This window comes from Nocardia sp. NPDC055029, from assembly GCF_053608525.1.
Window position 1 is genome coordinate 1 of the sequence record NZ_JBSGVQ010000019.1, and the last position, 57671, is coordinate 57671.

12 protein-coding genes (1 of these 12 running past the window's edge) are annotated in these 57671 nt (G+C 70.4%); 5 read left to right on the forward strand and 7 right to left on the reverse strand.

All coding sequences use genetic code 11. The annotated features are described in order from the left end of the window. The first annotated feature begins 130 nt into the window (after window positions 1-130). The 3 genes from ACWF9G_RS18005 (at window position 131) to ACWF9G_RS18015 (ending at window position 3650) form a co-directional block, all read left to right on the forward strand. Window positions 131-883 carry a DUF1989 domain-containing protein gene (locus ACWF9G_RS18005; RefSeq protein ID WP_452516519.1) on the forward strand — a complete coding sequence of 251 codons (753 nt, stop codon included), beginning with the start codon at window positions 131-133 and terminating at the stop codon, window positions 881-883. After that, window positions 880-1497, forward strand: coding sequence for an urea amidolyase associated protein UAAP2 (locus tag ACWF9G_RS18010; protein ID WP_379311203.1), 618 nt, complete (start codon window positions 880-882; stop codon window positions 1495-1497). The genes ACWF9G_RS18005 and ACWF9G_RS18010 overlap by 4 nt, the downstream gene beginning before the upstream one ends. A gap of 158 nt (window positions 1498-1655) precedes the next feature. After that, entirely contained in the window at window positions 1656-3650 is a 1995-nt protein-coding gene (locus ACWF9G_RS18015) for a 5-oxoprolinase/urea amidolyase family protein (protein WP_452516591.1), read from the forward strand. Window positions 3651-3712: 62 nt separating this feature from the next. Here the strand turns inward: ACWF9G_RS18015 and ACWF9G_RS18020 are convergent, their stop codons facing one another. Then, window positions 3713-4192, reverse strand: coding sequence for a MarR family winged helix-turn-helix transcriptional regulator (locus tag ACWF9G_RS18020; protein ID WP_379088218.1), 480 nt, complete (start codon window positions 4190-4192; stop codon window positions 3713-3715). Window positions 4193-4299: 107 nt separating this feature from the next. Here ACWF9G_RS18020 and ACWF9G_RS18025 point away from each other — a divergent pair, with 107 nt between their 5' ends. Beyond that, window positions 4300-5436, forward strand: coding sequence for a GDSL-type esterase/lipase family protein (locus ACWF9G_RS18025; RefSeq protein ID WP_452516521.1), 1137 nt, complete (start codon window positions 4300-4302; stop codon window positions 5434-5436). 63 nt (window positions 5437-5499) lie between these two features. Here the strand turns inward: ACWF9G_RS18025 and ACWF9G_RS18030 are convergent, their stop codons facing one another. Next, window positions 5500-6504 (reverse strand): NAD(P)-dependent alcohol dehydrogenase, encoded by a 1005-nt coding sequence (locus tag ACWF9G_RS18030; protein WP_452516523.1) that lies wholly within the window; start codon window positions 6502-6504, stop codon window positions 5500-5502. Window positions 6505-6596: 92 nt separating this feature from the next. Here ACWF9G_RS18030 and ACWF9G_RS18035 point away from each other — a divergent pair, with 92 nt between their 5' ends. Further along, on the forward strand, window positions 6597-7232 hold the full coding sequence (locus tag ACWF9G_RS18035; protein WP_452516525.1) for a TetR/AcrR family transcriptional regulator C-terminal domain-containing protein: 636 nt from the start codon (window positions 6597-6599) through the stop codon (window positions 7230-7232). Window positions 7233-7288: 56 nt separating this feature from the next. Here ACWF9G_RS18035 and ACWF9G_RS18040 read toward each other — a convergent pair whose 3' ends face one another. From ACWF9G_RS18040 to ACWF9G_RS18060, 5 genes are all read right to left on the reverse strand, one after another. Further along, entirely contained in the window at window positions 7289-8323 is a 1035-nt protein-coding gene (locus tag ACWF9G_RS18040; RefSeq protein ID WP_452516527.1) for an ATP-grasp domain-containing protein, read from the reverse strand. 182 nt (window positions 8324-8505) lie between these two features. Further along, complete coding sequence (locus tag ACWF9G_RS18045) at window positions 8506-9078, reverse strand: Uma2 family endonuclease (RefSeq protein ID WP_452516593.1); 573 nt, start codon at window positions 9076-9078, stop codon at window positions 8506-8508. Between the two features lie 140 nt (window positions 9079-9218). Beyond that, window positions 9219-53111 carry a non-ribosomal peptide synthase/polyketide synthase gene (locus ACWF9G_RS18050; RefSeq protein ID WP_452516528.1) on the reverse strand — a complete coding sequence of 14631 codons (43893 nt, stop codon included), beginning with the start codon at window positions 53109-53111 and terminating at the stop codon, window positions 9219-9221. Between the two features lie 387 nt (window positions 53112-53498). Further along, window positions 53499-54248 (reverse strand): precorrin-4 C(11)-methyltransferase, encoded by a 750-nt coding sequence (cobM, locus tag ACWF9G_RS18055; protein ID WP_452516530.1) that lies wholly within the window; start codon window positions 54246-54248, stop codon window positions 53499-53501. Window positions 54249-54351: 103 nt separating this feature from the next. Further along, window positions 54352-57671: the 3' portion of an Ig-like domain repeat protein gene (locus tag ACWF9G_RS18060; protein ID WP_452516532.1), read on the reverse strand. 148 nt of this gene lie beyond the right edge of the window; 3320 of the gene's 3468 nt are visible here — the last part of the coding sequence; the start codon falls outside the window, past its right edge — the gene reads right to left on this strand; its stop codon occupies window positions 54352-54354.

Consider the following 57671-nt stretch of genomic DNA (forward strand, 5'->3'; position numbering starts at 1 on the left):
CCGCCGGTCAGGCGCCGTTGCGTACGCGACGAAGGAGCAAGCAACGGTGCCTGACCGGCGGGACTGGAGGGGCCGCGACCTCGAGCGCGCCAGCGCTCCAAAAACACAGCTCCAAAAACACAGGAGAACGATGACGAGTACCCACTCCACCGACGGCGCCCGTGCACATGCGCGAGCCCAGGCCGCGGCGGCCACGATCGCCAGCCCTGACCTCCCCGCCGGGGTCGACCCGGCAGCAGTCGTTATGGCGCAACGTATTCCGGCGGGCGGCTACGCGAATGTGGTCCTCGGCCGAGGCACCCGGGTCCGGCTGGCCGACCCGACCGGCACCACCTGCGCTCACCTGTTCCTGCTGCGCGCCGAATCACCCTGGGAGCGGCTGAATGTCGCCGACACCGTGAAGGTGCCGTGGCAGGCCTATCTGAGTGCGGGACATCCGCTGCTGTCCGACCAGGGCCGGGTACTGGCCACCGTGGTCGCCGACTCCGCCGGGCACCACGACACCCTGTGCGGGTCCACCGCCGACGGCCGCCACCAACTGCACCTGGCCGGGGCCAAGCAGGGCCTCGAGCCACGTGACATCGGCCCGTCGATCGCGTTGTTCCGTGGTGCGCGGGTCGCCGCGGACGGCGCGATCGAGTCGACCGGCAACGGTCCGGCGGGCGCCGCCGTCGACCTGATCATCCACCTGCCGGTGACCCTCCTGGTCGCCAACGCTCCCCACCCACTCGACGACCGCCCCACCGGCGACCTCGACATCCTCGCCTGGCCCTCGCCGGCCGATCTCGCGGCCACGCCCAACGACGACCCCGAATACCGGCGGGCCGTGGACAACACCGAAGCCGCCTGGGCGGCCGCGCAGAACACGGAGGTTCTGGCATGACAACGACCACCCGCACCGTCGTGCTCGACGAGACCGTCCCCGCCGAGGCGCCGTGGTCGGCGATCGTGCGCGCGGGCGATCAGCTCGAGATCATCGACCTGCACGGCAACCAGGCCGTCGACTGCCTGCTCTACTCCGCCGCCGACCGCACCGACCGCTACAGCGCCCAGGCCACGATCGCCGCCCAGCGCAATATCTTCCTCACCACCGGCAGCGTCCTGCGCACCGAACGCGGCACACCGCTGATGACGGTCGTCGCCGACGAGGTGGGCAACCACGACACCATCGCCGGCGCCTGCTCCCAGGAATCCAACACCCTGCGCTACGGCCACCACACCCGTCACCAGCACGCCTGTGTGGAGAACTTCCTGACCGCGGCTCTCGAATGGGGTTTGGGTAAGCGGGATCTGGTGTCCAACATCAACTGGTTCATGAATGTGCCGGTCGAGGCCGACGGCACGCTCGGCATCGTCGACGGGCTGTCGGCACCGGGCAAGAAGGTCACGGTGCGGGCCGAGATCGACACCCTGGTGCTGGTCTCCAACTGCCCGCAGATCAACAACCCCTGCAACGGTTTCGACCCGACGCCGGTCCGCATGGTGGTGACCCGATGAGCCTCACCGACACCGGAGTCGATGTCATCGCCGCGCGCGTCGGCTCGGCCGAGCCGCCCGCCGCGGACACTGACGATGCGGGTACCCGTCGGCCGGAGGCCGTGGCCGTGAACTCCGGCGTTCCGGTATCCACGTCTCCCCCTCAGCTCGCGCGGCGCATGGACGTCCTGCGCCCCGGGATGCAGACCACCGTGCAGGACTGGCCGGGCCGAATCGGCTACTGGCACATCGGTGTTCCCCCGTCGGGTCCGATGGATGACCTGTCGTTCCGGCTGGGCAATCGGGTGCTCGGCAACCCGGAGGGCGCCGCGGGGCTCGAATGCACTCTCGGTGGACCTGCGCTGCGCTTCAGCGAGGCGACGTGGGTATGTGTCACCGGCGCGGTCGCCGATGTGCGCGTCGACGGCCGTCCGGTGGAGCAATGGCGCACGATCGAGGTCCCTGCCGGTGGCGTCCTCGATGTCGGCGCCATTCACGGACCGGGCATGCGCACCTACATTCTCGCCTCCGGCGGCATCGACGTCGAGCAATTCCTCGGCAGCGCAGCGACATTCACCCTGGGCAAGTTCGGTGGCGGCACCGGCGCGGCACTGCGTGCCGGCGAATCGCTGACGCTCGGCGAACCAGCGCATCGCCGCGCCCCCGCCGTCCCGATGGCCGACATCCCCGCCTTCGGCCGCCGCTGGGAACTCGCCGTCACCGAGGGCCCGCACGGCGCACCGGAGTTCTTCACCCGCAACGATTTCGACACCATCCTCGGCACCGACTACGAGGTGCACTTCAACTCCGACCGCACCGGCGTCCGCCTGATCGGCCCGAAGCCGGAGTGGGCGCGCACCGACGGCGGCGAGGCGGGCCTGCACCCGTCGAACATCCACGACAACGCCTATTCGATCGGCGCGCTCGACTTCACCGGCGACACCCCGATTCTGCTCGGCCCCGACGGCCCGAGCCTGGGCGGTTTCGTCTGCCCGGTGACTGTCGTCGCGGCCGACCGCTGGAAACTCGGCCAGCTCACGCCGGGCGACAAGGTCCGTTTCGTTCCCATCCGCGCCGAACATGCCGCTCCCACACACGAACTCGGGGCGCGCCGTCGCGCCTCATTCGGCAGCGTCCTCTCGGCCGGGCGTGATGGCGACGACGGCATCCTGCGCCGCACCGAGGTCGACGACGAGACCGGCGTGACCTATCGCAGACAGGGCGACGACGGCGTCCTCGTCGAATACGGCACGCTCACCCTGGATCTCGGCCTCCGCGCCCGCGTCCACGCCCTGCACCAGCATCTGATCGAAGCCGGTCCGCGCGGAGTCGTCGAGCTCACCCCGGGCATCCGCTCTCTGCAAGTCCGCGTCGATCCCGCCGTCCTCCCGATCCGACAGCTCCTCCACCTGCTCGCCGAAGCCGAAGCGCACCTACCGAATTCCGATCAGCTCGTCGTCCCGAGCCGCACTGTCCACCTGCCCCTCTCCTGGGACGATCCGTCCACCCGCGAGGCGATCACCCGCTACATGCACGGTGTCCGCGCCGACGCCCCCTGGTGCCCGTGGAACATCGAGTTCATCCGCCGCATGAACGGCTTGGATTCGGTCGACGACGTCTACCGCACCGTCTTCGACGCCGAATACCTGGTCCTCGGCCTCGGTGACGTCTACCTCGGCGCCCCGGTCGCCACCCCCACCGATCCACGCCACCGCCTGGTCACCACCAAATACAACCCCGCCCGCACCTGGACCCCCGAGAACGCCGTCGGCATCGGCGGCGCCTACCTCTGCATCTACGGCATGGAGGGCCCCGGCGGCTACCAGTTCGTCGGCCGCACCACGCAGGTCTGGAATCACCGCGCCAGACCGAGCGGCGCCGCGGGACCGGGCGTCGACCGTTTCGCCACCGACGCGGAAACCCCATGGCTCCTGCGCTATTTCGACCGCATCCGCTGGCACCCGGTCGAAGCGGGCGAACTGCTCGACCTCCGCGCCGATTTCGCCGCGGGCAAGGTGGACGTCACCGTCGAGGACGGCGAATTCCGTCTCGCCGACTATCGTCGATTCCTCGCCGACAACGCCCCCGCCATCGCGGACTTTCGTGCCGTCCAGGCCGAGGCGTTCGCCGCCGAGCGCCAATCCTGGCGCACCGCAGGCGAACTCGCGGACTGATCCACCACGTCAGGGCGCGACGGCGGCCATCGCCTCGATCTCGATGAGCGAGGCGAATAGCGTCAGCCCTGGTCGGCGATGGCGGTAGCCGCCGGGTTGGTCGCATCCCGGATGACGCGCAGGCCCGCGACCAGGCCGTCCAGCTGGTCGGGGGTCAAAAGGCCGGTGAGCCATCGCTCCAGCGCCGCCAGGTAGTCGGGCAGCACCTCTTCGAGGCGGCGGACACCGGCGTCGGTCAGCGCGGCATAGGCGCTGCGCCGATCGCCAGGATCCAGCTTGCGTTCGACCAGACCCGCCGCGGCCAGGCGATCGACCAGCCTGGTGACTCCGCTGGTGGACAGCGCGGTTTGCGCGGCCAGATCCGACATGCGCAGGCGCTGATCCGGCGAACGACTCAGCCGCATCAGGGCATTGAGATCGAGCCCGGAGATGCCGTGTGCCTTCCACGTCGGTTCGAGCCTGGCGACCAGGCCACTGGACGACTCGAAGAGGAGACCGGAGATGGTCAGCCGGGGATCGTCGAACATCGCGTTCACGGACATGACGTCCACTCTAGCCGATACTTGCCCTGGGGATAGTTGACACGAGGAATATCTCGGAGTAAGACTATGCGTACGCAATATTCCTCACAGCAACTACTGGAGAGATCATGCAGCACAACACGTGGGTCGCCGGCTTCCGATCCGGCGTCATCAGCCCGTACGAGCAGATCAAGCTCAACGAATCCCGCGCGTTCGACAACGAGACCGTGCGCCACGTGGTGCGGATGGCAGGGGGTGGCGACGCGGTGCGCGTGCGGCTGACCAACCGCTACGGCCGCACCCCCTTGACGATCGGCGCAGCCCGCATCGCCACGCGCAAGTCCGGCTCGGCGATCACCGCCGACACCGATCGGCAGCTCCGCTTCGACGGCGCCGACACCGTCACCATCGCACCCGGCGCCGACCTGGTGAGCGACCCGATCGATTTGCCCGTCGCCGCAGGCGAAGATCTCCTGCTCAGCCTCTACCTGTCCGAGCCCACCGGCCAGGCGACGTTCTCGCACCAGCCCGCCGAGATCGCCTACGTCGTTTCCGGCGACCACACCTCCGACGTGGAACTACCGGATGCCGATGAGCTTCCGTTCCGCTTCTTCCTCACCGGCGTCGACGTGCTCGCCCCCGCCGATACCCGGATCGGCGTGGCGATCGGCGACTCGTGGTTCGAGGGCTTCGGAACCACCCCGAGCGCCAACCGCCGCTCGGTCGACGCCATCAATGCCCGGCTCGCCCACGGCTGGGTGGTCAACAACGGCATCTCCGGAAACCGTCTCACGGCCGGCGAGATCGGCGAATCCGGCCGCAGCCGTTTCGATACCGAGGCACTGGAGGTCCCCGGCGTCACCGACATCCTGGTGAACTTCGGCATCAACGACCTCATCCTCGGCGCCATGGGCGGTCAGCCATCGGCCACCGCCGACGAACTGATCGCAGGCTTCACCGACCTCGCCACCCGTGCGCACACGGCCGGGCTGCGCATCCACGCCGCCACCATCGGTCCCTACGCGGGCTGCATCTACCCCGGCATGCCACTCGCCGAAACCCAGCCGACGCGACGCACGGTCAACGAATGGCTGCGCAGCACTGATGTTTTCGACTCGGTCTTCGATGTCGATCGCGCGGTGGCGGACCCGGAGCGCCCCGACTTCATCCGCCCCGAGTTCGACAGCGGCGACGGCATGCACCTCAACGACGCCGGCGCCGCGGCCATGGCGAGCACGGTCGACCTCGCCGCCCTGTTCCGCTGATCGAGTTCACCAGGCTCTGGCGGCGATCGCCGCTCGCACGATGCCGCCGCCAGCGCCTGGTGATCAGCTGTCCACTGCGATGAGCACGGTTTTGCCCGAGGCATGCCCCGCGGCGAAGGCCGCGATGGCGGAGGGCGTTTCCGCCAACGGAATCCGGCGTTCGATCACCGGCTGGAGGGAACCGCCGGTCGCCAAGGCCGCCAGGTAGTCGAGGTCGGCGGCGGCGGGGCGCATCAGCAGAGGTTTCAGGGTCTGGCGGGTGAACAGGTCGGCCAGGACGACCGATCCCAGCCAGCGAATCGGGCCGAGCCAGTTGTCGCCCGGTGCGGCGGCGGAGGAGATGTAGACACCGTCCGGAGTGAGCACTCGGCGGTATTCGCGCAGCGTACGGTTGCCCGCCAAATCGAAGATCGCGTCGTACGGTTCGTCCGCCCGGGTGAAATCGTCCACGGTGTAGTCGACGACGACATCCGCGCCGATGCGTCGCACCATCTCGAGGTGGCGGGTGCTGCACACCGCGGTCACGTGCGCACCCAGCACCTTCGCGATCTGCACCGCGAAGCTGCCCACTCCGCCGGACGCACCGTTGATCAGCACCCGCTGTCCCGGCCCGACCTTGCCGATATCGCGCAGACCCTGCAAGGCGGTCATCCCCGAATCCGGTATGGCGGCAGCCTCTTCCATGCCGAGCGCGGCGGGAACGGTGGCGAACGAACCGGCATCGGCGCGCACGTATTCGGCGAACGCACCACTGGGAACCTCGCCGAATACCCGGTCACCGACCTGGAATTCGGTGACGAGTCCGCCGACGGACACGACCTCTCCCGCCAGGTTCTGCCCGATCATCCGACGCTTGGGCCTGCGCAACCCGAACCCGAGCCGCAGCAGATACGGCGTCCCGTTGAGCAGATGCAGGTCCCCGCTACACAGCGATGCCGCGTGCACCCTGACCACCACATCCCGCACGCCCGGCACCGGCCGCGGCACGATCTCGGCGCGCAACACCTCACCCCCGCCGTACCGAGGAGCTACCCACGCGGTCATCGAAGCCGTATCCACATCGGTCATGACGTCCCTCATCTCGCACTTACAGTGTAAGTATCTTGCGACAGACGCTACACTTACGCCGTAAGTGCGTCAAGAGATCAGTCAGGAGCCCCATGCCACGCACCCCGCTGACCAGGGAACGAGTCCTGCGCACGGCGATCGACCTCGCCGATCAGGAGGGCCTGGACGCGCTGTCGATGCGCAAACTCGCCAAGGCGGTCGGCGTGGAGGCGATGTCGCTGTACAACCATGTCGCCAACAAGGACGACCTCCTCGACGGCATCATCGACTTGGTCGTCGCCGAGATCTACGTCCCCCGCGCAGACGGCGACTGGCAGGCCGAGCTACGCCGCCGCGCCACCTCGGCCCACGAAGTCCTGCTCCGCCACCGCTGGGCCACCGGCCTGCTCGGCTCCCGCGTCAATGTCGGCCCCGCCATGCTCCGCTACATCGACGCCACCCTCGCCTGCCTGATCACCGCGGGCTTCACCTACGAACAAGCCGACCGAGCCTGGAACGCCCTGGACAGCCACATCTACGGCTTCACCCTGCAAGCCATCAACTTCCCCCTCGACCCCTCCGAGTACGCCTCGGCGGCACAGCGATTCCTGCCCCTCATTCCCACCGAGACACACCCCCACATGCACGCCCTGGCCACGCTCGTCATCGCCGGAACACATTCCGGTACAGCCGATTTCGCCTTCGGCCTCGATCTACTTCTCGACGGCTTGGGTCATCTGCTCCCGTAGTCGGGTACGGCCCGGCCGAGACGACGCGTCATCTCGGCCGAACGCCCGTGTGCCGATCAGCCGGCAACCAGATCCGCGCTCCGGCGCACCCCACCCGGATTCTCGTCCTCGCGCCGGGCGATGACTTCCATGACCGCTTCCGCCACCGCCAGACAGGCGCCGAGTCGCGGCGGGAACCGCAACCCCGAATCACGTTCCAGCAGTAGCCGAACCGCGGCCCACGGCAGATTCACGTCGGCGAAGGCGGTGTGGAACAGACCGGCCGAGGGTCGCGGGTTGGCCTCGAGCAACACCGGTTCCCCACCGCGATACCGCAATTGGATGTTGGTCAGATAGGCGAGTTCGAAGTGCCGGACCAAACTGCGCGCGATGTCGACCACCGCTGGGTCGTCCAGCAGGATGCGCAAACGTCCTTGTTTGGCACGCGGAATACCCATCAGCAGTTCACCCCCCGGAGCGGAGAGGCAGTCGATGCTGATCTCGGGATCGTCGAGAAACGGCATGACGAGCAGCGGGGGCACCGATTCCCCGTCCGCCGCCGCCCGGCGCAATGCCCCGGCTACCGCTTCGACCGAGGCCACCGGCCGGGGCGCTGCCCGCAGGCTCGCCATGGTCAGCGGACGGTCGTCCAGAATGCGGAAGCCGAACGCCGAGTATTCACCGCTAGGTTTGATGCAGAGCGTATCCCCGCCCCGAGACAATTCGTCGACGGCGGCGTAGAACTCGTCGACGTCGGTGGCCTCCCGCCACGGCGGCACGGGAATGCCTGCCGCACCGGCCATCTGATAGGTGCGAACTTTGCTGGTCAGCGCCGTCACCGCCGGCAACGGCGAACACATCAGGCTGGTGCCGACTGCCGCGAAGTCCGCGACCCGCCCCGCCAGCGCGTCCAGACGCCGGGGCGGAATGAGCACATCGATGCGGTGCCTGCGACAGAAGTCCAGCGCGAATTGGGCATACTCCTCGTTGCCGACGTATCGAGGTTCGATCGCCGAGACATCGCACGCCGAGAGGGCGGCCGCGCCCGGATCCACATTGCTGGCGTAGATGGTGACGTCCACGCCGTCCGGGTTCTCCCGTAGCAACCGCATGACCTGCACGGTCGCCGCACCTGCACTACTCAGCCAAATCCGAAGCGTTATGGCAACCGCTCCCTTCCTGTTCCCGTAGAGAACCGGACCCTATACCGGTTCCGCGTTCCGCACATTTCGGAGCGCAACACCGCACGTCACGCCCTGGATATCGCAGACGTGGTACGGACGGGATCGGCGGGCTAGCGAGGAAGCAGCGCAGCGGGGTCGAACGTGACCTCGAACGGTGCACGCAACGTCACGGGGCTACCCGCCGACGCGCGATGGGTCTGTTCGTATTCGCCATCGACCCCCAGCGAATAGGCGAAGAGAACCGGAAGGGCCTCGCCGGGCAGCTGGCCTTTGAACGAGTTGATCTCGAATCGCCAGTAGGTGGGGATCCCAGCCTGCGCGTACAGGACCGGCTTCACCAGGCGATCTTGCAGGGTGGTCGACTTCGACACCACCTCGACAGCGAGTTCGACCTGACCCACCGGCACCCCGCGCCCATACCAATCAATCGAACCGGTGGCCACCATGAGATCGGGGATCGGCTCGTCGTCACCGATGAGCACGCCGACGCCGTCCATGACCACACGCTCGGCCGGTACGACAGCGTCGAGAACTTGTGTCAGGCGTTTGATCAACCACTGATGCATCGGCTTCGGTGCTGCATTCACGACGAGCTGGCCATTCAACACCTCGTATCGCAGTCCGTCGTCGGGCATCTGGTCGAGATCCGCGGCAGTCCAGTGATCGGAGTGCGGTAATGGCATCGCCACCCGAACACCTCCGATTCGTTGAGCACAGCGCGCCGCTCGCGCCGAACGATTCGAGTCTAGCGGCTGACTGGCAGTCGTGAAGCGTTGATGCTGCTCGCCTACCAGGGGAAACGGGGTAGGCGAGCAGCACAGCACTACTCGGCGACGATCACCCTGACCTCACCGTCGGCCGCATCGGTCGGGTCGCCGGGGGCGACGAACCAGTGGGTGACCTCGCCGTCGGACAGGTCGTCTTCGACCGGGCCGCCGGGGAGGACCGACAGGGCGCCCGCGGTGGCCGAGACCAGGAATTCCTGGATGGCGGCCGGGCCGGAGGCGTGCGTGGTGAAGGTGGTGCATTCGTAGTCGACGTCGTGGGTGTCGCGCAGGGTCTTGGCGAGGGCGAGCGCGGCGCTCTGGGTGAGCGTCGAGTTCGCCTCCGCCGCGGCCAGCACGAAGGCGGGGTGGTCCTCGGACAGCGGGCGGACCCGGTCGGCGTAGGAGACGGGATGCGCCGCGGCGGCGGCGATCTCGGCTTCTACGTCGGGCAGGATCAGCCAGTCGCCCGCGACGCCGGCGACGGGAGCGTCGCTGATGCCGTAGGACGCACCGGTCGCGGCGATCTCGACGCCGGACAGCTCGCCCGCGAACAGGACCGCGGCGCCCGCCTTCTGGATGGCCCAGGCGGCGAGGACCGAATCCACGCTGCGCGGCAGCGAGATCGCGACAACATCGCCGGGGCCCGCACCGCGGGCGATGAGCACGCGGGCCAGCTGCGAGGACTTGCGATCCAGTGCGCTGTAGGCGATCTCGCTGTCGCCGCGGAGCAGGGCGGGAGCCTGCGGGTCGGCTTCGACGACCTCGCCGAGCACCTTGGCCACCGTCTGCGCACCAACGCCCGCCGTCGCGACCGGGGCCGAGACAGCAGCCGTCACACCGGATTCGGCGAGCAGCTGGGCGCGTTCGCCCGCGTCGAGGATGTCGATGTCGCCGACCAGGCCGGTCGGGTTGTCGAGCAGCTCGTCGAGCACGCGCAGCAGACGCGCGGACAGGGTGCGGACCTCGTCCTCGGTGTAGGTGCTGCGCAGGTAGCGCAGGGTGATCTCGATGGTCGACTCGGCCATCACCACCAGCGTGAGCGGGTAGTGGGTGGCGTCGTCGAGGCCGACACCGGTGACCTGCATGCCGTCGATCGAGCTCGCCGCGGTGACGGCGTCCTTGTCCATCGGGTAGGACTCGAACACCAGCAGCGTGTCGAACTGCGCGCCTGCCCCGGCCACCCGCTGGATGTCGGACAGGCCGACGAAGTGGTGGCTGAGCAGGTCGGCCTGCTCGGCCTGCACCCGCTTGGTCAGCTCCTCCGCGCTGATCCGGTCGTCGATCTGGATCCGCACCGGCAGGGTGTTGATGAACAGGCCGACCATCGACTCGACGCCGGGCAGTTCGGCCGGGCGACCGGACACGGTCGCGCCGAACACCACGTCGTCGCGGCCGGTGAGGCGGCCGACGACGATGCCCCACGCGGTCTGCAGCAGCGTGTTCACGGTGACACCGAGTTCGCCCGCGAACTTGCCGAGCGCCCTGGTGCGGTCGTTGTCGATCTCGACGATGACCTTGCCGAGTTCGTAGCGCTCCTCGGTGCGCGGCGCTGGCGCCAGCTGGGTGGGGCCTTCGACCCCGTTCAGCGCTTCGGCCCAGACCTGCAGCGACACTTCGCGATCCCAACCCGACAGGAAGGACAGGAAGTTGCGGTAGGAGGCCACGCGCGGCAGCGCGGTGAGGTCACCGTGCACCGCGTAGAGGACCAGCAGGTCGCGCATGAGCAGCGGCATGGACCAGCCGTCGATCAGGATGTGGTGCACCGTGATCGCCAGGTGGGACTGGCCATCGCCGGTCTTGTACAGACCGAAGCGGATCAGCGGAGCCGTGGCCATGTCGAACTGGTTGGCGCGGTCGGCGACCAGCAGCTGCTGCATGCGCGGCAGTCGCTCGTCCTCCGGCAGGTCGGTCAGGTCGACCTCGCGCCACGGGACCTCGAGCTCCGACATCACGACCTGCACCGGCTGACCGGCCGAGTCGGTGACGAACGCGGTCCGCAGGTTCGGGTACCGGTCGAGCACGGCCTGGGCCGCGCGCCGCAGCCGCTCGGTGTCGAGGGTGCCGGTCAGGTCGAGGACGGCCTGCACGGTGTACACGTCGACGGTGGCCGAGCTGAGCATGGCGTGGAACATCAGGCCCGCCTGCAGCGGCGAGAGCGGCCACACCTCGGCCAGGGCCGGGTAGTTGCCTTCCCACAGCTCGATGTCGGACTGATCGACCCGCACCAGCGGCATGTCGGACGGGGTGAAACCGCCCGCGTCGGCGCGCTGCGCGTGGGTGGCGAGCGCGGTCAGCGCCGCCACGAACAGGTCGGCGAACTCCTGGGCCTGGTCGGCGGTGAGCAGCCCGGTCGGGAACGCGATGTTCGCGCCCAGCTGCGGGCCCTCGTCGCCGTCGTTGACGATGGCGTTGATGTCCAGCGTCGCGTTGGCGGGCATGTCCAGGTCCATCTCGGCGTCGAGCTGACCCAGATCGGCCACCGGCACCCAGCCGAGTTCGGCCAGTTCGGCGGGGATCTCGCCCGCCGTCGCGCGACCGAGGTAGTTGAAGCTGATCTGGCCGACGCTCGGCAGATCGGCACCCTCGGTGGTCAGGTACTTGAGCATGCCGTAGCCGATGCCCTTGTCGGGCACGGCGAGCATCTGCTCCTTGACCGACTTGATCACCTCGCCGAGCACGGCGCCGCCCGCGAAGGCGTCGTCGAGATCGGCACCGGCCAGGTCGAGGCGGACCGGGAAGGCGGTGGTGAACCAGCCGACGGTGCGCGAGAGGTCGGCACCGGCGACGATCTCCTCCTGGCGGCCGTGGCCCTCCAGCTTGATCAGTGCCGCTGTACCGGATTCGTCACCGCGCCAGCGGGATACGGCCAGCGCGAGTGCGGTGAGCAGGCCGTCGTTGACGCCGCCGTGGTACAGGCCCGGGATCGCGGTGAGCACCGCGTCCGTGACCTCCGGCGACAGGGTGACCTGCACCCGGTCGACGGTCGCGAAGGTGTCGACCTGTGGGTCGAACGCCCGCGCGCCAAGGCGCGGATCGGCGGTGGCCGAGACCTCGCGCCAGAACGGCAGTTCCGCGCGACGATCGGTGGACTGCTCGACCAGGCTGTGCGCCCAGCGGCGCATCGAGGTGCCGTTGACGGGCAGCGTCACCGGCTGACCGGCGGCGATCTGGCCCCAGGCCATGCCGAGGTCCGGGATCAGGATGCGCCAGGAGACACCGTCGATCACGAAGTGGTGGCCGACGATGAGCAGCGCGTCGCGACGGCGCGGGCCGTCGGTGTTCTCGCCGAAGGCGAACCAGACGAACTGCACCATGGCGGCGTTCGCCGGATCGAGTCGGCCCATGGCCTCGTCGTATTCGACCGAAGCTTGCTTGGACAGCTGCTCGTCGGTGATCTCACCGGCCACCTCGATGCGACACACCAGCGCGGTCACGTCGACCTCGCCCGGCGCCAGCGCCTCGAAGACCCAGCCGTTCTCGGCATCCTTGGCCACCCGCGAGCGGAGCACATCGTGGTGGTCGAAGACCGCGCCGATGGTGGCGTGCAGGACCTCCTCGGTGATGTTCTCCGGCAGGCGCAGCACCATCGACTGGGAGAACCGGTCGTAGGTGGAGCCGCTGCTCAGGATCTGGCGCATGATCGGCAGCATCGGGATATCACCGACACCGCCGCCCGGCAGTTCCTCGAGCACGATCTGGTCGGCGTCGCCCGCGAGCACGGCGATCTCGGCCAGGCCTGCCACGCTGCGCTTCTCGAACACGTCGCGCGGCTTGAACAGCACGCCGCGGTCCTTGGCGCGCGAGACGAGCTGGATGGACAGGATCGAGTCACCGCCGAGGGCGAAGAACGAATCGTCCAGGCCGACCGCGTCGACACCGAGCACCTCGGCGAAGACGGTGGCGATGATCGCCTCGACTTCGCTGGTCGGCGTGCGGAACTCGCGCGGGGCGAGGACCGGCTCGGGCAGGGCGCGACGGTCGAGCTTGCCCGCGGGGGTCAGCGGGATCTCGTCGAGCACCATCACGGCGGCGGGCACCATGTGCGCGGGCAGCTGCTGCGCCGCGTACTCGACCAGGGTGGCCGGGTCGGCGGCCGCGCCGGGGGTGGCCCGCACGTAGGACACCAGGATGGTGGCGCCCGCGTCGGTGGTGCGGCCGATGGTGGCGGCGAACTCGACGTCGTCGTGCGCGGTGAGAACCGCGTCGACCTCGCCCAGTTCGATGCGGAAGCCGCGGATCTTCACCTGGAAGTCGTTGCGGCCCACGTACTCCACGACCGACTTGCCGTTGACGGTGCGCCAGGCGACGACGTCACCCGTGCGGTACAGGCGCTCGCCGTCGGCGTACGGGCTGGCCACGAAGCGCTCGGCGGTGAGGCCGGGGCGCGCGTGGTAACCGCGGGCCAGCGGGAGGCCGCCCAGGTACAGCTCACCGGCCACGCCCTCGGGGACCGGGCGCAGGCGGCTGTCGAGCACGAAGACGGTGGCGCCCGCGATCGGGCCACCGATGTTCATGGTGTCGCCGGGCAGCAGCGGGTCGGACAGGTTGGTCGCGATGGTCGCCTCGGTCGGGCCGTAGGCGTTGTAGAACCGGTGGTGCGCCGGGTCGGTGCCCGCGCTGTGCCAGTTCGCCACCAGGTCGACGGGGGCCTTGTCGCCACCGACGATCAGCGCTTCCACGTCGGCCAGCGCCGCGGGCTCCATCGACGCCGCGACCAGCGGGGTGAGGAACACGTGGGTCAGCTGCTGGCCCACGATGATCTCGGCCAGTTCCTCGCCGCCGACCACGCCGACCGGCGTGATGACGAGAGTGCCCGCCGAGCCGACCGCGAGCAGGAATTCGAGGATCGACGCGTCGAACGACGGCGACGCGAACGCCAGGGTGCGCGCGTGCTTACCGAGCCCGAACTGCGCCACCTGGGCAGCGGCGAAGTTGGCCACACCGGTGTGGGAGACGACGACGCCCTTGGGCAGGCCGGTCGAACCCGAGGTGTAGATCATGTAGGCCGTGTTGCCGGTCCGGACGGCATCCTGGCGGTCCACGTCGGTGATCGGCGCGGCGGACTGCTCGGCGATCTCGGCGTGCAGCGCCGCATCGTCGAGGACCAGCCAGTCGCCCAGGGCGGGCGCGGGCAGGTGATCGACCTCGGACGACACCGTGATGCCCAGTGCCGCACCCGAATCCGACATCATGTGCGCGATGCGCTCGGCCGGATACTTCGGATCGACCGGCAGGAACGCGGCACCGGACTTGATGACGGCCCAGATGGCCAGCGTGGTTTCGAGCGAACGCTGCATGGCGATGGCGACGACCGTCTCCGGTGCCGCACCACGCTCGATGAGCACGCGGGCCAGGCGCGATGAGGCCGCGTCCAGCTCGGCATAGGTCAGCGAGCGAGCCTGACCCGACTGCGCCGCCGCGAGCCCACTGGACTCGCCCGCACCTACCTCTTCGCCCGCGCGCTGCGACTCGTCCGCATCCGGCGTGCCGGTCGCGGTGAGCGCGCGGACCAGGCCGGTGTCGACCGATTCGCCGGGCGCGACGATCGCCTGACCGGCCGGGTTGGTCGCCACGGCCTGGGCAAGCAGCTCGGGCAGGGTGCTCGTCGACGCGGCGGGACCGCCGGTGCGGGTGAGCAGTTCGGTGCGCTCGGTGCCGTCGAGGAGTTCGAGATCGCCGACCGGGGTGGTGGTGTCGGCGACGACCTCGGCGAGCAGACGCTGGAAGCGCTGCGCGAACGTCTCGACCGTCGACTGGTCGAACAGGTCACTGGCGTAGGAGAACTCGGCGTAGGCGCCCGCCTCGTCACCGGCCTGCGCCTCACGCACGGTGAGCAGCAGGTCGAACTTGGCGGTGTCGACGTCGAAGTCGACGGCCGAGACCGACAGGCCCGGCAGCTCGAAGCTCGCGTCGGGCAGGTTCTCGAACGACAGCGCCACCTGGAACAGCGGGTGCCGCGCGGTGGAGCGCTCGGGGTTGAGCAGTTCCACCAGGCGCTCGAACGGGATGTCGGCGTGCGCGAAGGCGGCCAGGTCGGCTTCCTTCGCCTGGGTCAGCAGCTCGGCGAAGCTGAGCTGGCCGCCGACCTGCGTGCGCAGGGCCAGGGTGTTGACGAACATGCCGATGACGTCGTCGAGTTCGGCCTCGCCACGACCGGCGATCGGGGTGCCGATGACGATGTCCTCGGTACCCGACATGCGCGCCAGGAACACCGCGAGGGCGGTGTGCACGACCATGAACAGCGTCGCGTTCTGCTCGCGGGCGATGGCGATTAGTCCGGCGTGGATCTCGGTGCCGATCGGGAACAGCACCCGGCCGCCGGCGAAGGACTGCGTGCTCGGACGCGGCCGGTCGAGAGGCAGGTTCAGCTCGTCGGGGACGCCGGCGAGGGCGCGCTTCCAGTAGTCGGCCTGCTGGGAGATCAGGCTGGCGTCGTCGGCCTCGGAGCCGAGGACGTCGCGCTGCCAGACGCTGAAGTCGGCGTACTGCACCGGCATCGGCGCCCAGCCCGGGCGTTCCCCGGCGGCGCGGGCGGCGTAGGCCACCATCACGTCGCGGGTCAGCGGGCCCATGGACCAGCCGTCGGCGCTGATGTGGTGGGCGACGAAGACGAGCACGAACTCGTCGTCCGCGACCTGCATCAGCTTCGCGCGCAACGGAACTTCGTCGAGCACGTCGAAGCCTGCGGAGATCAGCGCGGCGATCCTGTCGCGAACCTGTTCGGGCGCAACGGTTTCCGGCGTCAGATCCGGAACATTGCCCTCGACCGGCAGGATCACCTGGTGCGGCGTGCCGTCCGTGGACGGGTACACCGTGCGCAGGGTCTCGTGCCTGGCCAGCACATCGGCGACCGCGAGCTGCAGCGCCTCGACATCCAGCGCGCCCGACAGGCGGACGGCGACCGGGATGTTGTTCACCGCGGAGCTGGTGTCGAACTGGTTCAGGAACCACATGCGCTGCTGCGCGAGCGAGAGCGGTACCTGCTCCGGGCGCGGTCCGGCGACCAGCGCGCGCCGCCCACCGGCGCCCGCACCCTGCTCGACCTTCACCGCGAGACCGGCGACGGTGGACGCCTCGAACAGCAGGCGCACGGGCACCCGGCTGTCCAGGGCGGCACCGAGACGGGCCGCGACCTGCGTGGCCAGCAGCGAGTTGCCGCCGAGGGCGAAGAAGTCGTCGTCGGCGCCGACGCGCTCGGCGCCGAGCACGTCCGCGAACACGGCCGCCACGATCTCCTCGATCGGGGTGGACGGCGCGCGGAAGGCCTGGGCCTCGAACTCCGGCTCCGGCAGCGCCTTGCGGTCGAGCTTGCCGTTGACGTTGAGCGGCAGCGCGTCCATGACGACGAACGCGGCGGGCACCATGTACGACGGCAGCCCTGCGGCGAGCGTCGACTTCACCTGCGCGACATCGATATCCATGCCGACCAGGTACGCGACCAGGCGATCGCCGGTGCGCGGGTCGGACTTCGCGATGACGGCGGCCTGGGCGATCTCGGGCAGCGCCAGCAGCGCGGCCTCGATCTCGCCGAGCTCGATACGGAAGCCGCGGATCTTCACCTGGAAGTCGGTGCGGCCGCGGTAGTCGAGCTCACCGTTGTGCCAGGCCACCAGGTCACCGGTGCGGTACATGCGGGTACCGGGGGTGAACGGGTTGGCGACGAAACGGTCGGCGGTCAGGTCGGGGCGGCCGAAGTAGCCGCGCGCCAACTGCGCGCCGGCGAGGTACAGCTCGCCCGCGACGCCGTCCGGCACCGGGCGCAGCCGCGCGTCGAGGACGTACACCTGGCTGTTCCACTCGGGCCCACCGATGGAGACCGAGCCCTGGTCCGCGGCGTTCACCCGATGCGAGGTGATCGAGACCGCGGCCTCGGTAGGGCCGTACAGGTTGAACAGCTCGGTGCGCGGGAACGCGGTGCGGAACCGCTGCGCCAGCGAACCGGGCAGCGCCTCACCGATGGCCAGGACCCGCCACAGCGAATCGGGCATGCCTGCGGCCAGCAGCGCGTCGAGCATCGACGGCACCACGTGCAGCGTGGTGACCCACTCGCGCGACATCAGTTCGTTCAGGTACGCCGGATCGCGATGGCCGTCGGCCGAGGCGATGACCAGGCGGCCACCGCAGACGGCGGCCGACCAGAACTCCCAGACCGAGAGGTCGAAGGTGGCGGCGGTCTTCAGCAGCACCGCGTCGGCGGCGTCCATGCCGAACTCGATCAGCTTCCACTGCAGCTGGTTGGCGATGGCGCCGTGCGGCACCGCGACACCCTTCGGGCGTCCGGTCGAACCGGACGTGAAGATCACGTAGGCGGTGTGCTCCGGACGCAGCGGCTCGGTGCGCTCCGCATCGGAAACCGGTGCGGCGCCGACCTCGTCAAGCTCGAGCTCGTCGATGCGCACCAGCGGCGCGACATCGGTGTCGAACTCGGCCTCGGCGTTGGTCAGCACACAGACCGGTGCCGCCGTCTCGAGGATGTAGTTCGTGCGTTCGGCCGCCTGATCGGGGTCGACCGGCACGTACGCGCCACCGGACTTGCTCACCGCGTACATCGCGACGATCAGGTCCACCGAGCGGCGCAGCGCCAGCGCGACACGGGCCTCCGGGCCGACACCCAGCGAGATCAGGTGCCGCGCGAGGCGGTTCACCTTCGCGTCGAGTTCGGCGTAGGAGAGCTGGGCGCCGTCGTCGGTGACCAGGGCGGTCGACTTCGGATCGGCGGCCACCGTCGCGTCGAGCAGCGAGACCAGGGTGGCCTCGGTGTCGACGCGGTAGGCGGTGGCGTTGCGGGCGTCCAGGATCTGGGCGCGTTCGGCCGGTGCGAGCAGTTCGATGTCGCCGACCGCGGTGCGCGGGGTGGCGACGATCGCGCCGAGCAGGCGGACGAACCGCGCGACGAAGCCCTCGACCGTGGCGTGGTCGAACAGATCGGTGGCGTAGGTGAAGATGCCCGAAATGCCTTCGGGCTCACCGGCATCGCCGTAGCGGTCGGTGGCGATCAGGTGCAGGTCGAACTGCGACAGCTGGGAATCGATGTCGAGACCGGACACCGTCAGGCCCGGCAGTTCCAGGGTGGCGCGGCTGAGGTTCTGGAACGACAGGCCGACCTGGAACAGCGGGTGACGCGCGGTGGAGCGGACCGGGTTGAGGACCTCGACCAGACGCTCGAACGGCACGTCGGCATTGGCGAACGCCGCGATGTCGTCCTCACGCTGGCGGGCCAGCAGCTCGGTGAACGCCTCGTCGCCGTCGACCTTGGTGCGGAACACCAGGGTGTTGACGAACATGCCGATCATGTCGTCGAGGGCGGCCTCGCCACGACCCGCCATCGGGGTACCGATGGCGATGTCGTCGGTACCCGAGAGGCGGGCCAGCAGCACCGCGAGCGCGGTGTGCACGACCATGAACAGCGTCGCGCCCTCGGCGCGGGCCAGCTCGACCAGCGCGCGGTGGGTGTCGGCGTCGATCTGGACGTCGACCTTGCTGCCGGCGAAGGTCTGCACGGCCGGGCGCGGGCGGTCGGCGGGCAGGTCGAGCTGATCGGGCAGGTCAGCCAGGGCCTGCTTCCAGTGCGCGACCTGCTTGGACGCCATCGAGTCCGGATCGTCCTCGCTGCCGAGCAGTTCGCGCTGCCAGATGCTGTAGTCCGCGTACTGCACGGCCAGCGGCGCCCAGCCGGGCTCCTGGCCGGTGGAGCGGGCCGCGTAGGCGGTCATCAGGTCGCGGGTCAGCGGGGCGACCGACGAGCCGTCACCCGAGATGTGGTGCACGACCATGGCGAGCACGAAGTCGCCGGAGATGGTGCGGGCGGGCCCGAAGACCGAGCTCGGCGCCGCCGGTTCGGCATCGGTGTTCTCGGCGCGGAACAGCGCGACCTTCAGCGGCACCTCGACGGTGACGTCGAAGATGGTCGACATCAGTTCCGCGACAGCCGATTCCATCTCGCCGGCGGCCACGGTGCGCTCGATCAGTTCCGGCGCGGCCTGCGCGGGCGACAGGATCACCTGTGCCGCACCGGCTTCGGTCTGCGGGTACACCGTGCGCAGGATCTCGTGGCGCGACACCAGGTCGGTGATCGCGGCCCGCAGCGCGGCCACATCGAGGTCGCCGGTGAGGCGGACCGCGACGGGCACGTTGTAGGCCGCCGACTGGGTGTCGAAGCGGTTGAGGAACCACATGCGCTGCTGCGCGAGCGAGAGCGGGATGTGCTCGGGACGCGGACCGGCGGTGAGCGCCTTGCGATCACCGGTCTCGGCGTGCTGCTCGATACGGTGCGCCAGCGCGGCGACCGTGGACGCCTCGAACAGCAGGCGCACCGGAATCCGGGTGTTCAGCGCCTCACCGAGGCGGGCGGCGACCTGCGTCGCCAGCAGCGAGTTACCGCCCCAGGCGAAGAAGTCGTCGTCGAGACCGAAGCGCTTGTCGGCGCCCAGTCGCAGGACCTCGGCGAAGGTGGCGGCCACGAGCTGCTCGCTCGGGCTGACCGGCGCGCGGAACACGGCCTTCTCGACCTCGGGCTCCGGCAGGGCCTTGCGATCCAGCTTGCCGTTGGCGTTCAGCGGCAGGGCGTCGAGCTGCAGGAACACGGTCGGGACCATGTAGGACGGCAGCTCGGCGGCCAGCGCGGAACGCAGGGCCAGCTTGTCGACCTCGGCACCGGCGACGACGTAGGCCACCAGGCGATCACCGACGACGGGGTCGGTGTGGGCCAGCACCGCGGCGGAGGTGATGTCGGCCTGCCGCAGCAGCGCGGCCTCGATCTCGCCGAGCTCGATGCGGAAGCCGCGGATCTTCACCTGGAAGTCGGTGCGGCCGCGGTAGTCCAGTTCGCCGTCGGCGTTCCAGGCCACCAGGTCACCGGTGCGGTACATGCGCTCGCCGATCACCGAGAACGGGTCGGCGACGAAGCGGTCGGCGGTGAGATCCGCGCGGCCGTAGTAGCCGCGGGCCAGCTGGGCGCCGGCCAGGTAGAGCTCACCGGAGACACCGACCGGCACCGGACGCAGGCGCGAATCCAGCACGTAGACACGGCTGTTCCACTCCGGCGCACCGATCGACACCGACACCTGGTCGGCATCGGTCACCGCGTGGCTGGTGATCGAGACCGCGGCCTCGGTCGGGCCGTAGAGGTTGAACAGTTCCGCGGTGTTGGCGGTGCGGAAGCGCTGCGCGGTGGACGCGGGCAGCGCCTCACCGATGGCCAGCACCCGGCGCAGCGTGCGCGGCAGCGCCGCACCCGACTCGGTGAGCAGTGCGTCGAGCATCGACGGCACCACGTGCAGCGTCGTGACGCCGGTGGCCCGCATCAGGTCGTTGAGGTAGGCCGGGTCGCGGTGACCGTCGGCGGTGGCGACCACCAGGTGGGCGCCCGCGACGGCGGCGGTCCAGAACTCCCAGACCGAGAGGTCGAAGGTGGCTGCCGTCTTGAGCAGCACCGCGTCGTCGGCGCCGATACCGAATTCGGCCGTCTCCCACAGCAACTGGTTGACGATCGCGCCGTGCGAGACCGCGACACCCTTGGGCTTGCCGGTGGAACCGGACGTGAAGATCACGTACGCGGTGTTCGCGGGCACCAGGGCGCCACGGCGCTCGGTGATCGCGGCCGGGCTGACGGCGCTCAGGTCGAGCTCGTCGAGGACGACCACTTCGGCCGCCGCCGTGCTGAACTCGGCGTTCGCCGTGGTCAGCACGACCGCGGGCGCGGCCGTCTCCAGGATGTAGTCGGTGCGCTCGGCGGGCTGATCGGGATCGATCGGCACGTAGGCGGCGCCGGTACGGGCCACCGCGTACATCGCGATGATCAGTTCCGCGGAACGGCGGATGGCCAGCGCCACCCGATCCTCGGTCCCGATACCCAGCGAGATCAGGTGCCGGGCAAGGCGGTTGACCTCGGCGTCGAGCTCGGCGTAGGTCAGCTCACGGCGACCGTCGACCTCGTCGACAACCAGCGCGACGGCATCCGGAGTGGCCGCCACGGTCGCGTCCAGCAGCGACACCAGCGTGGCGTCGGTGTCGATCGCGTGCGCGGTGTCGTTCCACGCGGTGACGATCTGCGTGGACTCCGGCGCGGTGAGCAGGTCGATATCGCCGACAGGGACGGTCGCGTCGGCGGCGACCGCGTCGAGCACCAGCAGGAAGCGGTCGGCGAAGCTCTGGACCGTCGACTCGTCGAACAGGTCGATGGCGTAACCGAATTCGGTGACCAGCTGGGCCGGTGCGCCGTCGTCGGTGTAGCGGTCGTAGAGGGTGACGTGCAGGTCGGTCTTGGCCAGCTGCGAGTCGTAGTCGACGGCGCTGACGGTCAGGCCGGGCAGTTCGAAGGTGGTGTCGGCCAGGTTCTGGAACGACAGGCCCACCTGGAACAGCGGGTTGCGCGCGGTGGAGCGCACCGGGTTGAGCACCTCGACCAGGCGCTCGAACGGCACGTCGGCGTTGGCGAAGGCTTCCAGGTCGCGTTCGCGCACATCGGCCAGCAGCTCGGCGAACGAGGCCGCCGGGTCGATGGCGGTGCGGAACACCAGGGTGTTGACGAACATGCCGATCAGGTCGTCGAGTTCGCGCTCACCACGGCCCGCGATGGGGGTGCCGACCGCGATGTCGTCGGTGCCGGAGAGGCGCGCGAGCAGCACCGCGAGGGCGGCGTGCACGACCATGAACAGCGAGGCGTTGTTGGCCCTGGCCAGCTCGTGCAGCGCGGCGTGGCGCGCCGGATCGATCTCGAAGCGGATCGCCTTGCCCTGGAACGACTGCGCGGGCGGGCGCGGCCGGTCGGCGGGCAGTTCCAGCTGATCCGGCAGACCCGCGAGGGCGTTGCTCCAGTACGCGACCTGCTTGGCGGCGAGCGATTCCGGGTCGGTCTCGTCGCCGAGGACCTCGCGCTGCCACAGCGCGTAGTCGGCGTACTGCACCGGCAGCGGCGCCCACTGCGGGGCCTCGCCCTGCACGCGGGCCACGTAGGCGGCCATGATGTCGCGGGCCAGCGGGCCCATCGACGAACCGTCGGCGGAAACGTGGTGCACGGTGAACGCGAGCACGTGGTCGGTAGCCGACAGCTTGAACAGCGCGACCTTGAGCGGCACCTCCTCGGTGACGTCGAAGGTGGTCATCGCGAATTCGATGACGGTGCCGAGCAGCTCGGCCTCGTCGACCTCGATGTGGTGGACAACGGCGCGGCTCTGCGAGATCGGCAGGATCACCTGGTGCGGGCCGTCGGCCGAGCGCGGGTAGGTGGTGCGCAGCATCTCGTGCCTGGCGAACACGTCGCCGATGGCCTGCTCGAGCGCGGGCACGTCGAGCTCGCCGGTGAGGCGGACGGCCAGCGGGATGTTGTCCACCGCGGAGGTGGAGGTGTCGAACTGGTTGAGGAACCAGTAGCGCTGCTGGGCGGGCGAGAGCGGGATGATCGCGGGCCGCTCCCCCGCCGTCAGGCGCGGGCGGGTCCGGCCGGAGCCCGCGTTGTGCTCGGCGCGGGCGGCGAGCGCGGACACGGTGGACGCCTCGAACAGGTCGCGGACCGAGAGCTGGGTGTCCAGGGCCGCGCCGATGCGGGCGGTGACCTGGGTGGCCAGCAGCGAGTTGCCGCCGAGTTCGAAGAAGTCGTCGTCGGCGCCGACGCGGGTCACGCCGAGCACGTCACCGAAGGTGCCGGCCACGATCTCCTCGATCGGGGTCGACGGCGCGCGGAACACCTTGGCCTCGAACACCGGCGCCGGCAGCGCCTTGCGGTCGAGCTTGCCGGAGGCGTTGAGCGGGAAGGCATCCAGGATCACGAACGCGGTGGGCACCATGTAGGTCGGCAGCGCGCCGCCGAGTTCGGTGCGCACGGCATCGAGGTCGATGCTGGCACCGGCAGCGGGGATCAGGTAGCCGACCAGCTGGTCGCCGAGGCGCTCGTCGGAGCGGACGACCACGACCGACTGGGCGATCGACGGCAGCGCGGTGAGCGCGGACTCGATCTCGCCGAGCTCGATGCGCAGACCACGCAGCTTCACCTGGAAGTCGGTGCGGCCCAGGTATTCCAGCTCGCCGTCGGTGGTCCAGGTGACGAGGTCACCGGTGCGGTACATGCGGGCGCCGTCCTCGCCGAACGGATCGGCGACGAAGCGGTCGGCGGTCAGGTCCGGACGGGCGACATAGCCGCGCGCCAGCTGGATACCGGCCAGGTACAGCTCGCCGGGCACGCCGACGGGCACCGGGTGCAGGCGCGAATCCAGCACGTACACCTGGGTGTTGAAGACCGGGGCGCCGATCGGCACCGAGGTGGTGTCGGCGTCGGTGACCTCGTGGAAGGTGACGTCGACCGCGGCCTCGGTGGGGCCGTACAGGTTGTGCAAGGCCGCGCCGGTGAGCGCGCGCAGACGCTGGGCGGTCGGTGCGGGCAGCGCCTCACCGGAGGCGAAGACCAGGCGCAGGCTGCTGCTGGTCTGCCTGCCGTCGGCCAGGGCGACGGCGGCGGACTCGGCCAGCTCGGCCACGAACACCGACATCATCGACGGCACGAAGTGCGCGGTGGTGACGCCTTCGGTGGCGATGATCTCGGCCAGGTACGCCGGATCTCGGTGACCATCCGGCTTGGCGACGACCAGACGCGCACCGATCTGCAAGGGCCAGAAGAACTCCCACACCGACACGTCGAACGTGGCGGGGGTCTTCTGGAGGACGACATCGGCGTCGGTGAGTCCGTAGGCGGCCTGCATCCACACCAGACGGTTGACGATCGCGCCGTGGCTGACCGCCACACCCTTCGGACGACCGGTCGAACCCGACGTGAAGATCACGTACGCGGTATTCGACGGACGCAGCGGGGCGATCCGCTCGGCATCGGTGACCGGCGCAGCCGAGTAGCCCGACAGATCCAGGCTCTCGATGTTCAGCGCGGCGGTCGAGCCGGCGTCGAATTCGTCACGCGCGGTGGTCACTACGCAGACCGGCGCGGCGGTCTCGAGCACGTAGTGGGTGCGCTCGGCCGGGTGGTCGGGGTCGAGCGGCACGTACGCGCCACCGGCCACGCTCACCGCGTACATGCCGATCACCAGGTCCAGCGAGCGGCGCATGCCGAGCGCGACCATGGTGTCGGGGCCGACGCCCTGGGCGATGAGGTGGCGAGCCAGGCGGTTCACCTTCGCGGCGAACTCGCCGTAGGACAGACTCGTCCCCTCGAAGGTGAGGGCGGTCGCGTTCGGGCTGGTCAGCGCCTGCGCCTCGAACATCGACACCAGCGTCGCGGCCTGGTCGACCGGGTGCGCGGTGGTGTTCCAGTCCGTGACAACCTGGCGGTACTCGGCCGGGGCCAGCAGCTCGACCTCGCCGATCGCTCGATCCGGCGCGGCCACCACGGCGGTCAGCATCCGCACCATGCGCTGCGCGAGGCCCGCGATGGTGTCGGCGTCGAACATGTCGGTGGCGTAGGCGAACTCGGCGGTCATGCCGTCGGCGGAACCGTCGGCGCGGTGCCGGTCGGCCAGGTTCAGGTGCAGATCGAACTTGGCGGTGACCACGTCCAGCGGCACGCCCGCGACCTCGAGGCCCGGGAGCTCGAAGGAGGCCTCGCCGGTGTTCTGGAACGACAGCATCACCTGGAACAGCGGGTGACGTGCCTGCGAACGGGCCGGGTTGAGGATCTCCACCAGGCGCTCGAACGGCAGGTCGGCGTGGCCGAAGGCGGCCAGGTCGCTTTCCCTGGTCTGCGCGAGCAGCTCGGTGAACGTCTGGGCCGGGTCGACGCCGCTGCGCAGCACCAGCGTGTTGACGAACATGCCGATCGCGTCGTCGAGGACCGCTTCTCCACGGCCGGCGACGGCGGTGCCGATGGCGATGTCGTCGTTGCCGGACAGGCGGGCGAGCAGCGCCGCGAACGCGGCGTGCACGACCATGAAGAGGCTGGCGCCGTGTTCGCGGGCCAGCGCGTTCAGGCTCGCCGCCAGTGCCGGGTCGATCGAGAACTCGTGCACACCACCGCGGTTGGAGGCCACGGCCGGACGCGGGCGGTCGGCGGGCAGGTCGAGCTGATCGGGCAGGCCTGCCAGGTGCTGGGACCAGTACGCGACCTGCTGGGCGATCATCGAGGACGCGTCGTCCTCGGCGCCGAGGGTCTCACGCTGCCACAGCGCGAAGTCGGCATACTGCACCGGCAGCGGCGCCCAGCCCGGCGCCTCACCGCGCGAGCGCGCGGCGTAGGCGATCATCACGTCGCGGGCCAGCGGGCGCACCGACCAGCCGTCACCGGAGATGTGGTGCACGACGAAGACGAGCACGTGGGTGTCGGGGGTCGAGCCGTCCATGGAGCCCGCGACGCGCAGCAGCGCGGCACGCACCGGGACCTCGGCGGTCACGTCGAACCCGGCGAGCACCAGTTCGCTGATCCGATCGCGAATCTCGTCCTCGGCGACCGTGATCGGGGTGAGCGCGATCGGCATCTGGCCCGCGGGCAGCACGACCTGCACGCCCTGGCCCTCGGCGGTCTCGGGGTAGACGGTGCGCAGCACCTCGTGCCGGTCGACCACGTCGGCGACGGCCTGACGCAGGGCGTCGATATCGAGGTCACCGGTCAGGCGGACGGCGAGCGGGATGTTGTTGACCCCGGTCGCGCTGTCGAAGCGGTTGAGGAACCACATGCGCTGCTGGGCCAGCGAGAGCGGGATCTGCTCCGGGCGCGGCCCGGCGACGAGCTCGCGGCGGCTGCCGCTGCCCGCGTGCGATTCCACCTTGACGGCCAGCGCGGCGACCGACGGAGCCTCGAACAGCATGCGCACGGGGACGCGAGTGTCGAGGGCGGCGCCGAGGCGGGCGACCACCTGGGTGGCGATCAGCGAGTTGCCGCCCAGGTCGAAGAAGTCGTCGTCCAGGCCGACGGCACGGTCACCGGACAGGCCGAGCACCTCGGCGAAGGTCGCGGCGACGATCTCCTCGATCGGTGTGCTCGGCGCGCGGAACTCCCGCGCCTCGAACACCGGCTCGGGCAGGGCGCGGCGGTCCAGCTTGCCGTTGGCGCTCAGCGGCATCGCGTCGAGGACGACGAACGCAGCCGGAACCATGTAGGACGGCAGCTGGGCGGCCAAATGTGTACGCAGCGAATCGATCTCGGCGGTCGCGCCCCCGGAAGGCACGACGTAGCCGACGAGCTGGTCGCCGGTGCGGGCATCCGAGCGCACGACCACGACGGCCTGCGAGACGGTGCCGTGCGCGGTGAGCGCGGCCTCGATCTCGCCGAGCTCGATGCGCAGACCGCGCAGCTTGACCTGGAAGTCGGTGCGGCCGAGGTAGGTGATGGTGCCGTCGGCGTTCCAGCGGACGAGGTCACCGGTGCGGTACATCCGCTCGCCTGCGCCGAACGGGTTCGCCACGAAACGGTCGGCGGACAGGTCGGCGCGGCCGACATAGCCGCGCGCCAGCTGGATGCCTGCCAGATACAGCTCACCCGCGACACCGGGGGCGACCGGGTGCAGACGTGAATCCAGCACGTAGGACTTGGCATTGAGCACGGGGCGGCCGATCGGCACCGGACCCTGCACGTCGTCGGCGACCGGTGCGTAGGTGGCGTGCACCGTGAATTCGGTCGGACCGTACAGGTTGTGCAGCTCGGCGGAGCTGACCCGGCGGATCGCCTCGACGACATCGGAGGTGAACGCCTCACCGGCGACGAGCAACGCGCGCACCGAGGCCAGCTGCGCCGGTGCCGCGACACCGGCGAACACGGCGAGCATGGACGGCACGAACGAGGTGAGCGTGACGCCTTCCGCGGCGATCAGCTCGGCCAGGTACTGCGGGTCGCGATGCCCGTCCGGCGTCGCGATCACCATGCGGGCGCCGCGGACGATGGTGCCGAAGAGTTCCCAGACCGACACGTCGAAGGTCTGCGGCGTCTTGAACAGCACCACATCGTCGGCGGTCAGCGCGTATTCGTCGGTGATCCAGCGGATCTGGTTCACCGCCGCCGCGTGCGACACCGCGACGCCCTTGGGACGTCCGGTGGAGCCGGAGGTGAAGATCACGTAGGCCAGGTTCGAATTCCGCAGCGGCGCACGACGTTCGCTGTCGTCGACCGGGGTGGCCGGGTAGCCGGACAGGTCGAGTTCGTCGACCACCAGGGTCTGGATACCGGCCGGGGCGAAGGCGTCGGACGCGGTGGTGAGCACTGCCACCGGCTGCGCCGTCTCCAGCACATAGGCGATGCGGTCGGCGGGCTGATCCAGGTCGAGCGGCACGTACGCGCCACCCGCGGCGAGCACCGCGTACATGGCGACAACGAGGTCAGCCGAGCGGCGGATGCCGAGGGCGACCAGGGTGTCGGGGCCGACGCCGGAGTCGATGAGCTTGCGCGCCAGCTGGTGCACCCGCCCGGCGAACTCGCCGTAGGACAGAGCTGTCCCCTCGAACGTCAGCGCGGTCGCGTCGGCGTCGTGCTCGGCGAGCCGGAACAGGTCGAGCAGGGTCTCCCCGGTATCGGCCGGAACCACGTAGGTGCCGCGCCCCACGCCGCCCATGCCGATGAGCTCGTTGGAGTTCCACTCCGACAACACGAGCTCGCGCTCGCGGCCGTCGAGCAGATCGACGTCGCCGACCGCACGCTCCGGCTGGGCGCCGACAGCGGCGAGCACCCGCGCGAACCGCTGCCCGAAGGCTGCCATCGTGGCCGCGTCGAACAGGTCGGTGGCGTAGATCAGCTCGGCGACGATGCCGGAGGGCGAGTCGGCCGGCTTCTCGGTGAGCACCACCTGCAGGTCGAACTTGGCCACGTCGATCGGCAGCTCGACGCCGCTGACCGTCAGGCCGGGCAGTTCCAGGTTGGCCTGGCCGGTGTTCTGGAAGGCCAGCATGACCTGGAACAGCGGGTGGCGTGCCTGCGAGCGGGCCGGGTTGATGATCTCGACCAGGCGCTCGAACGGCAGGTCGGCGTGGCCGAACGCGGCGATGTCGGCCGCGCGGACCTCGCCGAGCAGGTCGGTGAAGCTCGCGTCGCCGTCGACCTCGGTGCGCAGCACCAGGGTGTTGACGAACATGCCGATCAGGTCGTCGAGGGCACGCTCGCCACGGCCCGCGATCGGGGTGCCGATGGCGATGTCGTTCTCGCCGGACAGGCGCGAGAGCAGCAGCGCCAGCGCCGCGTGGGCGACCATGAACAGCGTCGCGCCGCGCCCGCGGGCCAGATCGGCCAGCGCCGCGTGGGTTTCGGCGTCGATCTCGAAGGTGTGGGTGGCGCCGCGACCGCTGGCGACCGCGGGGCGCGGCCGGTCGGCGGGCAGGTCGAGCTGTTCGGGCAGGCCGCGCAGCCGCTGTCCCCAGAACGAGATCTGCTGGGAGATCACGGACTTGGCGTCGTCCTCGTCGCCGAGCACGGCGCGCTGCCACAGCGCGAAGTCGGCGTACTGGACCTCGAGCGGACGCCAGGCCGGTTCGGCGCCTTCCACGCGAGCGCTGTAGGCGGTCATCACGTCGCGGGTCAACGGGCCCATGGAGAAGCCGTCGGCCGAGATGTGGTGCACGACAAGGGCGAGCACGTGTTCGGTCGGGCTGATCTCGAACAGGGCGGCCCGGAACGGCACCTCGGCGGTGACGTCGAACGCGGTCAGCACCAGCTCCGAGAGGCGCTGCGGCAGTTCGGCACCCGTGGTCTCGATCGGCGCGAGATCGGGGATGACCTTGCCGGTCGGCACGATCACCTGGTGTGCCGCGCCCGCGACCTCGGGGTAGTAGGTGCGCAGCGACTCGTGGCGGGCGAGCACGTCGGCCACGGCCACCTGCAGCGCCTGCCGGTCGAGCAGGCCCGACAGCCGCACGGCGGCCGGGATGTTGTCGACCGCGGATTCGGGGTCGAAGCGGTTGAGGAACCACATGCGCTGCTGGGCCAGCGACAGCGGCACCCGCTCGGGGCGATGCTGCGGGACCAGCGCGGCGCGGCGGTCGGTGCCGGAGTGCGTCTCGGCGCGCGCGGCCAGCCCGGCGACGGTGGAGGCCTCGAACAGCTCGCGGACGCCGATGTCGGTCTCCAGCGAGGCCGACAGGCGGGCGGCGACCTGGGTCGCGGTCAGCGAGTTGCCGCCGAGGGCGAAGAAGTCGTCGTCGAGGCCGACCCGCTCCAGGCCGAGCACGTCGGCGAAGGTGGCGGCGACGATCTCCTCGACCGGGGTGGTCGGGGCGCGGAACACCGCGGCCTCGAACACCGGCGCGGGCAGCGCCTTGCGGTCGAGCTTGCCGGAGGCGTTGAGCGGGAACTCGTCGAGGACGATGATGACCGCGGGCACCATGTAGGCGGGCAGGTTGTTGCCCAGTTCCTCGCGGGCGTCCTCGATGTCGACGGTGCGGCCCGGCGCGGCGATGACGTAGGCCACCAGCTGGTCGCCGGTGTGCTGGTCGCCGCGGACAACGACGACCGACTGGGCGACCTCGTCGAGGCCGGTCAGCGCCGACTCGATCTCGCCCAGCTCGATGCGCAGACCACGCAGCTTCACCTGGAAGTCGGTGCGGCCCAGGTATTCCAGCTCGCCGAGCTCGGTCCAGGCGACGAGGTCGCCGGTGCGGTACATGCGGGCGCCGTCGTCTTCGAAGGGGTTCGCGACGAAGCGGTCGGCGGTCAGGTCCGGCCGCGCGACATAGCCGCGCGCCAGCTGGGTGCCCGCCAGGTACAGCTCACCCGCGACACCGACCGGGACCGGCCGCAGGCGCGCGTCCAGCACGTACACCTCGGTGTTGAACACCGGGGCGCCGATCGGCACGGTGTCGGTGTCGGTGTCGACGACCTCGTGGAAGGTGACGTCGACCGCGGCCTCGGTGGGGCCGTACAGGTTGTGCAGCGCGGCGCCGGTGAGCTCGCGCAGGCGGTGCGCGGGCTTGGGCGGCAGCGCCTCACCGGAGGCGAACACCATCCGCAGCGATTCGCAGCGGGCGGCCGCGGCATCGGCGACGAAGACCGCGAGCATCGACGGCACGAAGTGGGTGACGGTCACGCCTTCGACGCGGATGATCTCGGCCAGGTACGCCGGATCGCGATGACCGTCCGGCTTGGCGACGACCAGACGCGCGCCGATCTGCAAGGGCCAGAAGAACTCCCACACCGACACGTCGAACGTGGCGGGCGTCTTCTGCAACACCACATCGGCCGCGGTGAGACCGTAGGCGGCCTGCATCCACACCAGACGGTTGACGATCGCGCCATGGCTGACCGCCACACCCTTCGGACGACCCGTCGAACCCGACGTGAAGATCACGTACGCGGTGTTCGACGGACGCAGGGGCGCCGTGCGCTCGGCATCGGTGACGCGGGTATCGGCGTAGCCGACCAGGTCGAGCAGGTCGATGCGGACCTGCGCCGTGTCGATCTCCAGGTCGGACTCCGAGGTGAGCACACACACCGGATCCGCCGTCGCCAGAATGTATTCCGTGCGCTCGGCCGGGTGATCGGGATCGAGCGGCACGTAGGCGCCACCGGCCACGCTCACCGCGTACATGCCGACGACCAGGTCGATCGAGCGGCGCATGCCGAGTGCCACATAGGTTTCCGGGCCGACGCCACGGTCGATCAGCCAGCGCGCCAGGCGGTAGACCCGCTGGGCGAACTCGCCGTAGGACAGACTCGTTCCCTCGAAGGTCAGGGCGGTGGCCAGCGGGGTGCGCGCCAGCTGCGCCTCGAACATCGAGACGAGCGTGGCCTGCTGGTCGACCTCGTGCGCGGTCGCGTTCCAGTCGCGCACGACCAGTTCGCGTTCGGCGGCATCGAGCAGCTCGATATCACCGACGGCCACACCGGGTTCGGTGGTGATCGCGGTGAGCACCCGGATCAGGCGCTCGGCGATGCGGTGCACAGTGGCGGCGTCGAACAGGTCGCTCAGGTAGCCGGCCCGAATACGGAGCTGCGTGTCCAACTGCGCGATCAGCGACAGCGGGTAGTGCGTGGCGTCGGCGGCGTCCAGGCCGGTGACGGCCATGCCGTCGATGTCGGCGGCCTGGGCCTTGATGCCCTCGGCGTCGACCGGGTAGGACTCGAAGACCACCAGCGAGTCGAACAGGCCACCGATGCCCGCGGCCGACTGGATGTCGGCCAGGCCGATGTAGTGGTGGTCGAGCAGGTCGGCCTGCTCGCCCTGGGTGCGGGTCAGCACCTCGCGCACCGACTCGGCGGCGTCGAAGCGCACGCGCACCGGGACGGTGTTGATGAACAGGCCGACCATGGATTCCACGCCGGACAGCTGCGCCGGGCGGCCCGAGACGGTGGTGCCGAACAGCACGTCGTCGCGGCCGGTCATCCGGCCGAGCACGATCGACCAGGCGACCTGCAGCACGGTGTTCGGCGTGACGCCGAGGTCGGCGGCGAGTGCGACCAGGCGGGCCGTGGCCGGCTCGTCCAGGTCGAACAGGTACTCCTCCGACAGGGCCGCGATCTCGCGGCTGGCGTCGGGGCGGGCCAGCAGGGTCGGCTCGGTGACGCCGCGCAGGGCGTCGGACCAGGCCGCCACCGACACCGAGTGATCCTGCTGGGCAACCCATTCCAGGAAGTGACGGTAGGAGCGGACGGCGGGCAGCGCGCTCGTGTCGCCGTGCAGGGCGTAGAGCGCGAGCAGGTCGCGCATGACCAGCGGCGTCGACCAGCCGTCGAGGAGGATGTGGTGGTTGGACACCACGAAGCGCCATTCGTCCTCGGCAATGCGGATCAGCGTGAAGCGGATCAGCGGCGGGGCGGCCAGGTCGAAGCGGGCATTGCGGTCGGCCTCGACGAGGTCGGCGAACTCGCCCGTTTCGGTGCGGTCGTGCTCGGTCCAGGCCACCTTGGCGTGGTCGAGGACGATCTGGACGGCATTGCCGTCGTGGTCGGTGACGAACGCGGTGCGCAGGGTCTCGTGCCGGTCGAGCAGGGCCTGGGCGGCGGCGCGCAGACGGGTGGCGTCGACCCGGCCGGTGAGCGTCAGGACCGCCTGCGCGGTGTAGACGTCGACCGAGCTGGCGGCCAGGCGGGCGTGGAAGAACAGACCCGCTTGCAGCGCGGCCAGCGGCCACACCTGGGTCAGCTCGGGGTAGCGCTTCTCCCAGACGTCGATATCGCCCTGGGTGGAGCGCACCAGCGCGAAGTCGGACGGCGTGTGGCCGCCCGCGTCGGCCGAGTTGGCGTGCCGGGCGACGGCTTCCAGCGCGGTGACCCACAGGTCGGCGAACTCGCGCACCTCGGCGGCGGCGAGCAGGGTGCTCGGGTAGCCGATATTGGCGCTGAGCTTGTCGCCGACGACGATCGCGTTGACGTCCAGCGGCGCCATCGCTGGCATGTCGGCGTCGTAGGCGCCGCCGAGGGCGGCCAGCTCGGGCGCGGGGATCCAGCCGAAGCCGCGCAGCGCGTCGGGCACGTCGCTGTCGGCGACACGGCCCAGGTAGTTGAAGCTGATCTGGCCGGGCAGCTGGGCGGGCAGTTCCGCCGCGGTGTCGGCGTTCATGTACCGCAGCAGGCCGTAGCCGATGCCCTTGTCGGGCACGGCGAGCAGCTGTTCCTTGACGGCCTTGACCGCCTGGCCCAGCGCGGGGCCACCGGCCAGCGCGGCGTCGATGTCGATGCCGGCCAGGTCGAGCCGGACCGGGAAGATCGCGGTGAACCAGCCGACGGTGCGGGACAGGTCGGCGCCGGGCGCGACCTCTTCCTCACGGCCGTGGCCTTCGAGGCGCACCAGCAGCGCGTCGCTGCCGGACCGGGCGGAGTCGGTGCGCGGGCCGTCGCGGTGCGCGGAGCCGTTGACCGGGATGCCCGCGCCGGTGGCGGGGACGCGCGTGGAGCGCCACTTCGCCGCGGCCAGGGCGAGCGCGGTGAGCAGACCGTCGTTGACGCCACCGTGGAACAGGGCGGGCACTGTGGTCAGCAGGGCCTTGGTGACCTCGGCGGACACCTCAACCGGCAGCTTCTCGATGACGCCGGAGACGTCGACCGCCGGGTCCATCGGCCGCTCGGTGAGCAGCGGATCCGGGGTGGCGACGACCTCGCGCCAGAAGTCGAGCTCGGCGGTGCGCTCGGGGGTGCGCGCCTCGTCGGCGAGCGCGTGCGCCCAGGCCCGCATCGAGGTGGCCGGGGCGACCAGCTCGGGCCGCTGACCGGCCGACAGCTGACCCCAGGCGGCGACGAAGTCGGGCACCAGGATGCGCCAGGAGACACCGTCGACCACGAGGTGGTGGGCGACGACGATCAAACGTCCGGCGCGGGTGGCCTTCGCCGGAGCCGCGGCTTCGGCGCCGGGCAGCGAAACCACGGGCGCCGATGCGCTCACGGCCGGCTCCAGCCACACGAACCGGACGACGACGCCCGCGGCCGGATCGAGCCGGTCGAGGCTGGCATCCAATGCGGCGGAGGCGATCTCGACGAGCTCCGCGTCGGTGACGGTCGCGTCGAAGGTGCTGTGGTCGATCAGCGCGTCGGCGTCGACAGCACCGGCCGGCGCGGTGTCGACGACCCAGCGGCCGTCGACCTGGTGCAGGCGCGAGCGCAGCATGTCGTGCCGGTCGATGACCGCGCCGACGGTGGCGGCGATGCCGGCGCGGTCGATGCCGACCGGAAGCTCCAGCGCCATGGTCTGGTTGAACCGGTCGAACGAGCCGGACCGCTCGGCCATGAACCGTACGACCGGGGTCAGCGGCAGCTCACCGACGCCGCCGCCGGGCAGCTCGGCCAGGGTGACCACGGAAGCCGCTGCCACATCGGCGGTTTCGGCGACCGAGGCGAGGCCGGCGACGGTGCGCTGCTCGAAGACGTGGCGCGGGGTGAACAGCACGCCACGGGCCTTGGCCCGCGAGACGAGCTGGATGGAGACGATCGAGTCGCCGCCAAGGGCGAAGAACGAGTCGTCGACACCGACGCGCTCGACACCGAGCACCTCGGCGAAGACCTCGGCGATGGTCTGCTCGATCGAGGTGCGCGCGGCACGGAAGGTGACCTCGGTGGCGAACACCGGCTCCGGCAGCGCCTTGCGGTCGAGCTTGCCGACCGGGGTCAGCGGCACGTGGTCGATCACCATGATCGACGAGGGCACCATGTAGGCGGGCAGACGATCCTCGACGTGCGCGGTCAGCGCCGCGACATCGATCGAACGGCCCGGCGCGGCAACCACATACGCGACCAGCGAGACAGCGCCCGCGGTGCTCTTGTGGCCGACGGTGGTCGCGAAGTCGACGGTCTCGTGCGAGGCGAGGGCCGAGTCGATCTCGCCCAGTTCGATACGGAAACCGCGGATCTTGACCTGGAAGTCGGAGCGGCCGACGTATTCGACGGTGCCGGCGGCGGTCCAGCGCACGACGTCACCGGTGCGGTACATCCGCTCCCCCGGCACGAACGGATCGGCGACGAACCGGTCGGCGGTCAGACCGGCGCGGGCGTGGTAGCCACGCGCCAGCTGGATGCCCGACAGATACAGCTCACCCGCGACACCCACCGGAACGGGCTGGAGCTGGGCGTCCAGGATCAGCGAGCGCATGCCGCGGGTGGGGCCACCGATGGTGACCAGCTCGCCCGGCACCAGCGCGGCGCTGATGTTGGTCATGATCGTGGTCTCGGTCGGGCCGTAACCGTTGTGGAAGGCACGGGTTGTGCCGTCTGCCAACGGAACCGCCCACTTGCTCACCAGGTCGGCGGGCACCGCTTCACCACCGGCGACCAGCACCCGCAGCGAATCCAGGCCGCTCGGATCGAAGGTGGCCAGCGCGGCGGGGGTGATGAACGCGTGGGTGACCCGCTCGGCGCGGATCAGCTCGGACAGTTCGTCACCGCCGTAGACACCCGGCGGGACGACGACCAGCGCGCCGCCACGGGCCAGCGCCAGCAGCAGTTCCAGGATCGAGGCGTCGAACGAGGGCGAGGCGAAATGCAGTGCGCGGGTATCGGAGTCGAGGGCGTAGCGCTTGGCCTGCTCCTCGCCGAAGTTCGCCAGACCCGCGTGGGTGACGACGACGCCCTTGGGGACGCCGGTCGAGCCGGAGGTGTAGATGACGTAGGCGGGCTGCTCGGGCGTGGTCGCGCGGACCAGCTCCGAGTCGTCGACCGGGCCGCCGTCGAAGGCGTCCAGATCCAGCTCGTCGAGCACCAGCCAGCGCGCCGATTCCGGCAGGCCATCGCGCACGGAGGCGACGGTGAGGCCGAGCGGTGAACCGGAGTCGGTGACCATGTGGGCGATGCGGTCGGCCGGGTAGGTCGGGTCGACCGGCACGAACGCGGCGCCGGTCTTGGCGACGGCCCAGGCGGCGAAGACCGAGTCGGCCGAACGCGGGACACCGACGGCGACGAGGTCTTCGGCGCCGATGCCCTCGGCGATCAGCAAGCGCGCCAGTCGGTTCGAGCGCTCATCCAGCTCGGCGTAAGACAGAGCTGTCCCCTGGAACACGACGGCATCGCCGGTCGGGTTCCGGTCGACGGCGTCGGCCAGCAGGCTGCGCAGGGTGCGCGCGGGCACCGGCGGTTCGCCGACGCGGAACACCAGGTCGGCCCGCTCGGCGGCGTCGAGGACGTCGATCGCGCCGATGGTCACCGCGGTATCGGCGGCGACGGCTTCGAGCACGCGCTCCCAGCGGGTCGCGATGGTGTCGACGGTCGCTTCGTCGAACAGCTCGGTCGCGTAGTTCAGTGCCAGCGCCATGCCGCCGCTGCCGGGCTCACCGAGCTCGGAGAGGGTGAACTGCAGGTCGAAGCGGGCGACGCTCTCGTCGAGATCGAGCGCCGACACGGCGAGGCCGGGCAGCTCCAGGGTGGTGCGGTCCAGGTTCTGGAACGCCAGCATCACCTGGAACAGCGGGTTGCGCGACTGCGAACGCTCCGGCGCCAGCAGTTCCACCAGGCGCTCGAACGGCACGTCGGCATTGCCGTAGGCGTCGAGGTCGGCCTTGCGTGACTGCTCGAGCAGATCGGTGAAGGACTCGGCCGGGCGCACGCCGGTGCGCAGCACCAGGGTGTTGACGAACATGCCGACCAGGTCGTCGAGGGCCTGCTCACCACGGCCCGCGATGGGCGTGCCGATGGCGATGTCGTCGGAGCCGGACAGGCGCGAGAGCAGCACCGCGAGCGCGGTGTGCATGACCATGAACAGCGACGCGCCTTGACGACGCGCCACCTCGTCGAGCTTGGCGATGAGCTCCGGCGCGAGCTCGCGGTGCACGGTGGCGCCGCGGTGCGAGGCGATGGCCGGGCGGGCCCGGTCGAACGGCAGGGTCAGCTCGTCGGGGACGCCCGCGAGCTGGCGCTGCCAGTAGCCGACCTGGCGCGACATGAGCGAATCGGCGTCGTCCTCGGTGCCGAGCACGGCACGCTGCCAGATCGCGAAGTCGGCGTACTGCACCGGCAGCGGCGCCCAGCCGGGCGCGGTGCCCTGGGCGCGGGCGGTGTAGGCCAGCATCACGTCGCGGGTCAGCGGCGCGATGGAGAAACCGTCGGCGGCGATGTGATGGACCACCACAACAAGGACGTGTTCGGTGTCGCTCACCTTGAACAGGCGGGCGCGCAGCGGAACCTGTTCGGCCACATCGAAACCGGTGGACACGAACTCGGTGACGGTGCCGAACAGCTGATCCTGCGCGACCGTGACCGGGCGCAGATCCAGCGAGATGCGTTCGGCCGCGACGATCTGCTGCACCGGGGTGCCGCCGTGCTCGGGGTAGCGGGTACGCAGCGATTCGTGCCTGCGCACCAGGTCGGCCAGTGCCAGCGAGAGCGCCTCGGTGTCGAGGGCGCCGGTCAGGCGGATGGCGACGGGCAGGTTGTAGGCGGCCGACGTGGTGTCGTACTTGTTGAGGAACCACATGCGCTGCTGCGCGAACGACAGCGGCACCAGTTCGCCCTCGGTGCGCTCGCGGGCGACGAGCGCCGCGCGGGCGGTGCCGCCGGTGTGCGATTCCACCCGGGCCGCGAGGGCTTCCACGGTGGAGGCTTCGAACAGCGCGCGGACCGGCACGGTGGCGCCGAGCGCGGCGCCGATGCGGGCGACAACGCGGGTGGCGATGAGCGAGTTGCCGCCGAGGTCGAAGAAGTCGTCGTCGACGCCGACCCGGTCCAGGCCGAGGACATCGGCGAAGACCGCGGCGACGGTCTCCTGCACCGGGGTGACCGGGGCGCGGAAGGCCCGCGCCTGCACCGCCGGAGCGGGCAGGGCGCGGCGGTCCAGCTTGCCGTTGACGGTCAGCGGGATCCATTCCAGGCGGACAAGGGCCGCCGGAACCATGTAGGCGGGCAGCTGCTCGGCGGCACCGCTGCGCACGACGTCGAGGTCGGGCTTGGCGTCGCCGTCGGCGACCACGTAGGCGACGATGCGCTGGTCGCCCGGCTGGTCCTCGCGCACGATGACCGCGGCCTGGGCGATGCCCGGCTGCGCGAGGACGGCGGCTTCGATCTCACCGAGCTCGATGCGGAAGCCGCGGACCTTCACCTGATCGTCGGCGCGGCCGAGGTATTCGAGTTCGCCGAAGCGGTTCCAGCGCGCGAGGTCACCGGAGCGGTACAGGCGCGAACCCGCCTGGTTCGGGCCCGCGAGGGGGTTGGCGACGAAGCGGGTCGCCGTCAGGTCGGGGCGGCCGAGGTAGCCGCGCGCCAACTGCGGTCCGGCGACATACATCTCACCAGCGACACCGACCGGCACCGGGCGCAGCCGGCTGTCGAGCACGTACACGCCGAGGCCCGCGATGGCCCGGCCGACGACCGAACCGGCCGCGGCGGCAATGGTTTTCGCGTCGAGCGCGCGGAACGACACGTGCACCGTGGTCTCGGTGATGCCGTACATGTTGACCAGCGTCGGCGAGCTGTCGCCGTGGCGGGCGACCCAATCCGAGAGGCGGCGCAGTTCCAGCGCCTCGCCACCGAAGACGACGTAGCGCAGGGCCAGCGGTTCCAGGCCGGGGCCGGCGATTCGGTCGGCCTCGGCGAGCTGGTAGAACGCCGACGGCGTCTGGTTGAGCACCGTCACCTGCTCGACGCGCAGCAGTTCCAGGAACTGCTCGGGCGAGCGCGAGGTGTAGTAGTCGACGACGATCAGCGAGCCACCGAACAGCAGCGGACCCCACAGCTCCCACACCGAGAAGTCGAAGGCGTAGGAGTGGAACAGCGTCCACACATCGCGCGCGCCGAAGCCGAAATCGCGATCGGTATTGGCGAACAGGCGCACCACGTTCCGGTGCGCGACCGCGACGCCCTTGGGGCGGCCGGTCGAGCCGGAGGTGTAGATGACGTAGGCGACATTGTCCGGCGAGAGCGGGGCCAGCCGGTCGGCGTCGGTGATCGGCAGGTCGTCGGCGTCCTCGACATTGCCGGTCTCCACGGCGAAACCGTCGAGCACCACCGAGGGCAGGTGCGCGGGCACCGTCACCTGGACGGTGGAATCGAGGACCACGCTGGTTGGGCGGGAATCCTCGAGCACGTAGGCGATGCGCTCGGCCGGGTAGGTCGGGTCCACCGGCACATAGCCCGCGCCGGTCTTGACGACGGCCAGCAGCGCGACGACCAGGTCGAGCGAGCGCGGCAGGATCACCGCGACCAGCGACTCCGGGCCCGCGCCGTCGGCGATCAGCCTGCGCGCCAGCACATTCGCGCCGCGGTCGAGCTCGGCGTAGGTCAGCGACTCGACACCGAACTTGGCGGCGATGCGGTCCGGGTAGGCCGCGGCGGCGGCGTCGAACAGGTCGACCAGCGTCGTGTGCTTGTTGCCGAACAGGCCACGGCGGTGGCCCGCCGGGGTGCTGGCGTCGTGGATGACCGGCAGGGCGATCGCGTCGGCCCCGGAGGACACCCAGCGCTGGGCGACGTCGCGCTGTTCGGCCTCGCCGAGCAAGTCGATGTCGCCGACGATCACGTCGGGGTTCTCGGCGACGGTGCGCAGGACGCGGATCAGGCGGTCACCGAAGGCGGCGACGGTCTCGGGGTCGAACAGATCGGTGGCGTAGTTCCACGACATGGACAGCGAGCCGTCGGCGGCTTCGCCCACGGTCAGCTGCACGTCGAATTTCGCTGTGCCCGGGTCGAAGTCGACGACATTCAGGTCGAGGCCGGGCAGGGCGACGGTGCCGGTGTCGGCGGCGGTGGCCGCCTCGAAGGTCAGCGCCACCTGGAACAGCGGGTGGTGAGCCTGCGAGCGGGTGGGGCTGAGCACGTCGACGAGGCGCTCGAACGGCACGTCGGCATTGGCGAACGCGGACAGGTCGACCTTGCGGACCTGGTCGAGCAGGTCACCGAAGCTGCCGCCGAGGTCGACCTCGCTGCGCAGCACCAGGGTGTTGACGAACATGCCGACGAGGTCGTCCAGGGCACGTTCGCCACGGCCCGCGATCGGGGTGCCGATGGCGATGTCGGTGCTGTTGGACAGGCGCGCGGCCCAGGTGGCCAGCGCGGCGTGCATCACCATGAACAGGGTGACGCCGTGCGCGCGGGCGATGTCGGTCAGCGCGCGGTGCAGACCCGCGTCGACCGAGAAGCGGTACAGGTCACCGGCATTGGTGGCGATCTCGGGACGCGGCCGGTCGGCGGGCAGCTCGATCTGGTCGGGCAGATCACGCAACTGCTCGGTCCAGTAGCCGATCTGGCTCGCGGCGACCGACTCCGGATCGGACTCCTCGCCGAGCACCTCACGCTGCCACAGCGTGTAGTCGGCGTACTGCACCTCGAGCGGGGCCCACGCGGGAACCTCGCCGCGCACGCGCTCGGTGTAGGCCACGACGACATCGCGCAGCAGCGGGCGCAGCGAGAAACCGTCACCGCTGATGTGGTGCATGACCAGCACGGCGACGTGCTCGGTGCGGCCGGTAGCCCCGGAGGCGGTAGCGGAGCGTGACCACGCAGGGGCTTCGGCCGCACCGCCATGTGCACTGCGCTCGTCGACGCGCAGCAGGCTGGCGCGGAACGGCACCTCGCGGGTGACGTCGAAGTGCACGCTCGCCAGTTCCACGACGCGGGCGACGACCTCGTTGGCGGTCACCGGCTGGGCGGGCAGTGCGAAGCGGACCTCGTCGGCGGGCAGGACCTGCTGGTAGCCGGCGCCTTCGACCTCGGGGTAGAAGGTGCGCAGCGACTCGTGCCGCGCGGTCACGTCGGCGATGGCCGCCTCCAGCGCGGCGACGTCGAGGTCACCGGTCAGGCGGATCGCCACCGGGATGTTGTTGACGGCGGTGCGGTTGTCGAAGCGGTTGAGGAACCACATCCGCTGCTGGGCCTGTGACAGCGGCACCAGCTCGGGGCGCGGCTGCGGCACCAGCGGGATGCGCCCGCCGCGACCGGTGGCGGTCTCGACGCGGGCCGCGAGCGCGGCGACGGTCGATGCCTCGAACAGCGCGCGCAGCGGCACCTGGGTGTCGAGCGCCTCGGACAGGCGCGCCGCGACCCTGGTGGCCACGAGCGAGTTGCCGCCGAGCTCGAAGAAGTCGTCGTCGAGGCCGACCTGACCGGCGCCGAGGACCTCGGCGAAGGTGGCGGCGACGATCTGCTGCACCGGGGTGACGGGCGCCTGGAAGGTACGCGCGGCGAACACCGGCGCGGGCAGCGCCTTACGGTCGAGCTTGCCGGAAGCGTTGAGCGGGAAGGCGTTCAGCACCACGTACGCGGCCGGAACCATGTACACCGGCAGTTCGGCGCCGAGGGCGTCCTTGACCGCGTCGGTGTCCACGATGGAGCCCTGCTGCGGGATGACGTAGGCGACCAGCTGATCACCGGTGCGCTCGTCGGCGCGGACCACGACCACCGACTGCGCGATCTGCGGCAGCGCGGTGAGCGCGGACTCGATCTCGCCGAGCTCGATGCGCAGACCGCGCAGCTTCACCTGGAAGTCGGTGCGGCCCAGGTACTCCAGCTCGCCGTCCGCGGTCCAGGTGACGAGGTCACCGGTGCGGTACATGCGCTCGCCGGGCGCGAACGGGTCGGCGACGAAGCGGTCCATGGTGAGGTCGGGGCGACCCACATAACCGTGCGCCAGCTGCACGCCCGCGAGGTAGAGCTCACCCGCGACACCGACCGGAACCGGCTTGAGCCGCGAATCCAGCACGTAGAGGCGGGTATTGAACACCGGCGCGCCGATTGGCACGGTGTCGGTGTCGGCGTCGGTGACCTCGTGATAGGTCACGTCGACCGCGGCCTCGGTCGGCCCGTACAGGTTGTGCAGCGCGGCACCGGTCAGCTCGCGCAGGCGCTGCGCGGTGGGCGAGGGCAGCGCCTCACCGGAGGCGAACACGTTGCGCAGCGAGACGCACTCGGCGGCAAGGGGTTCGGTGACGAACACGGCCATCATCGACGGCACGAAGTGCACCGTGGTGACCTGCTCGGCCGCGATCAGGCGGGCCAGGTAGGCCGGGTCGCGATGCCCGTCCGGCTTGGCGACGACCAGGCGCGCGCCGACCTGCAGCGGCCAGAAGAACTCCCACACCGACACGTCGAAGGTGGCCGGCGTCTTCTGCAGCACCACGTCGTCGGCGGCCAGCCCGTAGGCGGCGTGCATCCACACCAGGCGGTTGACGATCGCGGCATGGCTGACCGCCACACCCTTGGGGCGACCGGTCGAGCCGGAGGTGAAGATGACGTAGGCGGTGTTGTCCGAGCGCAGCGGGCGATGCCGGTCGGCGTCGGTGACCGGCTCGGCCGACTGGCCGGACAGGTCGAGCTGGTCGATGCGCACCTCGCGACCGGCCACGCCGGGCAGGCTCTCGCCGGAGGTCAGCACGCACACCGGCTGCGCGGTGTCGAGGATGTGCTCGATGCGCTCGGCCGGGTGATCGGGGTCGAGCGGCACGTAGGCGCCACCGGCGGCGGACACGGCGTACATGCCGACCAGCAGGTCGATCGAGCGCCGCATGCCGAGGGCAACATACGATTCCGGGCCGACGCCGGCGTCCTTGAGCCAGCGCGCCAGCTTGCGCACGCGGACCGCGAACTCGGCATAGGACAGACTCGTCCCATCGAACGTGAGCGCGGTCGCGTCGGGCGTGCGCGCGACCTGCGCTTCGAACAGGGCGTTGAGGGTGGCCGGGTCGTCGTCGCTGGGAGTGCTCAGCGCGGCGTCGACGGCGAATTCGGTGTCGTTCCACCGGTCGAGCACCAGGGTGCGCTCGGCGGCGTCGAGCAGTTCGATGTCACCGACGGCGATCGACGGGTCGGCCACGATGCCGGTGAGCACGCGCAGCAGACGCGCGCCGAAGGTCGCGGCGAAACCGGCGTCGAAAAGGTCGGTGGCGTAGACGAGTTCGGCCTCCATGTGGCTGTCGTCGTCGGCGGGCACCTCGCTGAGCGCCAGCTGCAGATCGAACTTGGCCACGTGCTGGTCGATGCCCAGCTCGGAGACGGTGAGGCCGGGCAGTTCCAGGGTGGTGCGGCCCAGGTTCTGGAACGAGAGCATCACCTGGAACAGCGGGTGCCGCGCCTGCGAGCGGGCCGGGTTGAGCACCTCGACGAGGCGCTCGAACGGCACGTCGGCGTGCGCGAAGGCGGCCAGGTCGTTCTCGCGGACCTGACCGAGCAGCTCGGCGAAGGAGACCGCGGGGTCGACCCTGGCGCGCAGCACCAGGGTGTTGACGAACATGCCGACCAGGTCGTCGAGCGCCTGCTCGCCACGACCGGCTACCGGGATGCCGACGGCGATGTCCTCGGTGCCGGACAGGCGCGACAGCAGCGCGGCGAAGGCGCTGTGCACCACCATGAACAACGTGGTGCCGTGCTCGTGCGCGACGCGGTTCAGCGCGTCGACCAGCTCGCCTGGCACGTCGAAGCGGTGCGTGCCCGCCTGGTAGGTGGCCTGCACGGGCCGCGACTTGTGGCCGAGGCGCAGCTCATCGGGCAGATCGGCGAGCGCGCCGCGCCAGTAGTCGAGCTGCTCGGAGATCAGCGAGGTGGGATCGGTCTCCTCGCCGAGGGTTTCGCGCTGCCACAGCGCGTAGTCGACGTACTGCACCTCCAGCGGCGGCCAGCCCGGCTCGGCGTTGGCGGTGCGCGCCACGTAGGCGGTCATCAGATCGCGCACCAGCGGGCGCAGCGAGAAACCGTCGGCGGCGATGTGGTGGACCACCATCACCAGCACGTGCTCGCGCTCACCGAGCTCGTAGACCCGCAGGCGGACCGGGGCGTGCGCGGTGACGTCGAAACCGCGGCGGGCGAACTCGTAGAGCGAGGTCGCCATGTCGGTCTCGTCGGCCTCGACGAGTTCCAGCTCGGGGATGGAGACCGCGGCGGCCAGCACCTTCTGGAAGGCGGTGCCGTCGTGCGAGGGGTAGACGGTGCGCAGCGACTCGTGCCGCGCGATGACGTCGGCGACCGCGCCGCGCAGCGCGGGCAGATCGAGCAGGCCTTGCAGGCGGACGGCGACCGGGATGTTGTAGGTACCGGTGTCGCCCGTGTCGCCCAGGTCGAAGCGGTTGAGGAACCACATGCGCTGCTGGGAAAGCGACAGCGGCGGGTGCTCGGGCCGCTGACGCGCGGTGAGCTCGGCGCGCACGCCGGTGCCCGCATGCGATTCCACGCGGGCCGCGAGCGCGCCGACGGTGGGCGCCTCGAACAGGGTGCGCACGCCGACCTCGGCGTCGAGGGCCTTGCTCAGCCGCGCCGCGACCTGGGTGGCGACCAGCGAGTTGCCGCCGAGGGCGAAGAAGTCGTCGTCGACGCCGACGCGCTCGGCACCGAGCAGGTCGGCGAAGATCTCGGCCACGATCTCCTCGATCGGGGTCGAGGGCGCGCGGAACACCTTGGCCTCGAACACCGGCGCCGGCAGCGCCTTGCGGTCGAGCTTGCCGGAGGCGTTGAGCGGGAACTCGTCGAGCACGACCAGCGCCGCGGGCACCATGTAGACGGGCAGCTCGGCGGTGATCCCCGCCTTCACCGCGGCGACATCGATGCTCGAATCCGCTTCGGGCACCACATAACCAACGAGCTGATCACCGGCGTGCGCGTCGGCGCGCACGACGACGACCGACTGCGCGACGCCCGGCTGAGCCAGCAGCGTCGCCTCGATCTCGCCGAGCTCGATGCGCAGACCGCGCAGCTTGACCTGGAAGTCGGTGCGGCCCAGGTAGTTCAGTTCCCCGTCGCGGGTCCAGGTGACGAGGTCGCCGGTGCGGTACATGCGCGAACCGGCCGCGCCGTACGGGTTGGCGACGAAACGGTCGGCGGTGAGGTCGGAGCGGTTGAGGTAGCCGACGGCGAGCTGATCGCCCGCCAGATACAGCTCACCCGCGACACCGGGCGCCACCGGATGCAGACGCGAATCCAGCACGAACACCTTGGTGTTCCACACCGGACGGCCGATCGGCACCGACTCGACGTCGGTGTCGACGACCTCGTGATAGGTGACGTCGACCGCGGCCTCGGTGGGGCCGTACAGGTTGTGCAGCCGCGCGCCGGTGAGCTCGCGCAGGCGCTGCGCGGTGGGCGCTGGCAGCGCCTCACCGGAGGCGAACACCTGACGCAGCCGGACCGCGTCGCCATTGCCGTTGCTGCCGAGGGTCGACACGAACACCGACAGCATCGACGGCACGAAATGCGCTGTCGTGATGCCACGTTCGGCGATGATCTGCGCCAGGTACACCGGGTCGCGGTGGCCGTCGGGCTTGGCGACGACCAGGCGCGCGCCGGTCTGCAAGGGCCAGAAGAACTCCCACACCGACACGTCGAAGGTGGCCGGAGTCTTCTGCAGCACCGCGTCGGCCGCGTCGATCGGGTACTCGTGCTGCATCCACAGCAGGCGGTTGACGATCGCGGCATGGTCGACCGCGACGCCCTTGGGGCGGCCGGTCGAACCCGACGTGAAGATCACGTACGCGGTGTTCGACGGACGCAGGGGCGCCGTGCGCTCGGCATCGGTGATCGGCGCGGCGCTGAAATCGGCGGGCAGCTCGATGTTCTCGACCGCGAGCACGGTGACGCCGTCGGCCTCGAACGCGTCGCGACGGCTGGTGAGCACCAGCCGCGGCTGCGCGGTCTCGATGATGTGGCCGATGCGGTCGGCGGGCTGATCCGGATCGAGCGGCACGTACGCGGCACCGGTCTGCAGCACCGCGTACATGGCGACGACGAGTTCGGTGGAGCGCCGGATCGCCAGTGCCACATGGTCACCGGGGCCGACGCCGGAGGCGATCAGGCTGCGGGCGATGCGGTTGGCCCGCTCCTGCAGCTCGCGGTAGGACAGCGACTCGTTGTCGAAGACGAGCGCGACGGCGTCCGGGGTCCGCTCGACCTGCGCGTCGAACAGCGAGACCAGGGTGCCCGCGGGCACCTCGCGCGCGGTGTCGTTCCAGTCGACGAGGACCTGCGCGTGCTCCTCGGGAGCCAGCAGATCGATGTCGCCGACGGCCACCTCGGGATCGGCGACGATGGCGGCGAAGATGTTGTCGAGCCTGCGCGCGAACGCGGCGACCGTCGACTCCTCGAAAAGGTCGAGCGCGTAGGAGAATTCGGCCGCCATGCCGCCGGCTTCGCCGTCGGTGTCCTGCACCTCGGTCAGCGTCAGCTGCAGGTCGAACTTGGCCAGCTGGGAGTCGTAGTCGATGCCGCTGACCGACAGCCCGGGCAGCTGCAGCGAGGCCTGCTTGTTGTTCTGGAACGACAGCATCACCTGGAACAGCGGGTGACGCGCCTGCGAGCGCGGCGGGTTGAGCACCTCGACAAGCCGCTCGAACGGCACGTCGGCGTGCGCGAACGCCTGCAGGTCGGTCTCGCGGGCCTGGTCGAGCAGGGCGGCGAACGGGGTCGCGCCGTCGACCTGGGAGCGCAGCACCAGGGTGTTGACGAACATGCCGACCAGGTCGTCGAGGGCCTGGTCACCACGGCCCGCCACGGGTGTGCCGATGGCGATGTCGCTGGTGCCGCTGGCGCGGGCAAGCAGCACGGCCAGCGCGCTGTGCATGACCATGAACAGCGAGGCGTTGTAGCGGCGGCCCAGTTCGACCAGGGCGCGCTGGGTGTCGCCGGAGATGACGAAGCCGTAGGTGCCGCCGCGATAGGTGGCGACCGGCGGACGCGGGTGATCGGCCGGGAGCACCAGCTCGTCGGGCAGATCGGCGAGTTCGCGGGTCCAGTAGTCGATCTCGGAGGAGATCAGCGACTTCGGGTCGTCCTCGGAACCGAGGACCTCGCGCTGCCACAGCGCGTAATCGGCGTACTGGACCGGCAATTCGGCCCAGGTCGGCGCCTCCCACGAGGTACGCGCGGCGTAGGCGACGATGACATCGCGCGACAGCGGCGCCATCGACCAGCCGTCGGCGGAGATGTGGTGCACGACCATGCCGAGCACGTACTCGGTCTCGCTGATCTCGAAAAGCCGTGCATGCAGCGGCACTTCGCTGGTCACGTCGAAGGCCATCGACGCCAGGTCGATCAGGTGGTCGATGAGGTTGTCCTCGGTGACCCGGTACGGGGTCAGGTCCGGGACGATCTGCGCGGCGTCGAGCACCACCTGCACCGGGCCGTTGCCCGACTCGGGGAACACGGTGCGCAGCGACTCGTGCCGGTCGATCACGTCGATGACGGCGACCTGCAGCGCGGCCACATCGAGCTCACCGGACAGGCGGATCGCGACCGGGATGTTGTTGACCGCCGAGGCGGTGTCGAAGCGGTTGAGGAACCACATCCGCTGCTGGGCCAGCGACAGCGGCACCAGGTCGGGCCGCTCGCGGGCGACCAGCGCCTTGCGCGCGCCGTCACCGGCCTGGGACTCCACCCGCGCGGCCAGGGCCGCGACCGTGGGCGCCTCGAACAGCATGCGCACGGGGACACGGGTGTCCAGGGCGATGCCGATGCGGGAGGCGACCTGGGTGGCGATCAGCGAGTTGCCGCCCAGCTCGAAGAAGTCGTCCTCGACACCGACGCGCGAGAGCTCGAGCACGTCGGCGAAGACCTGCGCGACGATCTGCTCGATCGGGGTCGTCGGGGCACGGAACTCGCGCACCTCGAACACCGGCGCCGGCAGCGCGCGGCGATCGAGCTTGCCGTTCACCGTCAGCGGGATGGCGGCGAGCACCATGATCGACGACGGCACCATGTAGGCGGGCAGGCGCTGCGCGACATGATCGGTCAGTGCGGGGATATCGATCGAACTACCCGGCACCGCGACGACATAGGACACCAGCGAGGTGCTGCCGCCCTTGTTCTTGTGGCCGATGCTGACCGCGAAGTCGACGGTCTCGTGCGAGGCGAGCGCGGAGTCGATCTCGCCGAGCTCGATACGGAAACCGCGGACCTTCACCTGGAAGTCGGAGCGGCCGACGTACTCGACATTGCGGTCGGCGGTCCAGCGCACCACGTCACCGGTGCGGTACATCCGCTGACCGGGCGCGTACGGGTTGGCGACGAAGCGATCCGAGGTCAGCGCGGCGCGCGCGTGGTACCCGCGCGCCATACCGACGCCGCCGATGTAGAGCTCACCGGCCACGCCCACCGGCACCGGCCGCAGGCGGTCGTCGAGGATCAGGGTGTGGACACCGCGGATCGGGCCACCGATGACGACCCGCTCCCCCGGGATCAGTCCCTCGGAGAGGTTGGAGGCGATGGTGGTCTCGGTGGGGCCGTAGACGTTGCCCAGCATGCGGCGCGAGCCGTCGGGCAGGCGCACCGCCCACTTGGTGACCAGCTCCGGCGGGACCGCCTCGCCACCGGCCGCGAGCACCCGCAGGTGATCCAGGCCGCGCGCGTCGAAGGTGGCCAGCGCGGCCGGGGTCACGAACGCGTGGGTGACCTCCTCGGTGATGAGGATGTCGCGCAGTTCCTCACCGCCGTACACACCCGGCGGGACGACGACGAGCGTGCCGCCGCGGCCCAGCGCCAGCAGCAGTTCCAGCACCGACGCGTCGAACGAGGGCGAGGCGAAATGCAGTGCGCGGGTGTCGGAGTCGAGCGAGTACAGGTCGATCTGCTCGGCGCAGAAGTTGGCGACGCTGGCATGGGTGACCACGACGCCTTTGGGCACACCGGTGGAACCGGAGGTGTAGATCAGGTACGCGGGCTGCGCGGGATCGGTCGGGCGGACCAGCTCGCGCGGCGCCAGCGCGGCGTCGGAGAAATCATCGAGATCGACGTCGTCGATCTCGATCCAGCGCACCGACTCGGGCAGCTCGCCTGCCTCGGAGGTGACGGTGATACCAACGGACACACCGGCATCGGTGATCATGTGCGCGATGCGGTCGGCCGGGTAGTTCGGGTCGACGGGTACGAACGCGGCGCCGGTCTTGGCGACCGACCACACGGCAAGCACCGACTCCAGCGAGCGCGGCACCGCGACGGCGACGAAGTCCTCGGCGCCCAGCCCCTGCTGAATCAGCAAGCGCGCCACCTGGTTCGAGCGGCGATCGAGCTCGCCGTAGGACACAGCTGTCCCCTCGAACACGACCGCGGTCGCCTCGGTGTCCAGGGCAGCCTGCGCCATCAGCTGCGGCAGCGTGCGCGCGACCGCGGCGGGCGCGCCGTAGCGGGTGACCAGGTCGGTGCGCTCGGCGTCGTCGAGCACGTCGATCGCGCCGACGGTGACGGCCGGGTCGGCCAGGATCGCGCCGAGCACGCGCCGCCAGCGCAGCAGCAGTTCCTCGACGGTCGACCGGTCGAACAGGTCGACGGCGTAGGTGAGCACGCCGGTCATGCCCGACAGCGAGCCCGAGCCGGTGTGCTCCTCGGTGAGGGTCCACTGCAGGTCGAACTTGGCCATGTCGACCTCGACCTCGTCGGCATCGACCGACAGACCGGGCAGCTCCAGGGTGCCGTGCGACATCTCCTGGAACGAGAGCACCACCTGGAACAGCGGGTGGCGGGCCTGCGAGCGCGACGGGTTGAGCACGTCGACGAGCCGCTCGAACGGCACGTCGGCATTGGCGAACGCGCTCAGATCGGTTTCGCGGGTCCGCGCGAGGAATTCGCTGAACGGCTGGGTCGGGTCGACGTCGGAACGCAACACCAGGGTGTTGACGAACATGCCGATCAGGTCGTCGAGCGCCTGCTCGCCACGGCCGGCGATAGGGGTGCCGACCGCGATGTCGGTGGTGCCCGACAGCCGCGCCAGCAGCACGGCCAGCGAGGCGTGCACGACCATGAACAGGGTGACGCCGTTGGCGCGCGCCAGCGCGGCCAGCTGCTCGTGGGTGTCGGCGTCGATGTCGAAGCCGACGCGCGCGCCGCGGAAGCTCTGCTGCTGCGGACGCGGGCGGTCGCTGGGCAGGTCGAGCTGGTCGGGCAGGCCGTCCAGCGCCCGCTGCCAGTAGTCGAGCTGGCGCGCGGCCATCGACGCCGGATCGCTCTCGGCGCCGAGCAGTTCGCGCTGCCACAGGGTGTAGTCGCGGTACTGCACCGGCAGCGGCGCCCAGCCGGGGGCCTCGCCCGCCGAGCGGGCCAGGTAGGCGGTGGCGACGTCGCGGGCCAGCGGACCGAAGGAGAAACCGTCGGCCGCGATGTGGTGGACGACGAAGGCGACCGCGAATTCCGGTGTGCCGTTGGTGGTTCCGCCGGTGACCTGGTAGATCCGCACGCGGATCGGCAGTTCCAGGGTGACGTCGAAACCGGTGGAGGCGAAGTTGATCAGCTCGTCGTGCAGCAGCGACTGGTCGATCGGGGTCACCGTGATGCCCAGGTCGAACTCGTCGGCGCCGAGCACCTGCTGGAAGCCGCCGTCGGCGTCAGGGAAGATCGTGCGCAGCGATTCCTGGCGCACGACGACATCGTTGAGTGCGGCGATCAGCGCGTCGACGTCGACGCGGCCCTTCATCCGCACGACGAAGGGCAGGTTGTAGGTCGGCGCGGCGGGGTCGAACTGGTTGATGAACCACATCCGCTGCTGCGCCAGCGACAGCGGCACCTGATCCGGATGCTGCTGGGCGACCAGCGGCGGACGCGCGGCCGAAACATCCGCAGGCGAGGCGGCTTCGGCGCGCGCGGCAAGCCCGGCCACGGTCGGGGTCTCGAACAGCGCGCGCACACCGAGCTGGATGCCGAACGCGGCGCCGATCCGGGCGACGACCTGGGTGGCGACCAGCGAGTTGCCGCCGAGTTCGAAGAAGTTGTCGTCGGCGCCGACCCGCTCCTGGCTGAGCACATCGGCGAAGATGCCGGCCACGATCTGCTCGGCCGGGGTGCGCGGTGCGCGGAAATCGCCCGCGGCAGCGCTGAACACGGGCTCGGGCAGGGCCTTGCGGTCCAGCTTGCCCGAGGTATTGAGCGGGAACGCGTCGAGCACCATGATCGACGCGGGCACCATGTAGGTCGGCAGCTTCTCGGACACGAAACGGGTCAGCGTCGCCGGATCGGCGGACTGGCCGGGCGCGGACACGATGTAGGCCACCAGCTGCTGGCCGGTCGCGGTGTCGACCACGAGCACCGCGGCCTGGCTGACGGTCGGGTGCGCGAGCAGGTCGGTCTCGATCTCGCCGAGCTCGATGCGCTGACCGCGGAACTTCACCTGGAAGTCGGTGCGGCCGATGTACTCCAGGACGCCGTCGGCGTTCCAGCGCACCAGGTCACCGGTGCGGTACATGCGCTCGCCGGGGGCGCCGACCGGGTTGGCGACGAAGCGGTCCGAGGTCAGGTCGGGGCGGCCGCGGTAGCAGCGGGCCAGCTGACGGCCAGCCAGGTACAGCTCACCCGGCGCGCCGATCGCGGCCGGGCGCAGGCGCGAATCCAGTACGTAGACTTCGACATTCCACTCGGGGATACCGATCGGCACCGTGACGGTGTCGGCCTCGGTGGCCTCCCAGTAGGTGACCGAGACCGCGGCCTCGGTCGGGCCGTACAGGTTGTGCAGGCCCGCGGTGGAGATCGCGCGCAGACCGGCGGCGGTCTCCGGCGGCAGCGCCTCACCGATGACGAAAACCGCACGCAGCGTTGCGCATTGGGCCTGGGTGGCGTGCGAGACGAAGACGGTGAGCATGGACGGCACGAAGTCCGTCACGGTGACGCCGTGGCGTTCGATCATGTCCGCGACGTAGAGCGGGTCGCGGTGGCCGTCGGGTGAGGCGATGACCAGCTTGGCGCCGACCATCAGCGGCAGGAAGTAGCCCCACAGCGACACGTCGAAGGTGGTGGCGGTCTTCTGCAGGTAGACGTCGTCCGCGGTCAACCGGTACTCGTCGAGCATCCACAGCTCTTGGTTGACGATCGCGTGGTGGGTGACCGCGACGCCCTTGGGGCGGCCGGTCGAACCCGAGGTGTAGATGACGTAGGCGGTGTTGTCCGGGCGCAGCGGCGCCAGGCGCTCGGCGTCGGTGATCGGGGTGTCGGCGAACGCGGTGGTGTCGAGGGTGTCGATCTCCACCCTGGCGACGGTGTCCGGGAGGTCCAGGTCGTCGCCGGTGGTGGTCAGCACGCAGACCGGTGCCGCGGACTCGAGGATGTAGGCGGTGCGGTCGGCCGGGTGGTCCGGGTCGATCGGCACGTAGGCGCCACCGGCCCGCAGCACGGCGTGCATGCCGATGACCAGGTCCAGCGAGCGGCGCATGCCCAGCGCCACCAGCGACTCCGGGCCGACCCCGTCGGCGATCAGGAACCGGGCCAGCTGGTTGACCCTGGCGCCGAACTCGGCGTAGGTGAGGGTCTCGCCCTCGAAGTCGAGGGCGATGTTGTCCGGGGTCAGCGGGATCTGCGCGTCGAGCAGCGCGGGCAGCGTGGTCGCGGGGACCTCGTGCGCCGAGTCGTTCCACTCGGTCAGCGAGCGCTCCAGCTCGGCCGCGCCGGTGACGGGCAGGCTCCACACCGGGTCCACCGCGTCGGCGGCCAGGAAACGGTCGAAGAACTCGAGGAACCGGCTGTGGTGGGTGGCCGCGTCGGCCGCCGAGTACAGGTTCGGGTTGGTCTCGAAGTCGATGTGCGAGCGGGTGCCGCCGTGCGACTGATAGAAGTTGACACCGAGGTCCTCGATGGAACCGGTGGAGAGCACGTTGAGCGTGCCGTCCATGTCACCGAAGCGCAGCTCGTTGTCGAACAGCATGATGTTGACCCACGGGCCGAAGAACTCCGTGGCGACCATGCCGTCACCCGCCGAGTCGCGGCGGATGTCCTCGTGGCGGTAGCGCTGGTGGCGCAGCGCGCCGGAGACCTCGGTGGTGACCGAGCGCAGCAGGTCGGCGACGGTGGTGTCGTGGCCGACGCGCAGGCGCAGCGGGACGATATTGGAGGTCACACCGCCGGAGCGGCGCATCACGGCGGTGGTGCGGCCGGTCACGGGCAGGCTGAGGATGACGTCCTCGGTGCCCGTGATCTGTGCCAGGTATGCCGCGAAACCGGCGATCAGCAGCGGGGCCGAGGTGGTGTCGTGGCGGGTGATGGCATCGCTGAACAGGGTGTCCTGCGCCGGGCTCAGTGCCGCGCTGGTGACATCGTTGACCGGCGACGGCGCCGCCGAGCGGCCGGTGAGGCTGCTGCCCTCTTCCAGTCCGGCCACGCGCTGAGCCCAGTGCGCCTTGTCGGATTCGAAGCGGGTGCTGTCGCGGTAGGCGATCTCCGACTCGTAGAGCGTGCGCAGGTCGGTGGCCTTGTCGGCCGGTGCCTCGGTGCCGGTGACGGCCGCGGTGTAGAGCTGTGCCGTGCGGGTGACGAAATTGTTGGCGCCGAAACCGTCGAGCACGATGTGGTGGACGCGGGCATACCAGTACCAGCGCTCGTCCTCGAGCTGCAGGGCAGCGGCCTGCACGAGGCGGTCCTTGACGATGTCGAGCGGGCGGCTGTACTCGCCGCGCATCCACTCCGCGGCGGCGGCCTCGGGGTCGGCCTCGCCGCGCAGGTCGACATAGATCAGCGTGTCGTCCTGGGTGAGGTCGACGGTCTGCCTCGGTTCGCCGTCGATCTCGACGATGCGCAGGAAGCCCGACTGCTGCTCCGCGGCGGCCTCGGAGCTGGCGCGCTCGAGGGTCGCGACATCGAGGCGGCCACGCAGGTCGACGAACTGCGCGATGTTGATCGGCACCAGCGGGTCGACGTGCTGCGCGTACCAGATACCCAGCTGTGCGGGCGAGAGCGGGAAGTACTCCGCAGAGTCTCCACGTCCGTCACCAGTTTCGCCGTTTCCGCCGAAATCCAGCCGGTCCAACCCAAACCTCGTTTCCGGAACACCCGAGCAGGCGCTCCCCCGACGACACCGGAACGCAGGCGCCTCAGCCAGAACTAGCTTGGCGCCTGCGTCTCGGGTTCAATTCTCGAAATCAATCAGGCAAAAATGTCCATTGGCACTATCTGTCGGCCCGTCCGATCTTGTTACATGGCCGAGACCATGCTCATGATCGAGGACCCGGCAGCGCCGGTGTGCTCTTCGCAAACCATCGCACCAATCTACCGGTGCGCTCGCCAGGCAACCAACCACCTCCATAGCGAGGCGATATCGGCCCAGGTAGACCGTCAGCGGTCCGTTAGCTGACGCTTGTCTGTGCGCTCACATCGTCGCGGGAGCACCTCCGCACCGCAGCGAGTGAGGCGTGGATCACAGGTCTCGCACCCTGGCCGGGTCGTAGAGGTGAGACTGGGCGCAGTCGATCGACGGGGTCATGGCGCGGCCGACGAGGATGACGGCGGCTTGGCGGAGACCGGCGGCCTCGACCTGGTCGGCGATGTCGGTGAGGGTGCCGCGCAGGACCAGTTGCTCGGGCTGGCTGGCGCGGTAGACGACGGCGACCGGGCAGTCGGCGCCGTACTCGGTGACGAGTTCCTCGGCGATGACCCTGATGCGGGTGATCGCGAGGTGCAGGGCGAGGGTGGCGCCGGTGGCGGCGAAGTTGGCCAGGGCCTCGCCCGCCGGCATCGCGGTGGAGCGGGCCTGGGTGCGGGTGAGGACGACCGACTGGACGACTTCGGGAACGGTCAGTTCGGTGCCGAGGGCGGCGGCGGCTGCCGCGTAGGCGGGGACGCCGGGGGTGATGTCCCAGGGGACGCGGTGCGCGTCGAGGCGGCGGGTCTGTTCGGTGAGGGCCGAATAGAGGGACGGGTCGCCCGAGCACAGGCGGGCCACGTCATAGCCCGCCTGATGGGCACGGACGAGGTGTTCGGTGATCTGGTCCAGGTCGAGGCGCTGGGTGTCGATCAGGTCGGTGCCAGGCGCGCAGTGGGCGAGGACCTCGGGGTCGAGGTAGGTGCCCGCGTAGAGGCAGACCGGGCTCTGGCGCAGCAGGTTCACCGCGCGCACCGTGAGCAGGTCGGCTGCGCCGGGGCCCGCCCCGATGAAATGCACCGTCATGCCAGCAGCGTAGATCCCGTCGATGCCCCTATCCCGGCCGCATCGACGGTTCGCGGTGCCGCACGGGTCCGGTCGCGGACGTCGGTGACCGCACGTCCGTGACTCAGCTCCAGCTTGCCCGGACGAAGGTCGACGCGAGATGCAGGTTGTTCAGCGGGTTCAGGTCGGTGCTCGCGCTCGACGCGTGCAGGAACGAGGTGATCAGCGCCAGCCTCCGTGGCGCTTCCAGGACGACCGTGAAGGTCCTGGTCTCGCCCGCCTCCAGCATGGGCAGCAGGAACCGCACGAGTGTCGGCCGCACCTCGCCACCGCCGGGATCGACCAGCCGGTCCCAGCCCTGGGTCGACAGCCTGGCCTCGACATCGGTGGCTTGCCGTCCGCCGACATTGGTGACGGTGATCGTCGCCGTCACCCGTTCACCGGGGTCGGCGGTGCGCGGCAGGTCGAGATGGACGTCGACATCGCCGGGGTGGTCACCGGGTGACTGGCCGGCCTTCAGCACCCACAGCGTCATCGTGCCGCGGCTCGGCGCGATGCCCGTCGACGCGTCACCGGAGTAGTCGGCGGTGACCTGGTGGGTGCCGAAACCGAGGTGGTCGATGTCGACATCGCGGGCGATCGCCGTGCCGTTGTCGACGGGGACCGCCGCGCCGAGCGGCTTTCCGTCGGCGGAGAACTGGACGGTGCCGGTGTCGATCTCGCCCGCGGGGTCGCGGGCGACGGTCGCGGTGAGGTCGAGCTGTTCGAAGTAGGTGACCGGATTGTGGTTGGCAGTCACCGTTGTCGTCGAGGTCGCGGTGTAGACGGTGAGGTCGACCCGGCCCTGCGACCGCGCGTAGACCGCGTCGCCGAGATAGTGCGCCTCGACGGTTCCCGAACCTGCCCGCAGCGGCGGCGAACTCGCCGTGCCGTCGGCAGCGATCGGCACCGGAGCGCCGAGCGGGGAACCGTTCTGCGAGAACTGGATCGCGCCGGTGGGTTTCGGTGCGTCCGGCTTCGGGGTGGGCACGGTGACGGTGGCGCCGACGACCGCACCGGCGAGGACCGGGGGCGGCGGCACCGTCAGATGGACCTCGGTGGGCACCTTCACCGACTGCACCAGCAGACCGACACTGCCGAAGACCGGCGCGAACACCCTGGTGGGATCGTCTGCCAGAAAGGTCGCGAGTACGTGGTGGGTGCCCGGCGGCAATCCGCTGATCGCGGGCAGCGTCGCGACTCCGTCGACCAGCTCGATCGGTCCCGGCGTCGCGACACCGTCGATCTCGAACCGCACGTGCCCGGCGGGTGTGCCGAATGCCGGTGTCGTGCCGGGCTTCTGGCTCACCGTCGCGCTGAAGCTGACCGGCTGACCGACCTGCGAGATCTGACCGGGCGCGCTCGTGGTCACCTCGATCTCGGTCGGCACCTGGTCGTCGTGGAGCCGGAACACCGCGCCGCCGATCAGGTGGGCCGGGTCATCGGTGGCCGCGGCGTGCACCAGGAATCCGCCGGGCAGCTCGCCCTGCCGCACCGCGGGCAGGGCGGACAGCTCGGCCTGCGCGAAACCGTCGGCATCGGTGGTCACCTGGATGGTGTCGGCGCCGTTGGCGAAGACCGCGGCGGGCGGCTGGCCCGCGGGCATCGAGAAGGTGATCGACTTACCCGCCTGCGGGCCGTGGATCGCGTCGGCGAACCGCACCCGCAGCGGCTGCGCGAACGGCTGCCCCGAGTACGCGCTCTGACTGTTGCCCGAGATCAGTTCCACCCGGCTGCGTTTCGACGGAATCGGCACGATCAGCCGCACCTTGCCGTCGTTGAGCCGATCGCGATTGCCGTAACTGCCGTCGGGCCCGTTGTAGAAGTGCGGCCGCTGGTTCGCGACCGGCCTGACCATCGACTGGCCGCCGCCACCACCACCGCCACCACCGTCGTTGCCGTCCTGCGCGCCGTGGCCCTTGCCGCCGCCGTGGCTGCCACCACCGCCGCCGCCACCACCGCCACCGGTGGTGCTGCCCGTCGCGTGGCCGCCGTGCACGCCACGTTCGCTGCCGCCCTCGCCGCCGAAGCCACCACCGAACCCGCCGCTGGTGCCGTCGCCCGGTTGCGGACCACCGCTGCCGCCGTCGCCGCCGTCGGCGCTGAAACCGTTGCCGCCACCACCGCCACCACCGCCCGCGACGACGATCGGTTCGCTGTCGCGAGACGGTCGTGTCCCGCACTCGGCGTCGTTCTGGCTCACCGCCGACGCGCCACCGCCACCCGCACCGCTGTAGGACGCGCTGGAGTCGGCGGTGCCGCGAGAACCACCCTTGCCGTATCCCCAACCGCCGCCCGGTCCGCCGTAGTGACCGACCTCGATCTTCAACTGCGTGCGTTCCTGCACGGCGATGACCGCCTGCACGCCGCTGCCCGCGCCACCGGTGCCGACATCGCCGAAGTCGTTGCCGCCGCCCGCGCCCGCCGCGCCGAGCACATCGGCGAAGATCTCGTCGACGCCGTCACCGACGCAGTAGTACTGCGCGGAATCGCCGTGCACGCCGAAGGTCGTCGTCCTGACGCCGTCGGCCGAGGTGAGGAACAGGACGTAGCCGTCACCCGAGACCGACGCGGTGGTCACGCTCGCCTTCGACAGTTGCGGCGACGCATACGAAGTCCCGCCACCCCCACCCGCACCACCCGCACCGGGCGAGGCGTGCGGACCGTGCGTGATCGGTGTCTCCGGCGCGGCCGCGCCACCACAGCCGCCGCCCTGTCCGTCGCCGCCTTGGTAACCACCGCCACCACCGCCGCCCCCACCGCCGCCGCCGGTCTTGTCGAAGGTGTGGCCCGCACCGCCCGTGCGCGGACCGCCGCAGGTGAGGCCGCTCGGGGTGGCGCCCGCCGGATTGTTCTCGCCCGCGCCGCCGATCCACGGCGGACCTTCCTGCCAGCCGACCGCCGCGCTCCCGTCACCACCGTTCCCGCCGTCACGACGCGAGCCGCCGCCGCAGTAGAAGAAGGTCGAATCCTGCACGGGCGACACCGAATAGCAGTCGGGCGCGTTACCGCCCGCCCCTCCGCCGCCACCCGCGACCAGCACCGGTGCGTTGTCGGCGCCGAGCACGGCCGACGCTCCCCCGCCGCCACCGCCGTCCCAGCCACTCGAATAGACCGTCCCGAAATTCGTCACCTGGTCGACGGCTTCGCCCCTCGGACCGCCGGACGCGTACGGCGAGAACCCGCCGTTCTCCCCGCCCGCGCAACCGACCTGGACCTGGAACTCCTGTTCGGGCGTGACCCGCAATCCCCCACTGACCTGACCGCCGAGCCCACCGATCCCGGTGAAGTTCGGATTCGGCGTCTGCCCCTGACCGCCGACCGCCTCGATATAGAGGCTCGTCGTCCCGGCGGGCACCTGGTAGGTCTGGGTCCGCGAGCTGCAATAGAACACGTCGATCGACA

Excerpts from the sequence above, each read along its gene's own strand:
- ACWF9G_RS18005 (WP_452516519.1), top strand. The coding sequence starts at position 131 with ATGACGAGTACCCACTCCACCGACGGCGCCCGTGCACATGCGCGAGCC.
- ACWF9G_RS18010 (WP_379311203.1), top strand. The coding sequence starts at position 880 with ATGACAACGACCACCCGCACCGTCGTGCTCGACGAGACCGTCCCCGCC.
- ACWF9G_RS18015 (WP_452516591.1), top strand. The coding sequence starts at position 1,656 with ATGGACGTCCTGCGCCCCGGGATGCAGACCACCGTGCAGGACTGGCCG.
- ACWF9G_RS18020 (WP_379088218.1), bottom strand. The coding sequence starts at position 4,192 with ATGTCCGTGAACGCGATGTTCGACGATCCCCGGCTGACCATCTCCGGT.
- ACWF9G_RS18025 (WP_452516521.1), top strand. The coding sequence starts at position 4,300 with ATGCAGCACAACACGTGGGTCGCCGGCTTCCGATCCGGCGTCATCAGC.
- ACWF9G_RS18030 (WP_452516523.1), bottom strand. The coding sequence starts at position 6,504 with ATGACCGATGTGGATACGGCTTCGATGACCGCGTGGGTAGCTCCTCGG.
- ACWF9G_RS18035 (WP_452516525.1), top strand. The coding sequence starts at position 6,597 with ATGCCACGCACCCCGCTGACCAGGGAACGAGTCCTGCGCACGGCGATC.
- ACWF9G_RS18040 (WP_452516527.1), bottom strand. The coding sequence starts at position 8,323 with ATGCGGTTGCTACGGGAGAACCCGGACGGCGTGGACGTCACCATCTAC.
- ACWF9G_RS18045 (WP_452516593.1), bottom strand. The coding sequence starts at position 9,078 with ATGCCATTACCGCACTCCGATCACTGGACTGCCGCGGATCTCGACCAG.
- cobM (WP_452516530.1), bottom strand. The coding sequence starts at position 54,248 with ATGACGGTGCATTTCATCGGGGCGGGCCCCGGCGCAGCCGACCTGCTC.